This is a genomic window from Stenotrophomonas sp. Sm10, assembly GCF_030985515.1.
Lineage (GTDB): Bacteria > Pseudomonadota > Gammaproteobacteria > Xanthomonadales > Xanthomonadaceae > Stenotrophomonas > Stenotrophomonas hibiscicola.
Window position 1 is genome coordinate 1 of the sequence record NZ_JAPTFO010000027.1, and the last position, 51,232, is coordinate 51,232.

Annotated in this window: 45 protein-coding genes and 1 tRNA gene; 19 read left to right on the forward strand and 27 right to left on the reverse strand. The window is 67.4% G+C overall.

The window, feature by feature from the left end; translation table 11 throughout:
* Window positions 1-206 precede the first annotated feature (206 nt).
* From O0J15_RS09695 to pgaD, 6 genes are all read left to right on the forward strand, one after another.
* Window positions 207-283 (forward strand) — tRNA-Pro (locus O0J15_RS09695).
* Between the two features lie 221 nt (window positions 284-504).
* Window positions 505-1,710 carry an MFS transporter gene (locus tag O0J15_RS09700; RefSeq protein WP_019660489.1) on the forward strand — a complete coding sequence of 402 codons (1,206 nt, stop codon included), beginning with the start codon at window positions 505-507 and terminating at the stop codon, window positions 1,708-1,710.
* A gap of 344 nt (window positions 1,711-2,054) precedes the next feature.
* Complete coding sequence (gene pgaA / locus O0J15_RS09705; RefSeq protein WP_308305566.1) at window positions 2,055-4,082, forward strand: poly-beta-1,6 N-acetyl-D-glucosamine export porin PgaA; 2,028 nt, start codon at window positions 2,055-2,057, stop codon at window positions 4,080-4,082.
* A gap of 1 nt (window position 4,083) precedes the next feature.
* Window positions 4,084-5,970, forward strand: coding sequence for a poly-beta-1,6-N-acetyl-D-glucosamine N-deacetylase PgaB (gene pgaB / locus O0J15_RS09710; RefSeq protein WP_308305567.1), 1,887 nt, complete (start codon window positions 4,084-4,086; stop codon window positions 5,968-5,970).
* Between the two features lies 1 nt (window position 5,971).
* Window positions 5,972-7,228: a poly-beta-1,6-N-acetyl-D-glucosamine synthase gene (gene pgaC, locus O0J15_RS09715; protein WP_308305568.1), complete on the forward strand. Its 1,257-nt coding sequence runs from the start codon at window positions 5,972-5,974 to the stop codon at window positions 7,226-7,228.
* A complete protein-coding gene (pgaD, locus tag O0J15_RS09720; protein ID WP_308305569.1) occupies window positions 7,225-7,695 on the forward strand; it encodes a poly-beta-1,6-N-acetyl-D-glucosamine biosynthesis protein PgaD in 471 nt (156 codons plus the stop codon). Before pgaC ends, pgaD begins: the two co-directional genes overlap by 4 nt.
* A 135-nt stretch (window positions 7,696-7,830) precedes the next feature.
* On the opposite strand, the gene O0J15_RS09725 is transcribed toward pgaD, so the two are convergent.
* The 11 genes from O0J15_RS09725 to O0J15_RS09775 all read right to left on the reverse strand — a co-directional run bounded on the left by O0J15_RS09725 (window position 7,831) and on the right by O0J15_RS09775 (window position 19,144).
* Entirely contained in the window at window positions 7,831-9,102 is a 1,272-nt protein-coding gene (locus O0J15_RS09725; RefSeq protein WP_227844593.1) for a glutamate-5-semialdehyde dehydrogenase, read from the reverse strand.
* Entirely contained in the window at window positions 9,099-10,256 is a 1,158-nt protein-coding gene (gene proB, locus O0J15_RS09730; RefSeq protein ID WP_019660494.1) for a glutamate 5-kinase, read from the reverse strand. Before proB ends, O0J15_RS09725 begins: the two co-directional genes overlap by 4 nt.
* 11 nt (window positions 10,257-10,267) lie before the next feature.
* Window positions 10,268-10,531 (reverse strand): YciI family protein, encoded by a 264-nt coding sequence (locus tag O0J15_RS09735; RefSeq protein WP_134729911.1) that lies wholly within the window; start codon window positions 10,529-10,531, stop codon window positions 10,268-10,270.
* Window positions 10,531-11,826 carry an argininosuccinate lyase gene (gene argH, locus O0J15_RS09740; protein WP_111102830.1) on the reverse strand — a complete coding sequence of 432 codons (1,296 nt, stop codon included), beginning with the start codon at window positions 11,824-11,826 and terminating at the stop codon, window positions 10,531-10,533. The genes O0J15_RS09735 and argH overlap by 1 nt, the downstream gene beginning before the upstream one ends.
* Window positions 11,827-11,846: 20 nt before the next feature.
* Complete coding sequence (gene argC / locus O0J15_RS09745) at window positions 11,847-12,800, reverse strand: N-acetyl-gamma-glutamyl-phosphate reductase (RefSeq protein ID WP_111102828.1); 954 nt, start codon at window positions 12,798-12,800, stop codon at window positions 11,847-11,849.
* Window positions 12,797-13,399, reverse strand: a complete 603-nt coding sequence (locus tag O0J15_RS09750; protein WP_019660498.1) for a GNAT family N-acetyltransferase — start codon at window positions 13,397-13,399, stop codon at window positions 12,797-12,799. The genes argC and O0J15_RS09750 overlap by 4 nt, the downstream gene beginning before the upstream one ends.
* A gap of 3 nt (window positions 13,400-13,402) precedes the next feature.
* Complete coding sequence (locus O0J15_RS09755) at window positions 13,403-14,731, reverse strand: acetylglutamate kinase (protein ID WP_021204188.1); 1,329 nt, start codon at window positions 14,729-14,731, stop codon at window positions 13,403-13,405.
* A gap of 25 nt (window positions 14,732-14,756) precedes the next feature.
* On the reverse strand, window positions 14,757-15,845 hold the full coding sequence (locus tag O0J15_RS09760) for an acetylornithine deacetylase (protein ID WP_111097865.1): 1,089 nt from the start codon (window positions 15,843-15,845) through the stop codon (window positions 14,757-14,759).
* Window positions 15,846-15,994: 149 nt separating this feature from the next.
* Complete coding sequence (locus O0J15_RS09765) at window positions 15,995-17,188, reverse strand: argininosuccinate synthase (RefSeq protein WP_021204186.1); 1,194 nt, start codon at window positions 17,186-17,188, stop codon at window positions 15,995-15,997.
* Window positions 17,189-17,250: 62 nt separating this feature from the next.
* Complete coding sequence (locus tag O0J15_RS09770; RefSeq protein ID WP_308305570.1) at window positions 17,251-18,261, reverse strand: N-acetylornithine carbamoyltransferase; 1,011 nt, start codon at window positions 18,259-18,261, stop codon at window positions 17,251-17,253.
* A 319-nt stretch (window positions 18,262-18,580) separates the two neighbouring features.
* The gene (locus tag O0J15_RS09775) at window positions 18,581-19,144 is read right to left on the reverse strand and encodes a hypothetical protein (RefSeq protein ID WP_026347073.1); all 564 of its coding nucleotides are present in this window, start codon (window positions 19,142-19,144) and stop codon (window positions 18,581-18,583) included.
* Between the two features lie 187 nt (window positions 19,145-19,331).
* On the opposite strand from O0J15_RS09775, the gene cysS reads away from it, so the two are divergent.
* Genes cysS through O0J15_RS09790 form a run of 3 tightly spaced genes read left to right on the forward strand, consistent with a single transcriptional unit; the run spans window position 19,332 to window position 22,462 of the window.
* Window positions 19,332-20,708 carry a cysteine--tRNA ligase gene (gene cysS, locus O0J15_RS09780; protein ID WP_058979683.1) on the forward strand — a complete coding sequence of 459 codons (1,377 nt, stop codon included), beginning with the start codon at window positions 19,332-19,334 and terminating at the stop codon, window positions 20,706-20,708.
* Between the two features lie 57 nt (window positions 20,709-20,765).
* The gene (locus O0J15_RS09785) at window positions 20,766-21,218 is read left to right on the forward strand and encodes a SufE family protein (RefSeq protein ID WP_019660505.1); all 453 of its coding nucleotides are present in this window, start codon (window positions 20,766-20,768) and stop codon (window positions 21,216-21,218) included.
* Window positions 21,215-22,462, forward strand: a complete 1,248-nt coding sequence (locus tag O0J15_RS09790; protein ID WP_134729907.1) for an MFS transporter — start codon at window positions 21,215-21,217, stop codon at window positions 22,460-22,462. The genes O0J15_RS09785 and O0J15_RS09790 overlap by 4 nt, the downstream gene beginning before the upstream one ends.
* 572 nt (window positions 22,463-23,034) lie before the next feature.
* On the opposite strand, the gene dksA is transcribed toward O0J15_RS09790, so the two are convergent.
* Window positions 23,035-24,261: an RNA polymerase-binding protein DksA gene (dksA, locus tag O0J15_RS09795; RefSeq protein WP_308305571.1), complete on the reverse strand. Its 1,227-nt coding sequence runs from the start codon at window positions 24,259-24,261 to the stop codon at window positions 23,035-23,037.
* A gap of 271 nt (window positions 24,262-24,532) precedes the next feature.
* Between dksA and yidD the strand changes: the two genes are divergently transcribed.
* Genes yidD through O0J15_RS09810 form a run of 3 tightly spaced genes read left to right on the forward strand, consistent with a single transcriptional unit; the run spans window position 24,533 to window position 26,983 of the window.
* Window positions 24,533-24,787, forward strand: a complete 255-nt coding sequence (gene yidD, locus O0J15_RS09800) for a membrane protein insertion efficiency factor YidD (protein WP_014037867.1) — start codon at window positions 24,533-24,535, stop codon at window positions 24,785-24,787.
* A 1-nt stretch (window position 24,788) separates the two neighbouring features.
* Window positions 24,789-26,135 (forward strand): dihydroorotase, encoded by a 1,347-nt coding sequence (locus tag O0J15_RS09805; RefSeq protein WP_019660508.1) that lies wholly within the window; start codon window positions 24,789-24,791, stop codon window positions 26,133-26,135.
* Entirely contained in the window at window positions 26,135-26,983 is an 849-nt protein-coding gene (locus tag O0J15_RS09810; protein ID WP_164144710.1) for a M23 family metallopeptidase, read from the forward strand. Before O0J15_RS09805 ends, O0J15_RS09810 begins: the two co-directional genes overlap by 1 nt.
* Before the next feature lie 158 nt (window positions 26,984-27,141).
* On the opposite strand, the gene O0J15_RS09815 is transcribed toward O0J15_RS09810, so the two are convergent.
* From O0J15_RS09815 to efp, 5 genes are all read right to left on the reverse strand, one after another.
* Complete coding sequence (locus O0J15_RS09815) at window positions 27,142-27,846, reverse strand: squalene/phytoene synthase family protein (RefSeq protein ID WP_019660510.1); 705 nt, start codon at window positions 27,844-27,846, stop codon at window positions 27,142-27,144.
* Between the two features lie 11 nt (window positions 27,847-27,857).
* Window positions 27,858-28,553, reverse strand: a complete 696-nt coding sequence (locus O0J15_RS09820; protein WP_021204179.1) for a phosphoglycolate phosphatase — start codon at window positions 28,551-28,553, stop codon at window positions 27,858-27,860.
* Window positions 28,550-29,266: a bifunctional 2-polyprenyl-6-hydroxyphenol methylase/3-demethylubiquinol 3-O-methyltransferase UbiG gene (ubiG, locus tag O0J15_RS09825; protein ID WP_019660512.1), complete on the reverse strand. Its 717-nt coding sequence runs from the start codon at window positions 29,264-29,266 to the stop codon at window positions 28,550-28,552. The genes O0J15_RS09820 and ubiG overlap by 4 nt, the downstream gene beginning before the upstream one ends.
* A 24-nt stretch (window positions 29,267-29,290) precedes the next feature.
* A complete protein-coding gene (locus O0J15_RS09830; protein WP_308305572.1) occupies window positions 29,291-30,634 on the reverse strand; it encodes a TRZ/ATZ family hydrolase in 1,344 nt (447 codons plus the stop codon).
* 163 nt (window positions 30,635-30,797) lie between these two features.
* On the reverse strand, window positions 30,798-31,364 hold the full coding sequence (gene efp / locus O0J15_RS09835) for an elongation factor P (protein ID WP_005410381.1): 567 nt from the start codon (window positions 31,362-31,364) through the stop codon (window positions 30,798-30,800).
* Window positions 31,365-31,460: 96 nt separating this feature from the next.
* Here efp and epmB point away from each other — a divergent pair, with 96 nt between their 5' ends.
* Entirely contained in the window at window positions 31,461-32,501 is a 1,041-nt protein-coding gene (epmB, locus tag O0J15_RS09840; RefSeq protein ID WP_111097878.1) for an EF-P beta-lysylation protein EpmB, read from the forward strand.
* Between the two features lie 79 nt (window positions 32,502-32,580).
* Here the strand turns inward: epmB and O0J15_RS09845 are convergent, their stop codons facing one another.
* The 3 genes from O0J15_RS09845 to O0J15_RS09855 are packed head-to-tail and all read right to left on the reverse strand — an operon-like array spanning window position 32,581 to window position 36,454.
* Entirely contained in the window at window positions 32,581-34,707 is a 2,127-nt protein-coding gene (locus O0J15_RS09845; RefSeq protein ID WP_111097869.1) for a bifunctional diguanylate cyclase/phosphodiesterase, read from the reverse strand.
* The gene (locus O0J15_RS09850) at window positions 34,704-35,636 is read right to left on the reverse strand and encodes a phosphate/phosphite/phosphonate ABC transporter substrate-binding protein (protein ID WP_021204176.1); all 933 of its coding nucleotides are present in this window, start codon (window positions 35,634-35,636) and stop codon (window positions 34,704-34,706) included. Before O0J15_RS09850 ends, O0J15_RS09845 begins: the two co-directional genes overlap by 4 nt.
* Before the next feature lie 47 nt (window positions 35,637-35,683).
* A complete protein-coding gene (locus tag O0J15_RS09855; RefSeq protein WP_111097870.1) occupies window positions 35,684-36,454 on the reverse strand; it encodes an RNA methyltransferase in 771 nt (256 codons plus the stop codon).
* Window positions 36,455-36,574: 120 nt separating this feature from the next.
* Between O0J15_RS09855 and O0J15_RS09860 the strand changes: the two genes are divergently transcribed.
* The gene (locus tag O0J15_RS09860) at window positions 36,575-37,402 is read left to right on the forward strand and encodes an inositol monophosphatase family protein (protein WP_005417749.1); all 828 of its coding nucleotides are present in this window, start codon (window positions 36,575-36,577) and stop codon (window positions 37,400-37,402) included.
* 190 nt (window positions 37,403-37,592) lie between these two features.
* On the opposite strand, the gene htpX is transcribed toward O0J15_RS09860, so the two are convergent.
* On the reverse strand, window positions 37,593-38,459 hold the full coding sequence (htpX, locus tag O0J15_RS09865; RefSeq protein ID WP_308305573.1) for a protease HtpX: 867 nt from the start codon (window positions 38,457-38,459) through the stop codon (window positions 37,593-37,595).
* A gap of 93 nt (window positions 38,460-38,552) precedes the next feature.
* Between htpX and gluQRS the strand changes: the two genes are divergently transcribed.
* From gluQRS to phaR, 3 genes are all read left to right on the forward strand, one after another.
* Window positions 38,553-39,473, forward strand: coding sequence for a tRNA glutamyl-Q(34) synthetase GluQRS (gluQRS, locus tag O0J15_RS09870; protein WP_308305574.1), 921 nt, complete (start codon window positions 38,553-38,555; stop codon window positions 39,471-39,473).
* A gap of 17 nt (window positions 39,474-39,490) precedes the next feature.
* Window positions 39,491-40,231, forward strand: coding sequence for an acetoacetyl-CoA reductase (gene phbB / locus O0J15_RS09875; protein ID WP_021204170.1), 741 nt, complete (start codon window positions 39,491-39,493; stop codon window positions 40,229-40,231).
* Between the two features lie 182 nt (window positions 40,232-40,413).
* On the forward strand, window positions 40,414-40,953 hold the full coding sequence (phaR, locus tag O0J15_RS09880) for a polyhydroxyalkanoate synthesis repressor PhaR (RefSeq protein ID WP_308305581.1): 540 nt from the start codon (window positions 40,414-40,416) through the stop codon (window positions 40,951-40,953).
* Between the two features lie 74 nt (window positions 40,954-41,027).
* Here the strand turns inward: phaR and O0J15_RS09885 are convergent, their stop codons facing one another.
* The 6 genes from O0J15_RS09885 to O0J15_RS09910 form a co-directional block, all read right to left on the reverse strand.
* The gene (locus O0J15_RS09885) at window positions 41,028-41,981 is read right to left on the reverse strand and encodes a TraB/GumN family protein (RefSeq protein WP_308305575.1); all 954 of its coding nucleotides are present in this window, start codon (window positions 41,979-41,981) and stop codon (window positions 41,028-41,030) included.
* A gap of 1 nt (window position 41,982) precedes the next feature.
* Window positions 41,983-42,915 (reverse strand): DUF1684 domain-containing protein, encoded by a 933-nt coding sequence (locus tag O0J15_RS09890; RefSeq protein ID WP_180876589.1) that lies wholly within the window; start codon window positions 42,913-42,915, stop codon window positions 41,983-41,985.
* Between the two features lie 11 nt (window positions 42,916-42,926).
* Window positions 42,927-44,831 (reverse strand): DNA mismatch repair endonuclease MutL, encoded by a 1,905-nt coding sequence (gene mutL / locus O0J15_RS09895; protein WP_308305576.1) that lies wholly within the window; start codon window positions 44,829-44,831, stop codon window positions 42,927-42,929.
* A 160-nt stretch (window positions 44,832-44,991) separates the two neighbouring features.
* Complete coding sequence (locus tag O0J15_RS09900) at window positions 44,992-46,560, reverse strand: N-acetylmuramoyl-L-alanine amidase (RefSeq protein WP_019660525.1); 1,569 nt, start codon at window positions 46,558-46,560, stop codon at window positions 44,992-44,994.
* Window positions 46,561-46,642: 82 nt separating this feature from the next.
* On the reverse strand, window positions 46,643-47,125 hold the full coding sequence (gene tsaE, locus O0J15_RS09905) for a tRNA (adenosine(37)-N6)-threonylcarbamoyltransferase complex ATPase subunit type 1 TsaE (protein ID WP_308305577.1): 483 nt from the start codon (window positions 47,123-47,125) through the stop codon (window positions 46,643-46,645).
* Complete coding sequence (locus tag O0J15_RS09910; RefSeq protein ID WP_308305578.1) at window positions 47,122-48,606, reverse strand: NAD(P)H-hydrate dehydratase; 1,485 nt, start codon at window positions 48,604-48,606, stop codon at window positions 47,122-47,124. The genes tsaE and O0J15_RS09910 overlap by 4 nt, the downstream gene beginning before the upstream one ends.
* 23 nt (window positions 48,607-48,629) lie before the next feature.
* Here O0J15_RS09910 and queG point away from each other — a divergent pair, with 23 nt between their 5' ends.
* A complete protein-coding gene (gene queG / locus O0J15_RS09915; protein WP_308305579.1) occupies window positions 48,630-49,700 on the forward strand; it encodes a tRNA epoxyqueuosine(34) reductase QueG in 1,071 nt (356 codons plus the stop codon).
* A gap of 44 nt (window positions 49,701-49,744) precedes the next feature.
* The gene (gene xseA, locus O0J15_RS09920; RefSeq protein ID WP_308305580.1) at window positions 49,745-51,076 is read left to right on the forward strand and encodes an exodeoxyribonuclease VII large subunit; all 1,332 of its coding nucleotides are present in this window, start codon (window positions 49,745-49,747) and stop codon (window positions 51,074-51,076) included.
* The last annotated feature ends 156 nt before the right edge of the window (window positions 51,077-51,232 follow it).

Here is a 51,232-nt window from a genome sequence, read left to right on the forward strand (position 1 = left end):
TCAGTCTGGTAGAGCGCTACGTTCGGGACGTAGAGGTCGCAGGTTCGAATCCTGTCTCCCCGACCACTTCGGTGGTCGCATTGAAGCCTGGTGATGTCGCCCAGGCTTTTTTGTTCCCTGAAGTGGCACCGCTTTTGCGGTGTGAAGAAAACAGCGTTCACCCCTTGCCGCCATCGGGATGAATCGCTAGAATAGGCGGCTCCCTTCGGGGTGTAGCTCAGTCTGGTAGAGCGCTACGTTCGGGACGTAGAGGTCGCAGGTTCGAATCCTGTCTCCCCGACCACTTCGGTGGTCACCAAGAAGCCTGGAAGACAGCACTGTCCTCCGGGTTTTTTTGTACCAGGCGCCAGGCCTCCCGCATGACGGGACCTTGCCAGGCAGCGCACGTACAATGGCCGCGCTGCCGGCCCGCCAGCAGCCCCTCCCCCACCTGCCGCTTCGGCGTAGACCGATGCCGGCGCTGCATGCCATTGCCCCGGCGTGCGACACCTGCAAGGACCACCGATGAGTTCCTCCACTTCCGATTCGCCGTCGCTGCTGCACGGTCGTGTCCTCGCGTTTGCCGCGATCCTGCTGGCAGCGGTCAACCTGCGCACTGCGGTCACCTCGATCACCCCGCTGCTGGACGTACTCGGCCAGCAGTTCGGCTTCGGCACCACCATGACCGGCGTGCTGGGCATGCTGCCGACCGCCTCGTTCGCGGTGTTCGGCGTGGCCACGCCGACGCTGGCGCGGCGCCTGGGCCTGGAGCGCACCACGCTGTTGGCGATGGTGATGGCGATGGCCGGCCTGCTGCTGCGCTCCAGCGCCGGCAACGTCGGCACGTTGCTGCTCGGTTCGGTGCTGGCACTGGCCGGCATGGGCATCGGCAACGTGGTGGTGCCGCCGCTGGTGAAGCGCTACTTCGCCAACAAGGTCGGCACCATGAGCACGCTCTACATCAGCGTGCTGCAGCTGGGCACCATGCTGCCCGCATTGCTGGCGGTACCGGTGGCCAACGCCGCTGGCTGGCGCGTGTCGCTGGGCATGTGGGCACTGCTGGCACTGGCCGCAGCATTGCCGTGGCTGGTTCTGGCCAGGCGCGCACCGAAGCCGCAGGCAGATGCCATCGACCCGACCGCACAGCCGCATGGGAAAGTCTGGCGCACCTCACTGGGCTGGAGCATGACGCTGATGTTCGGCATGACTTCGCTGATGACCTATTCGATGTTCACCTGGCTGCCACGCATCGTGGTCGAGGCCGGCGGCACACCGGCCTTTGGTGGCGTGATGGTGGCGGTGTTCTCGGCGCTCGGGCTGCTGCCGTCGCTGGTCATTCCATCCATGGCAGTTCGCATGCAGAACCCGTTTCCGCTGGTGCTGATCGGCTTCTTCTCGTTCGTGATCGCCTTCACCGGCCTGCTGCTGGCACCGATGAAGGCCCCCCTGCTGTGGGCGTGCCTGCTCGGCGTCGGTCCATCCACCTTCCCGCTGGCGCTGACCCTGATCAACCTGCGCACGCGCACCCCCACCGGCTCGGCGGCACTGTCCGGCTTCATGCAGGGCGTGGGTTACAGCTTCAGCTGCCTGGGGCCGTTCCTGGTCGGCTGGCTGCATACGGTCAGCAACGGCTGGACGCTCCCGTTCAGCTTCCTGTTCGGCTGCGCCACCCTGATGCTGTGCGCCTCCTGGGTGGCCTGCAAGCCGCGCAAGCTGGAAGACCTCTGGTAAGCCGCGCAGGGCCTCGCAACCGGCCCCACCTACCGCTCGTCAGCCCGTCTGCGCATTTTGACGCCGGGCTGACAATTCCGGGCGGATAGTGCCCACGAATGCCCATCCTTGCCGCGTGCCGGCATCGGGCATGGGGGCGGCAGCGCCGCCCAGGCCACCATTCGGTGTGCGGGGGACTCTCGTTTCAGACAAGACATTGCAGGTCGCTGTCCGGGTTTGTATCCGTCCTTGCTGGACGGGAATGCACGAAGGGAGTGACGCGGGCCACGGCCACGCCAAAAGCTGGCATGTGATGTGCGTCACATTTCTCAGGTTGTCTGGTTCGGAAGCCAAGGGGGTCCCCAATGGTTGTCCACCGCCGGCTGGCGCTCTGCGTCGGCTTTGCCTGTACCGTCCTGGCCTGGGCCAGCAGCGCTGCCCCGCCTGACCGCGAGGCGGCCCTGGCCGAGATCGGCCGTTACCGCGACCAGGCCCGCTGGCTGGATGCCCTCGGCGCGATCGAGCGCGCCAGCCAAGAGCAACCCAACGACGACCTGCTGTTCAAGCTGCGCGTACTGACCTTGGGCGACATCGGCAACGCCTGGCGCGCCTGGGAGCTGTACCAGCAGCGCCCGCAGCTGTTCGACGCTGCACAGAAGCAGCGCATCGAAGGCGACTACCTGGCCAAGCGGGTGGTGTGGAGCCTGGCCTACAGCAGCAGCGAAGACAGCCGCCTGGAAGAAGCCGAATCGACCCTGGCGCGCATGCAGCGCTACCTGGGCAGCGAAGGCACCCCGCCCGCGCAGGCGCCGCTTCGCGTCCGCATGGACCGGCTGATCCTGCTCAACCGGCTGGGCCGCCATGCGCAGGTGCGCGAGGAAGCCCGCGCACTGCAGGCCGAAGGCCATGCCCTGCCCGACTATGTGCTGCCTGCGGTCGGCGATTCGCTGATGGGCACCCTGCATCCGGAAGAAGCCATCCCGGTGCTGCAGGCGGCCGTCGCTGGCGATCCGGCGCGCGACGCCTCGCATTCGGAACTGGCCTACGCCTACCTGGAAAGCGAGCAGCAGGAAAAGGCGATCGACCTGCTGCAGGCATGGCGCGACAAGGAACCAGCGTGGCGCTGGAGCAATGGCAAATCCCCATACGCGAACTGGTCGCGCTACGAAGCTGACCTCAACCTGGCGATGGTACGCGCCTACAGCGGTGACCTGCCCACCGCGCAGCGCGACCTGGAATCAATGGTGGAGATCGCACCGGGCAACGGTGGACTGCAGAGCGCGCTGGGCAGCGTGTACATGATGCGCGGATGGCCACGCATGGCACTGCAGCGCCAGCAGATGGCACATGCGCTGGACCCTCGCGACATCGAGCCGCGGCTGGGCATGGAGGAGGCCTACGTCGCCCTGCAGCGCGATGACCTGGCAAGGCCACTGCACGACGATCTTGTCGCACGCTACCCGACCCAACCCGCCGTCGAACGCATGGACCAGGCCTGGCGGGCGCATCGCGGTTGGCAGCTGAAGGCATGGACCGACACTGGTCGCAGCTCCGGCGGTGGCGGCACCTCGCCGCTGGGCAACAACGACCGTCACTACGGGGTCGAAGTGCAGACACCGGTACTCGACGACCGCTGGCGGTTGTTCGCCTTGGCCGACAGGCGCTCGGTCGACTTCCAGGACCAGCGCATCGACCCGCTGTGGCTGGGCGCGGGCGTACGCTACCGCTTCGGCCAGCTGGATGCGGAAGCGGCGGTACTGCGCGCCAACGACCACATTGGCGATACCGGCCTGCGCATCGGCGTGGGTTGGCAGTTCAACGATTACTGGCATGCCGGGCTGGTGGCCGCACGCAATGACCCGGAAGCCTCGATGCAGGCGCGCGTGGCGGGCATCACCGCTGACAGCGTGAGCGCGCAGGTCGACTACCGGCGCAGCGAGCTGACCCACTGGATATTCGGCGCCAGCCGCTTCCGCTACGACGACGGCAACCACCGCGAGCTGTTCAGCACCAGCATCGAACAGCGCCTGCTGACCCGCCCGCGCTGGTTGATCGACGGCCTGGCCAGTGCCTACACCAGCCGGGGCAGCCGCGACGACGCGCCCTACTTCAACCCGAAGCGCGACCGCATGGTCGAGATCGGGCTGCGCATCGACCAGCAGCTGTGGCGGCACTACGAGCGCCACTTCCGGCACCGCCTGACGGTCTCGCTGGGTGACTACTGGCAGGACGGCTTCGGCAGCGCTCTGGTCCCTTCGGTGTCCTACATGCACGAATGGCAGCTGGGCCAGGGCCGCGTGTTCGAGTACGGCGTGCGCTGGTCGCGGCCGGTCTACGACGGCCACCGCGAGCGTCATATCGGCTTCGAAGCCGCACTGCGCTGGGGAGAGTGACATGGCCCGCATCCTGCGACTGATCGTGCTCCTGCTGCTGGCCGCCACGCCGCCGGCGTTCGCGCAGCAGGCCCTGCATCTCGATGCCACTGACAACGGCCTGCTGATCCTCAGCTACCACGACATCCGCGACCGGGTCGCGGCCAAGGGCGATGCCGATACCTATGCGGTGAGCACGCAGAACTTCGCCGCACACCTGGACTGGCTCGGCGCGCATGGTTATCACCCGGTCTCGCTGTCGCAGGTGATCGACGCCTCCCAGGGACGCGCCACGCTGCCACCGAAACCCGTACTGCTGACCTTCGATGATGGCCTGCGCAGCGTCTACGACAAGGCGTTCCCGCTGCTGCAGGCGTACCGCTACCCGGCGCTGGTGGCAGTGATCACCGATTACGTGGACATGGCACCCGGGCGCACGATCGACTATGGCTACCGGCCGTTCGGCCACGATGACTTCGTTACCTGGGCGCAGCTGAAGCAGATGCACGACAGCGGCCTGATCGAAGTGGCCAGCCATACCGACGACCTGCACCACGGAGTGCTTGCCAATCCGCAGGGCAATTCGACGCCAGCGGTGGTCACCCGCATCTACCGGCCGGCCACGCGCAGCTACGAGAGCGAGGCGCAGTACGAGCAGCGCCTGCGCGCCGATCTCGGCCGCAGCGTGCAGCGCATCCAGCAGCATCTGGGCGTGCGCCCGCGCGCCATTGTCTGGCCGTACGCGGCCTACAACCAGTTGAGCAACGACATCGCCGAACAGCTGGGCATGCCGGTGTCCTTCGATCTGGAAGGCCGCAGCACGCCAGTGGCCAGCGACCTGCATGGGCTGGCGCGCTTCCTGGTCAGCGACAACCCGACCGTGGAGGGCCTCGCCTACGAGCTGCGGCGCGATGTTGCGCTCGACGGCATCCGCGCGTTGCAGGTCGACCTGGATGATGTGTACGACCCGGACCCGGCGCAGCAGGGGCGCAACCTCGATGCGCTGATCGAGCGGGTCAAGCGCATCTCGCCCACCCACGTCTACCTGCAGGCGTTCGCCGATCCGGACGGCAACAACACCGCCGATGCACTGTACTTCCCCAATCGGCACATGCCGATGCGCGCGGACCTGTTCAGCCGGGTCGCCTGGCAGCTGAAGTCGCGCGCGGGGGTGAAGGTTTACGCATGGCTGCCGGTGCTCGGCTTCGAGCTGCCCGACCCCGTGCAGCGCAAGGCACTGGCGATCCACAACGGTGATGCCGACGGCATGTACCGGCTGGACTTCACCAATCCGAAGGCACGCCAGATCATGCTCGACATCTACGAGGATCTGGCCGTCAATTCGTATTTCGAAGGCCTGCTCTTCCATGATGATGGCTACCTGCGCGACACCGAGCTGCCCACCTTGTCGGCCGGTACGGACGGCAGCGCACGCACACAGGCGCTGATCGACTTCACCCTGGCCCTGCGCGACAGTGCGCAGCGTTGGCGGCCGAAGCTGGCCACGGTGCGCAACCTGTACGCGGAGCCGGTGCTGCGTCCGCAGAACGAGGCCTGGTTCGCGCAGCGCCTGGACCTGTTCAACAAGGCCTACGACCAGACCGCACTGATGGCGATGCCGTGGATGGAAGGCAGCAGGCATCCGGAACGCTGGCTCGACCAGCTGCTGGCCGCGGTGCGCGCGCACGATCCCCAGTTGCAGCACACCCTGTTCGAACTGCAGACCGTCGATTGGCGCAGCGGGCAACCGATTCCCGCCGAGCGGCTGCGCGCGCAGATCCGCCAGCTGCAGGCGCAGGGCGTGCACCACTTCGCCTGGTACCCGGATGACTTCATCGCCGGCCAGCCTTCCACCCATGATGCCCGCGCGGCGATGTCCGCCGGCAACTTCCCGTACCCGGAGAAGTGACATGGACATGCATCCGCTGCTGCAGGTCCTGTTCCAGTTCGCCTTCTACTACCCGATGGTGATGGCGTTCTTCTGGATGTCGGGCGGCCTGTATTACTACTTCCGGCGCGAACGCCATTCGCGCCCACGCAACGACCCGCCGCTGATGGTCGATCCACCGTTCGCGAGCCTGTTGATTCCCTGCCACAACGAGTCCGCGAACCTCGACGACACGCTCGGCGCGGCGCTGGCACAGCGCTATCCGGCCGACTACGAGGTGATCGCCATCGACGATGGCAGCAGTGATGACACCGGCGCCCGGCTCGACGTGCTGGCGGCGAAGCATCCGCGGCTGCGCGTGCTGCACCTTGACCGCAACCTCGGCAAGGCCAACGCGCTGCGCATGGGTGCGCTGGCGGCCCGCTCGGAGTACCTGGTGTGCATCGATGGCGACGCGATGCTGGAGGAGCACGCGCTGCACTGGATGATCTGGCACCTGGTGAGCGGCAACCGGGTCGGCGCGGTGACCGGCAATCCGCGCATCCGCAACCGCTCCACCCTGCTCGGACGCCTGCAGGTGGCCGAGTTCTCGTCGATCATCGGCATGATCAAGCGCGCGCAGCGCGTGTACGGGCGCATCTTCACCATCTCCGGCGTGATCGCAGGCTTTCGCCGCACCGCCCTGCACCAGGTCGGCTGGTGGTCGGACGACATGGTGACCGAGGACATCGACATCAGCTGGCGCCTGCAGCGGGCGCATTGGGACATCCGCTACGAACCCAACGCGCTGTGCTTCATCCTGATGCCGGAAACGCTGAAGGGCCTGTGGCGGCAACGGCTGCGCTGGGCGCAGGGTGGCGTGGAAGTGATGCTGCGGCATGCGCGTTCACTGCTGCACTGGAAGGAGCGGCGCATGTGGGGCGTGCTGCTGGAGTACGTGCTGAGCGTTATCTGGGCCTACACCATGTTGATCATCGTGGTGCTGTGGGTGCTGGGCAAGCTCATCGACATGCCGCCGCAGCTGTACATCGCCAGCCTGCTGCCGCAATGGCATGGCGTGATCCTGGCCCTGGTCTGCCTGATGCAGTTCGCCAGCAGCCTGATCATCGACCGTCGTTACGAAACACAGATTGGACGCAACTACTTCTGGGTCATCTGGTACCCGATGGCGTACTGGCTGATCAGTCTTTCCACCACCCTGGTGGCGTTGCCGAAGACCCTGCTGCGCCGTCGCAGCAAGCGCGCCACCTGGACCAGTCCCGATCGGGGGATCCGATGAACGCACAACGCCCGTCCAACCGCTTCGACTCGCGGATGATCCGCAAGCCGCATCGCCAACCCCGCTTCCAGCGCACCGCCTGGGGCTTCGTCACCCTCGCGTTCTGGGGGTTCTACTTCTACCTGTGGGCACCGTTGGTGACCCTGTTCTCGTGGCTGATCGGCGGCCAGCTGGCCTGGCAGCAGCTGTACGAACGGCAAAGCCACTTCGACCCCTATGTGCTGGTGGCACTGCCGCTGATGCTGCTGTGTGCCAGCGTGCTGCTGATCGGCTGGGCCGAGTACAACCGCGCGCGCTTCCGTGGCCGCGAGCGACGCCTGCCGCGACCACTGGCCAGCCTCAATGAAGTCGCGGCCGATCTGGGTGCCAGCACCGGCCTTGCCGAGCGCCTGCTGGGCTGCAAGGCCGCCACGCTGCACATGGACGATCACGCGCGGCCGATCGGCATCCGCCGCGAGGTGGTGTGACACCCCGGTTGTCGCCGCCCCGGGTCGGCGCTTGCTTTGGTAGCTGCCGATCCTGGTCGGCGCTTGGGCTTGGTGGGCGCCGACCTTGGTCGGCACCGGGGGCTACCGCGAAGTGCATCCGCGCATCGCGTGGATCTACTTGCGCGTCTGCCCTTCGCCGCGCACGACAAATCGTTCGACGGTGAGTGCTTCCAGGCCCATTGGGCCGTACGCATGCAGGCGCGTGGTGGAAATGCCGATCTCGCTGCCCAGGCCCAGCTGGCCACCGTCGGAGAAGCGCGACGAGGCATTGACCATCACTACCGCCGAGCGCAGCGCAGTGACGAAGCGCTCGGCATGGCCGGCGTCTTCGGTGGCGATCACTTCGGTATGGTCGGAGGTATAGGCACGGATGTGCGCGATGGCCGCCTCGAGGTCATCAACCACGCGCACGGCCAGCACCAGGTCGAGGAACTCGGCAGCGTAGTCGTCTTCGCTGGCGGCGGTGCTGCCTGGCAGCAGCGGCTGCGCGTTCGTGTCGGCGCGCAGCTCCACGCCACGCTCACCGAGCGCCTGCGCCACGCGCGGCAGGAAGGCTTCGGCCACATCACGATGCACCAGCAGGGTTTCCAGCGAGTTGCAGGCCGACGGACGGCTGCATTTGCCGTCCACCAGAAGGTCGATGGCTTTGCCGAGGTCGGCGCTGGCATCCACGAACAGGTGGCAGACACCCTTGTAGTGCTTGATCACCGGCACCCGCGCATGCTCGGCAACGAAGCGGATCAGGCCTTCGCCGCCGCGCGGAATCGCCAGATCGATCAGTTCATGCAGCTGCAGCAGTTCCAGCATTGCTTCGCGGCGCAGGTCGGTCAGCACGGTCACTGCCGCCGCCGGTACGCCATTGGCCTGCAGGGCGCCGGCCAGCGCCTGGGCGATGGCGGTGTTGGAGTGGATCGCTTCGGAACCACCGCGCAGGATCACACCATTGCCGGCCTTCAGGCACAGCGCGGCCGCTTCGGCGGTCACGTTCGGGCGCGCCTCGTAGATCATCGCGATCACGCCCAGCGGCACGCGCACCTTCTGCACGCGGATGCCGTTTGGACGCACATCGTCGCGGGTGATCTGGCCGACGGGATCGGGCAGCGCGGCGACCTCTCGCACGGCTTCGGCCATCGCGAACAGGCGTGCCGGGTCCAGCGCCAGGCGGTCGAGCATGGCACTGCCAATGCCTTTCTCGCGCGCAGCGGCAAGGTCGCGCGCATTACCGGCCAGGATCAGCCCGGCATTCACTTCCAGTGCCTGGGCCATCGCCAGCAGCAGCGTGCGGCGCGTCGCACTGTCGAGGCCGGCAACGGTCTGGGCCGCGTCACGGCAGGCACGCGCCTGCGCTTCGATTTCGCTCATCGGCGAGTCCTTCAATCCGGTCATGGCAGCACCAGGTCGTCGCGATGGACGACGCTACCGCCGTAGTTGTAGCCCAGCACGGCCTCGATGTCGCGCGAATGGCGGCCGGCGATCCGGCGCACATCATCGGCCGCGTACTGGCTGACTCCGCGCGCCACGCAGACGCGGCCCTGTGGCGCGTTCCAGCACACCTGCACCATGTCGCCACGGCGGAACATGCCCTCCGCGCCGGTGATGCCGCCGGGCAGCAGCGAGGCGCCCTTCTCGCGCATCGCCTGCGCCGCGCCGGCATCGATCACGATAGCACCCTCGACCAGCGGCGCGTGCCGCAGCCAGTGCTTGCGGGCCGCCTCACGGCTGCGCGCGGCGTGGATACGGGTACCGAACAGGCGGTCCTGGGCCAGCGCGCGTACCACGTCACCGCTGCGGCCATTGAACAGATAGGTTTCGATGCCGAGACGCCCCGCCTTCGCTGCCGCTTCCAGCTTGGTCCGCATGCCGCCGGTACCGGCGCGCGAGCCGGCGCCGCCGGCCATCGCCAGCACCTCGTCACTCAGTTCCGGCACGTCGTGCAACGGCCGCGCATCGGCCACGGTGCGCGGGTCGGCGCTGTACAGTCCGTCGATGTCGGTGGCAATGAACAGCGCATCGGCATCAACCAGCGCGGCCACGGTGGCGGCCAGGTTGTCGTTGTCGCCGAGCTTGAGTTCGTCCACCGACACGGTGTCGTTCTCGTTGACCACCGGCAACGCGCCCAGCCGCAGCAGTTCGTTGAGCGTGGCGCGTGCGTTGAGGTAGCGGCGGCGGTTGCGCAGGTCGTCATGGGTCAGCAGCACCTGCGCCACCGGGCGCTCGAAGAAGCGCTGCCAGAGCCCGATCAGCTGGGCCTGGCCAAGCGCGGCCAGCGCCTGCCGTGCCGCCATCGCCGCGCCGGGCTCATCGGCCCGCGGCAGGATCGCCCGCCCCGCCGCAACCGCACCGGACGACACGATCACCACCTCACGTCCGGCCAGTACATTGGCAGAAACGAACTGTGCCAGGCCCAGCGCGTGGCGGGGCGACAGGCCGCCGCCATCGGCGGCGAGCAGGCTGCTGCCCACTTTCAGCACCGCACGCCGCCACGGCGGCAGCGCCTGTTCCGGGAACGGCGAAGCGACGTGGCTAGCATGCAGAGTCATCAGTCAGGGCCTCAGCGGGTGTTCCATTCGTGCACGGTCAGGTCGGAGGCATGCATCGTCACCAGCGGATCGGTGGCGACGATGGCCTGCGCCTGCGCCAGGCTGTCCACGTTGCACAGCACATAGGCGCCACCACTGCCGTCGGCGAAACCACCAGTCAGCTGCAGCTTGCCCTGCGCCTGCAACGCATCGAGGAAATCGCGGTGCGGCTGCACCGCTGCATCGTTGAAGTCCAGCCGGCGCATCGCCATCACCAGGTAGACAGTGCCCGCCATCAGGACAGCGCCTGCCAGCGGGCGCGCAGTTCGTCCAGGCGCAGGTCGGCGGCCGAACCCGGCGACACGCGCGCGGCGAGGCTGCCTTCCGGGGTACGCCCCTGCCCTGCACTGTCGGCACCGGCAGCTGCGGCCTTGTAGGCCTCGCGGAACGGCACGCCAGCCACCGCCGCTTCCACCGCAACGTCGGTGGCATACATGCCCGAATCAATCGCCGCGCGCAGCTTGTCGTCACGCCATTCCAGATTGGCCAGCAGCGCCGGCAGCAGTTCCAGCGCGGCCAGGCCACGGCCGAAGCCGTGGAAGATGGCCCCCTTGGACGACTGCAGGTCGCGATGGTAGCCGGACGGCAGCGACAGCAGCTGCTCGATCTCGGTGCGCGCAGCGGCGACGCTGGCGTGGGTGGCACGCATCAGCTCGATCACATCCGGATTGCGCTTGTTGGGCATGATCGAACTGCCGGTGGTGTACTGCGCCGGCAGCGCGACGAAGCCGAACTCGGCGCTGGTGAACAGTGACAGGTCCCAGGCAATGCGGCGCAGGTCCAGCGTGGCGCCACCGAGCGCTTCCAGTGCAGCCAGCTCGAACTTGCCACGCGACAGCTGCGCATAGATCGGCGAGATCTGCATGCGCGCGAAGCCGAGCGCCGCCGTGGTGTGCTCGCGGTCCAGCGGCAGGTTCACGCCGTAGCCGGCAGCGGTACCCAACGGATTGGCGTCGACCAGCGCATGGGTATCGCGGGCGCGGATGGCGTTGTCGATGAAGGCCTCGGCCCAGCCCGCCCACCACATGCCGGCCGAGGACACTACGGCGCGCTGGATGTGGGTGTAGCCGGGAATCGGCAGGTCCTTCTCGGCCTGTGCGCGGTCCAGCGCAACCTTGGCCGCTTCGGCGCTGAGCTGTGCCACGCGCTGCAGCTTCTCCTTCAGCCAGAGGCGGGTGGCGACCAGGATCTGGTCGTTGCGGCTGCGGCCGGTGTGGATCTTGCGGCCGGCATCGCCGAGGCGTTCGGTCAGGCGCGCTTCGATCGCCGAGTGACCATCCTCGTACTGGGTATCGAGCACGAAGCGGCCTTCGCGGAAGTCCTGCGCCAGGATCTCCAGTTCGCGCAGCAGTTCTGCCAGTTCATCGGCGCTGAGGATGCCGATGTGCTGCAGGCCCTGCGCATGCGCGGCGCTGGCAGCGATGTCATGCAGGAAGAACTCGCGGTCGAGGATCACGTCGTCGCCGGCGAGGAAGGTCTGGATCTGGGCGTCGACGGCGACGCCGGGCTTCTGCCAAAGAAGGTCTGCCATGGGGGCTCCGGAATGCGTGTTCAGTGCGGGATCGACGTCAGTTCGTCGATGCCAAGCGCGAGGTTGAGGTTCTGCATGGCCTGGGTGGCCGCGCCCTTCAGCAGGTTGTCCAGGGTCGCCACCACGACGACCCGCTTGCCGCCCGGCGCGAGCGTGAAGCCACCGACCTGGGCACCGTGTCGGCCGGCGATACGGCTGACCCACGGCGCTTCATCCACCACGTCGATCAGGGGTTCGCCGGCATAGGCCTGCTGGAAGCGCTCGACGATCTGTTCGCGGGTCTGCACGCGGTTCAGCCACAGGTTGGCGGTAAGCGTGATGCCCCGGAAATGCGGCGCGACATGTGGCATGAATTCAACAGCCACACCCAGCTGCACCGACACCTCCCGCTCATGCACGTGGTTGGTCAGCGCGTAGGGCATCAGGTTGTCGGCCAGCAGTTCGACGTTGTTCTTGTCCGACGGCGTGGTACCGGCGCCGGAGTAGCCGGAGACACCGAAGCACTGCGGCGGACCGGCCAGCAGGTCCAGCAGCGGATGCACCGCCAGCTGCATCGCCGTGGCATAGCAGCCCGGGTTGCTGATGTGCTTCTGGCCGTTGTAGCGGCCGCGGGTCAGCTCCGGCAGGCCGTAATACCAGCTGTTGTCGAAGCGGTAGTCGGCCGAGAGGTCGACGATGACGGTGTCCGCCTTCGCCGCCTCCAGCGCGGCCACGAACGGCGCGGCCAAGCCGTTGGGCAGGGCCAGGATCACCGCATCCACGCCCTTGGCCGCCACTGCGTCGGCGTCCAGGTTTTCGTACTGCAGCTCGCCCTGGAATTCCGGGTGGTGGTCGGACAGGCGCTGCCCGGCGCGCTCGCGCGAGGAGACGAAAGCCAGTTCCAGCCGCGGATGGGCGGCCACCAGCTTGATCAGCTCGGCGCCGGTATGGCCGCGGGCACCGACGATGCCCAGGGTAAAGGTCGAATCGTTCATGCGTGACTGTCCAGGCGGTACTGCAGGTGGCGCTTCACGCCCTGCCATTCCGCATCGATGATGGAGAAGATGACGGTATCGCGCGGCGTGCCATCGGCATGCCGCTTGTGGTTGCGCAGCACGCCATCCTGCTTGGCGCCCAAGCGAGCGATGGCGGTGCGCGAGGTGACGTTGAACCAGCTGGTTTCCAGTACCACGCTGATGCAGCCCATGGCCTCGAAGGCGTGCTGCAGCAGCAACAGCTTGGCTTCGGTGTTGGCGCCGGTGCGCTGCACGCGCGGCGTGTACCAGGTGTAGCCGAGGCTGAGCCTGGGCACGCTGGCATCCATGTCGTAGAAGCGCGTGCTGCCGATGATGTCACCCGCCGCATCACGGATCACGAACGGCAGCACCTTGCCTTCGCTCTGCGCCTGCAACGCGGCCCGCACATAGGCCTCGGCCTGTTCCGGCGATGGCACCTGGGTGTACCAGAGCTGGTCCAGGCCGCTGCCTTCAAGCGCATCGCGCAGGCCGGGCACGTGCTCCATCTGCAGCGGCTGCAGGGTTACGTGCTGGCCGCGCAGGGTAGGAACCGTGTTCCAGGCATCGAGGTTGCTCATTGCTCAGCCCTGCAGGCTCGGGGTGCGCTGCGCGCAATGATCGACATAGGTCTTGATCCGGTCGATGCCATCGGCACCGAACCAGAATACCTTCCACTGATCCTGCTTGTAGCAGCCATCGGACTCGGCGTAGTAGAAGTGATTGATCGGGTTGCCATGGCGCGAGCGCCAGAACAGCTGCGGCGTTTCTTCCAGCATCACGTTCCAGACCGCACGGCCGAGGCCTTCGCCCTGTGCGTCGTCGAGCACGGCGAACTTGTCCAGGTACACGCCTTCGGCCTCGTCGGTGAGGATGACCGCGGTGCGGTAGTTCTCGCTGACGTAGGCGCGCAGCAGCCTGGTCTTCTGGAAATAGTCCGGCACCAGGGTGCGGCCGAAGCTGGATTCGATCAGGCCCTTCAGGCGCGGCAGGTCCAGTTCGTCCCAAGCGGTGGCGCGCAGCACTTTTTCGCCCTTGCGCACCAGCGTGCCCGAGCCCTTGTGGGTGAACAGTTCCTTGGCCAGGTCGGCCGGGCGGGTGATCGACACCGACGATTCCAGCGGCAGGCGATCGAGCAGATCCTTGATCTGTTCGATCTTCACCTTCATGCCGCCGTGGATCCACGGCTGCGCGATCAGGTGGTCGTACTCGGTGGACAGGTTGATCGAATCGATCACGTTGCCCGCCTCGTCCAGCAGGCCGCCGGTGCCGGTCAGGAAGATGATCTTGTACGGCTGCAGTTCCTGCACCAGCTCGTTGGCGGCGAAGTCGGCGTTGACGTTGAGGATCTGGCCACCGGCGGTTTCACCCAGGCTGGTGATGACCGGGATCGAGCCCGCACGCAGGCTGGCCTCGATCGGCGCCAGGTTGACCTTCTTCACCTCGCCGACCAGGCCGTAGGTATCCACGTCCAGGTACTCGGCCTCGAACACGCCACCGGTGATGGAGGTGGCGCGCGCGCCGTTCTGCTGCAGCGCCTCGACCAGGCGCAGGTTGGACTGCTGGAAAACCCGGCGCACGATCGCCAGTGCTTCCGGCGAAGTCACGCGCAGGCCGTTCACGGTCTGCTTGTCGATGCCGGCCGCCGACAGCTCGGCATCCAGCTGCGGGCCGGCGCCGTGCAGCACGATCGGGGTCAGCCCGACTTCCTGCAGGAACGACAGCGAAGAGGTCAGCGCGTCGAGATCGTCGCGCAGCACCGCGCCGCCGACCTTGACCACGGCGAAGCGCTTGGCATCCAGCTGCGAAAAGCGCTTGAGGTACTGGCTGATCTCCTTCGCGCTGGCCATGCTGGAAAGCAGGCGCACGATGGTCTGGCGGGTCTGGCGGTGGGGCTGGAGGGCAGGAGACATTTCGGTTTCGTCGGAAAGGGAAGAATCAGGCGCCGGCGGCGATGATGCGGTGCACGGCGTCGGTGTAGCGCTGCAGCTGGTCCAGCGTCACGAACTCATCGGCGGTGTGGGCCTGGGCAATATCGCCCGGGCCAAACACCAGGGTGGTGTAACCGGCGGCGGAGAACAGCGAGGCCTCGGTCCAGAAGTCCACGGCGTTGCCGATCGGCAGCTCAAGCGCGTCGGCCACGTCACGTGCCAGCAGGCGGCGGTTCTCGGCTTCGGCGATGTCGCCGGCCGGCAGGCTGGGGCCACGGAAGGTCTCGGTGAATACCGCCGCTTCCGGCTCGGCGAACCCGGCGAAGGTGGCCAGCAACGCGTCGATGTTCATCGACGGCAGCGGCCGGAAACCGAAGCGCACTTCGGCAGCGGGCGCGATCATGTTGGCCTTGATCCCGCCTTCGACGCGGCCGATGTTGAAGCGCAGGCCCGTCAGCCCACCGAAGCGCGCCGAAGCCAGCGATTCCACATGGTCCAGCGCGCGGTTGCCCCAGCGCATCGCCTGGTGCAGCGCGCTGGCAGCCGCATCCTGCTTGCCCGAGGCGTGCCCTGCACGACCGGCGAACTGCATCAGCACCGAGCTGATGCCGCGATGCGCCAGCACCGCTTCGCTCATGGTCGGCTCGGCCACCAGCACCGCTTCATACGGCAGGCCACGGGCCAGGAACGCGGCGATGCAGCGCGGATCGTTGGCTTCTTCATCGCTGGAGAACAGGAAGGCCGCGTCACCGTCGCTGGCATTGGCTGCGGCCACCAGTGCGGCGGCCGCGCCCTTGATGTCACACACGCCCAGACCGACCACGCGGTCGTCCAGGCGGCGCATCACGTGCGGGTCGGCGCTCCAGTGCGGCGAATCGGGCACGGTATCAAGATGTACGTTGAACAGGTACTTCGGCGTCCCGCGCACGGCGTACAGGCTGACCGCACCGGCGCCGTGGTCGATCACCTCGACGTTGAAGCCGGGCAGGTTCGCGCGCAGGTAATCGAAGATGCCACCGGTGGTGATCGCGCGCGGCGGGTTGCGGGTATCGAAGGACACCAGGACCTGCAGGTGATCGAGCGTCTGTTCAAGCATGAAACAAAGATCCTGTGGAATTCCGCCGGGCATGGCCCGGCGCTACCGTGATGCGTCTGGTGGAGAGCCCCCCTTCTTGTTGAAGGGGGCGCGCCAACGGCGCAGGGTTAAGGTGGAATGCGCGGGAGACGCGCGCGCAATTCAATCGCTCAGCGATTGACTTGCGCGTAAAGCGTCGAGCTCATACCGAACAGCTTGATGAAGCCTTCAGCCTCCTCCACGCCCCAGTCGGCCGACTGCGCGTAGGTGGCACCCTTGGTGTTGAGCAGGTGCGGCGACTTCACGGCCACCGCATCGACGCGGCCACCACGGGTTTCCAGCACCACTTCACCGTTGACCTTGGCCTGCGAGGACTTCAGGAAGGCTTCGATGTCGGTCTTCAGCGGGTCGTGGTAGAAGCCTTCGTACACCAGCTCCACCCACTTGCGTGCCACGTCCGGCTTGAAGCGGTTCTGCTGCTTGGTCAGCACCGCATCTTCCAGCGCGCGGTGTGCGGCCAGCAGCGAGACCAGGCCCGGGGCCTCGAACACGATGCGGCCCTTCAGGCCGATCACGGTGTCGCCGGTGTAGACACCGCGACCCACGCCATACGGGGCGAACAGCTTGTTGAGCTGGGCCAGGATCTGGTCGCCCGGCAGCGCCTTGCCGTTCAGTTCAACCGCTTCGCCTTCAATGAACTTCAGGGTGACGGTCAGCGCTTGTTCCGGCCATTCGCTGCGCGGCGAGCACCAGCCACGCGCACCTTCGCCCGGGGTTTCCCAACGGTCGATCTCGCCACCGGACATGGTCACGCCCAGCAGGTTCTCGTTGATGGTGTAGGCCTGCTGCTTGGCGCGCACGCCGAAGCCGCGCTCTTCCAGGTATTTCTGCTCGTAGGCACGGGTCTGGGTGTGTTCCTTCTGGATCTCGCGGATCGGCGCGATGATCTGGTAGTCACCCAGCGCCTTCACGGCCAGGTCGAAGCGGACCTGGTCATTGCCCATGCCGGTGCAGCCGTGGGCGATGATGTTGGTGCCCAGTTCGGCGGCACGCTTCAGCGCGGCATCCACGATCAGGTAGCGGTCCGACACCAGCAGCGGGTACTGGCCCTGGTAGCCTTCGCCGGCCCACACGAACGGCTTCACGAAGCCTTCCCAGATCGCCGGGCCACCGTTCACAGTGACATGGCTGGTCACGCCCAGCTCGGCGGCACGCTTCTCGATGAAATCGCGCTCTTCATCATCCACGCCGCCGGTGTCGGCGAACACGGTGTGCACGTTGTAGCCACGCTCCTGCAGGTAGGGCACGCAGAAGCTGGTATCCAGGCCGCCGGAAAAGGCGAGAACGACGTCTTTATTGCTCATGGGGAGGGTATGTCCTGGTAGCGCCGGGCCGTGCCCGGCGGAAATGATTGAATCGGAAAAAATCAGCGCCCGGCAACCGCGGTCATGATCGCCTTCTGCACGTGCAGGCGGTTCTCGGCTTCGTTGATGGCGATGCACTGCGGCGAATCCATCACCGCATCGGTGGCCTTCACGTTGCGACGCAGCGGCAGGCAGTGGCTGAACACACCGTTGTTGGTCAGCGCCATCTTGCGTTCGTCGACGATGAAGTGCTTGAACTGGTCGCGGATCGGCTTTTCCGGTTCCCAGTTGCCGAAGAACGGCAGCGCTCCCCAGCTCTTGGCGTAAACCACGTCGGCGCCGGCGTAGGCGCTGTCGAGATCATGGCTGATCTTCAGCGAACCACCGCTCTCGGCCACGTTCTGCTCGGCCCAGCCCATGTAGCGCTCGTCGAGGATGTAGTCGGCGGTCGGGCAAAGCAGTGTCACGTCCATGCCCATGCGGGTGGCGATGGTCAGCGCCGAGTTGGCCACGGCGGTGTTGAGCGGCTTGGGGTGGTAGGTCCAGGTCAGCACGTATTTCTTGCCACGCAGGTCCTGGGTGCCGAAGTGCTCCTGCAGCGCCATGATGTGGGCCAGCTCCTGGCACGGGTGGGTGATGGTCTCCATGTTGATGACCGGCACCGGCGAATACCTGGCGAAGCTGTTGAGGACGATGTCCTGGCGGTCGTACGCCCAGTCCTGGAACTTCGGGAACGCACGCACGGCGATGATGTCGCAGTAACGGCCCAGCACCTTGGCCACTTCCGCGATGTGTTCCTCGGTATCGCCGTCCATCACCGTGCCGAGGTTGAACTCGATCGGCCACGCATCCTTGCCCGGCTGCAGCACCACCGCATGGGCGCCGAGCTGGAACGCGCCCAGTTCGAAGCTGGTGCGGGTGCGCATGGACGGGTTGAAGAACACCAGCGCGATCGACTTGCCCTTGAGCTGGTCGCCGAGCTTGTTGCGCTTGAACAGCGCGGCCTGGGTCAGCAATGCGTCGAGATCGCTGCGGCTCCAGTCCTGGGTGTTCAGGAAGTGCTTGGGGGACATCTTCTTTCCTTGCGTGGCGGCGCCGGGTTCGACGCGGTGGAAGGGAAAACAGGAAGCAAAGGTGAAACGAAAAGGTTGCAGTTGCAGCTTTCAGAACGCGGAAACGAAAAAACCCAGCCGGCGGGCTGGGTTTTTTTTCGGACGAACAGCAAAAAGCTCCGGTTACCCAGCGAGAATGTGGGGTTCCGGTCGACGCGCACGCGAGGTCATGCCCGACGCCTGTCGGGCTGCGCTGCTGTCGTGCTGGAAGTCGGTGAGCTTCATGGCCGAATATCTTTGCATGCGGCCGTGACCGGCGCAAGGGGCCGGGGTCGCAGAATCAGGGATTGCCGGCGGCGCCCTGCTCAGGACCGACCCAGGGGGTGATCGACACCCGGATCTTGAGCCGGTTGCCCGGGTCTTCCGGCAGCCGCGACCGATACTTGGTGCCCTTGTAGACGTAGTCCACGTCGTAGGCGATGGGCCGGCGGAATTCACGCCCCACCGGCACGATGCGGCAGTCACGGGTCAGCATCGGGCCATTGTTGGCAGGCGCCGGGGCCGGCGTTTCGGGGCCGGCCTCTTCGGAGGGCTCCTCGTCGCTGCGCTTGAATATCGAGCGCACCGAGTCCCAGAAACGGCTGATCCGGCCCTTGTCCTCGACCGGCTCCTCGCCGGTCACGTTGACCGGGGCCAGGGTGCGGGTCGACACCGGCTCGCAATGCTCCTCGGTACGGGTCGCGCGCAGGGTCTGGAATACCGGCTCGACGTTCAGTACCTGGGCGTAGTCGAACTTCACGTTCTCCACGATCACCACCCGGTTGCGGGGCTCGGCCTCCTGCGCCAGCACCACGGCGGGCAGCGCCGACAGGCAGGCCAGGGTCAGCAATGCGGTGGATTTCAGTGGCGACGGGAGCAAGGACACGGCGATAGTGTAGGCAGTGGCGAGCGCAAGGGGCTGAACATTACCCGTCCACGCCGCTCCTGCCCACCCCACCCTGGCTCCCTCCGGCGTCCACCGGTGGCAACCAGCGCCCCCAAAGGGAGCGACACGTTCTAAAATCACAGACTTGTCCCCCAGCCACAGCCCCATGACCCTGCGCCTGCACAACAACCTGACTCGCCAGCTCGAACCGTTCACCCCGCTCGACCCGGCCTGTCCGACCCTGTATGTGTGCGGCCCCACGGTCTACAACTACGTGCACATCGGCAACGCCCGTGGCCCGGTGGTGTTCGGGGTGCTGGCCGACCTGCTGCGGCGGCGTTTCGGCGCACTGCGCTACGCCCGCAACATCACCGACGTGGACGACAAGATCAACACCGCCGCGCGCGAGCAGGGGGTGCCGATCAGCACCATCACCGACAGGTTCGCCGCCGCCTACCGTGAAGACATGGCCGCGCTGGGCGTGGTGCCGCCTGACATCGAACCGGAAGTGACCGCGCACATGCCGCAGATCATCACCATGATCGAGCAGTTGATCGCCAGTGGTCATGCCTATGCCGCCGAAGGCCACGTGCTGTTTGCGGTGGCCAGCTTTGAAGGCTACGGCAAGCTCTCGCGCCGTGATCCGGAAGAGATGCTGGCTGGCGCCCGCGTCGATGTCGCCCCCTACAAGCGTGATCCGGGCGATTTCGTGCTGTGGAAGCCATCCAGCGACGACCTGCCCGGCTGGGAATCGCCCTGGGGCCGTGGCCGCCCGGGCTGGCACATCGAATGCTCGGCGATGGCCGCCGCCCACCTGGGCGAGACCATCGACATCCATGCCGGCGGCGTCGACCTGCAGTTCCCGCACCATGAAAACGAGATCGCGCAGAGCGAATGCGCGCATGGCGGCAGGATCTTCGCCCGCTACTGGCTGCACAACGGCATGCTCAACTTCGGCGGCGCCAAGATGAGCAAGTCACTGGGCAACATCGAGCGCGTGCATGACCTGGTTCGCCAGCATCCGCCGGAGGCACTGCGCCTGGCCCTGCTGTCGGCCCACTACCGTCAACCGCTGGACTGGTCCGATGCGCTGATCGAACAGTCGGTGCGTACGCTGGACCGCCTGTACGGCACCCTGCGCGAACTGGCCTCGGTCGAGGCCAGCGCGGTGATTCCGGCCACGGTCGAAGCGACCCTCGACGACGACCTCAACACCCCGCAGGCGCTGGCCGAAGTGGCCCGCATCGCGGCCGAGGCGCGTCGTGCCACGGACCCGGCCGAACAGTCGCGCCTGAAGGCCGAGCTGCTCGGTGCCGGCCTGGCGCTGGGCCTTCTGCAGGCCGATCCGGCGCAGTGGTTTGGTACCGCTGCGGGCGCTGACGGCGACGATGCCCGTATCCAGGGCCTGATCGACGAGCGCGCTGCGGCCAAGAAGGCGCGCGACTTCGCCCGTTCCGATGCCATCCGCGACCAGTTGGCCGCCGAAGGCATCGTGCTGGAAGACACCCCGCAGGGCGTGCGCTGGTCGCGCAAGCGCGGCTGACCTGCTGCCCTGCCCCGTGGCCGGCCCGTCGGCCACGCCCCCACTGTAGAGACTGTTGTGACCGACTCCCCGTTCCCGCTTGAACCCACCGCCGCCGAGGCCCAGACCGCCATCGCCGAGGAATTCGGCTTCTTCGGCGACTGGTCCGAGCGCTACCAGTACCTGATCGACCTCGGCCGCAAGCTGCCGGCCTTCCCGGAAGAATGGAAGACCGAAGAGCATCGCCTGCTCGGCTGCCAGTCGATGGTCTGGATCGTGCCGGAAGGCAATGCGCAGTCGCTGCGCTTCCATGCCATCAGTGATTCGGCCATCGTCTCCGGCCTGATCTTCCTGGCGCTGCGCGTGTACTCCGGGCGCTCGGCGCGGGAGATCCTGGCCACCGAACCGAGCTATATCCAGGACATCGGCCTGGCCCGCCACCTGTCTCCGACCCGCAGCAATGGTGTGGCTGCGATGCTGGCCTTCATCCGCGAGACCGCGCAGACCCAGCTGCAGCGCGATCCGTCGTGAACGAGCCTGCCACAGCCGAGGACACCGCGCTGGGCCTGCTGTCCCGGCCCGGCTTCGCCAAGCTGCTGGCCTACCGCATCTTCGCGATGCTGTCCTACCAGGTGGTGGCAGTCACCGTCGGCTGGCACATCTACGAAGTCACCCGCAATCCGTTCTCGCTGGGCCTGATCGGTCTGGCCGAGGTGCTGCCGTTCTTTTGCGTGGCGCCATTCGCCGGCTACCTGGTCGACCATCTGCCGCGGCGTCGGTTGGGCATGGCGGCCTGTTCCGGGCTGATCGCCACCGCGCTGGTACTGACCAGCGTGGCCAAGGGCTGGCTGCCGTTTGAAGGCGTGTGGCCCATCTATGCAGCCATCGCCCTGACCGGCATGGTCCGCGCCTTCCTGTCACCTATCTACAACGCACTTTTCGCCCGCGTGCTGGCCCGCGATCAGTTCGCGCGCGGCGCAGGCCTCGGCGCGGTGGTGTTCCAGGCCGGCATGGTCGCCGGCCCGGCGCTGGGCGGCGTGCTGGTCGGCTTCGGCGGCAAGGGCCTCTCCTACGCGGTGGCTACGGCCTTTGCGCTGGTGGCGATGGCCTGCCTGGCTACATTGAAGGTGGAAGAACCGGTGCACACCGGTCCCGCCGCGCCGATCTTCAAGAGCATCGCCGAAGGCGCGCGCTTCGTGGTCGGCAACCGGATCATGGTCGGGGCGATGGCGCTGGACATGTTCTCGGTGCTGCTGGGCGGCGTGGTGGCGATGCTGCCGGCCTTCCTGCACGAAATCCTGCACCACGGCCCGGAAGGCCTGGGCATCCTTCGCGCGATGCCGGCGCTCGGTTCGGTGTGCGTGGGCCTGTGGCTGGCCCGCCACCCGCTGCACCGCAATGCCGGCCGCGTGCTGCTGTTCGCGGTGGCCGGTTTCGGCCTGTGCGTGATCGGCTTCGGCCTGTCGCAGCACTTCTGGCTGTCGGCGCTGATCCTGCTGTTCTACGGGGCCTTCGATGGCGTCTCGGTGGTGATCCGATCGACCATCCTGCAGTTGGCCACGCCGGAAGAAATGCGCGGTCGCGTGTCGTCGATCAACGGCATCTTCATCAGTTCGTCCAACGAACTGGGCGCGTTCTATGCCGGCACGATGGCCAAGCTGCTCGGCCTGGTGCCGGCCGTGGTGCTGGGTGGGTTTGCGGTGCTGAGCGTGGCCGGGATCACCGCGTGGAAGAACCCGACATTGCGGAAATTGAATCTTCGCGACCTGCAGTGACGCTGCTAACAGCGGATTCGGCGGCGCCGGGTGTTTGGCTGGGGCCGTTGCTCTGCCTCGATGATTGGGCTTGTCACTTTCTTTTCGCGAAAAGAAAGTAACCAAAGAAACGCTCCGCCATCCGCGAGCCGGCGCTGCGCGCCGGTGCCCTGTGCTCCTCGGTGAATCAGGGGACGGCGCGGAGAGCCAGCCGACTAGCAGTCGGCTCTACAGGATAGAGCGGCCTCTTCGCCCCTGATTCCCCTGCGGTGCTCGGCTCGCTACAAGGCGGACTCAACAGCCGCGAGCGCACGCATGACCGCTCTTGTCGGCCTGAGCCGAGCGTGGGCTCGGCTCTACATCGGCCGCGCACGCAGGAAACCGGCGAGAGCCTGCGGGTGGGTCCGGGCAGGACCGTCCGCGGCATGGATGCCGCGGCCGAGCTTACAGGGATGTACTTGCAGCGTGTCCTGCCCGGACCCACCCGCAGGCTAACTCTGATACGCGGAAGGCGCCGTTCTACCCAGCCAACCACCCCAACAAAAAACCCGGCCGAGGCCGGGTTCTTCGCATGACCACACAACGAGCAGGAATCAGTCGCCCTGCTGCTTCTGCAGGTGCTCCCAACGCTCCTGGGCGTCGATGGTGCGTTCAGCCGTGAGGCGCGCTTCGAGGCGCTCCAGGCCGATTTCTTCACCGGTGTCGACGCAGTAACCGTAGTCGCCCGCTTCCAGGCGCTTCAGGGTGCTGTCGATCTTGCCGATCAGCTTGCGGTAGCGGTCGCGGGTACGCAGTTCCAGCGAGTTCTCGGTCTCGCGGGTCGCACGCTCGGCTTCATCGCCGATGTCACGCACTTCCTCACGAAGATTCTCGATGGTCTGCTTGGACTCTTCCACCAGGTCCGCGCGCCAGTTCTGCAGACGCTGACGGAAGTACTCCTGCTGCAGCGGGCTCATGTATTCCTCTTCCGAGGACGGCTTGTAGCCAGCCGGCAGGATCGGGCGGCCGGTGGCCTCGTCGGTCTTGTACTCGACCACCTTGTACTTGCTGCGCGGGGCCGGTGCAGCCGAGCGGGCGGCGACGGCCACGGCAACCTTGCCGACAGGGCGCGACACGGTCTTCGGGGCGGAATCGGATTTCACGGCGGTTTTGGCAGGCGATTTCGAAACGGGCACGGGATTCTTGGATTGCGGGGCCTTCGAAGCGGCAGGAGCGGCGGCCGGGGCCGGCTTGGAAGCCGGTTGGGCTGCTGCCACTGCCACGGTCTTGGCCGGGACAGGCTTGGCCGGAGCCGGCTTGGCAGCAGGCTTCGGTGCGGACTTCACTACTGGGGCCGGGGCCGGTTTCACGGCCGGCGCGGCAACATTCTTGGCACCCTTCTTTACAGCGGCAGGCGTGGCGACCGGCTTGGCCGCAGCGACCTTCTTTGCTACGGGCTTGGCGACCGGCTTGGCTGCAGCCTTCTTCACTACCGCCTTCGGCGCCGGCTTGGCGGCGGCCTTCTTGGCCACCGGCTTGGCGGCAGCTTTCTTCACCGGCGCAGCCTTGCTGACGGTCTTCTTCACCGGCGCCTTCTTGCTGGCAGCGGCTGGCTTGGCCTTGGCGGGCGCAGCGGCCTTCTTCGCCACCGGCTTGGTTGCCTTGACCGGCGTTTTCTTTGCGGTGGCCTTCCTGGCCGCCGGTTGCGAGGACGCTGCCTTGGTCGCCGGCTTGCTGGCCGGCTTCATGGCAACGGGCTTTGCCGCCAACTTCTTCACAACAGGCTTGGCGGTTTTCTTGGCGGCCGTTGCGGCCTTCTTTGCAGTTTTTTTAGCAGCCACGAAACGCTCTTCCTTGGATTCCCCGGGGCCCGGGAAAGCGGGCCTTTATAGCCTACCCGACCCGCAGCAGCAACCTCGGCACCCTGCCCCATTCAGTCCTGGAGCCAAGGCGCCCAATGGGCAGTCCGACGAACACGGACCGCCTTGCGCGGTACGGAACCTGGCCAGCACCCGACGGTGCTGGTACCGGTCGCAGGCCATCGGCGACATGCGACCAACGGCCCATCCTGCACAAATGCGGCCTTCATGCCAACTGGCATAAGATGACTGGGTGATCTCGCGCCTGCTCATCGCCCTGCTGCGCTTCTACAAGCGCTTCATCAGCCCCTTGCTGGGGCCCCGCTGCCGTTTCGTGCCGAGCTGTTCTGAATACGCGATGGACGCGATCTCGCGGCACGGCCCGCTGCGCGGCAGCTGGCTGGCTGCGCGCAGGCTGGGCCGCTGCCACCCGTTCCATCCCGGCGGCTTCGACCCCGTGCCCGAGTCCCCCAACGCCCCCTCTTGCCGTTGCACAGGAAAACATTGACATGTCCTCCACCCTCATCACCAATGCCCGCATGGTCAACGAAGGCCGCACCTTCGACGGCGACCTGCGCATCGAGAACGGCCGCATCGCGCAGATCGGCAACGGGCTGGCGCCGCGCGACGGCGAGCAGGTGGTGGACGCGGCCGGGCGCTGGCTGCTGCCCGGCATGATCGATGACCAGGTGCACTTCCGCGAACCGGGCCTGACCCACAAGGGCGACATCGCCAGCGAATCGGCGGCCGCCGTGGCCGGTGGCCTGACCAGCTTCATGGACATGCCCAACACCAACCCGCCGACGCTGGATTCAACCATCCTGGAAGCCAAGTACGAGCTCGCGCGCGGCCGCGCCTGGGCCAACTACGGCTTCTACCACGGTGCCAGCAATGACAACCTGGACGCGATCCGTGCCCTGGACCCGAAGAAGGCCCCGGGCGTGAAGGTGTTCATGGGTGCTTCGACCGGCAACATGCTGGTCGACAACCCGGAAACGCTGGATGCGATCTTCCGCGAATGCCCGACCCCGATCATCACGCACTGCGAAGACACGCCGATGATCGATGCCAACCTGAAGGCCTTCCAGGAAAAGTACGGCGACGCGCTGACCCCGGACATGCATCCGGATATCCGTTCGCGCGAGGCCTGCATCAAGTCGACCCGCCTGGCGATGTCGCTGGCGCGCAAGCACGGCACCCGCCTCCATGTGCTGCACATCTCCACCGCCGACGAGCTGGCGCTGTTCGAGAAGGGCCCGCTGATCCGCGCCGATGGCAGCCGCAAGCAGATCACCGCCGAAACCTGCGTGCACTTCCTGCACTTCGCGCGCCCGGACTACGCGACCAAGGGCAACCTGATCAAGTGCAACCCGGCGATCAAGGAAGTGTCCGACCGCGAGGCAATCACCGCTGCACTGGCCGATGACGTGCTGGACGTGCTGGCCACCGACCACGCGCCGCACACCTGGGAGGAGAAGCAGAAGCCCTACGCGCAGGCGCCGTCGGGCCTGCCGCTGGTGCAGTACGCGCTGGTGGCCGCGCTGGAGCGGGTGCACGAAGGCAAGCTGACCCGCGAGCAGGTGGTGCAGAAATTCGCACATGCGCCGGCGCAGCTGTTCGACGTGGAAGAACGCGGCTTCCTGCGCGAAGGCTACTTTGCCGACCTGGTGCTGGTGGAGGACGTGCCGTTCACCGTCAAGCGCGAGGACGTGCTGTCCAAGTGCGGCTGGTCGCCGTTTGAAGGCACCACTTTCCGCTCGCGCATCGCCTCCACCTGGGTCAACGGCCAGCTGGTGTGGGACGGCAGCAAGCTGGTGGGCGAACCGGCCGGCCAGCGCATGACCTACGACCGCTGATGCGTTCGGCACTTCTGTTCGGAGCGCTGCTGCTGGCCGCGCCCCTGTTCACCGCACCGTCGGCGCAGGCACAGGACGGCATCGGCAGCCTGATCGACAGCCGCGTGGTGTTCCCGGCCAGTGCGTCACAGGGCGCGCTGGTGATCGGCAAGGTGCCCGCTGGCAGCCGCGTGCAGTACGCCGGCCGCCAGCTGCGGGTGAGCGGCTATGGCAGCGTCGTGTTCGGTATCGGCCGCGACGAGAAGGGTCCGCTGCACGTGCAGGTGCAACGCCCCGATGGTGGCAGCGAGACCGCAACCATCGCGGTGACGCCGCGCGACTGGCCCACCGAGCGGGTCAACGGGGTGCCACCGAAGACGGTGAATCCGCCGGCGGCGATTGCCGAGCGGATCAAGCGCGAACAGGCGCAGGTAACCGCTGCACGTTCGCGCGACGACGACCGTACCGACTTCACCCAGACCTTCATCTGGCCGGTCCAGGGCCGCATCAGCGGCCGCTTCGGCAATGCGAGGGTGTACAACGGCCAGCCCGGTGCCGGTCATTCCGGCATGGACATCGCGGTGCCGACCGGCACGCCGGTAAAGGCACCGGCCGCCGGCATCGTCACCTTCGCCGGCCCCGACCTGTACCTGACCGGTGGCACGCTGCTGCTCGACCACGGTTTCGGGGTCAGCTCCAACTTCCTGCACCTGTCGCGCATCGACGTAAAAGTCGGCGACCGTGTGGAGCAGGGCCAGGTGATCGCTGCCGTCGGCGCCACCGGCCGTGCCACCGGCCCGCACCTGCACTGGGGCATGAACTGGTTCGAGACCCGTATCGACCCGCTGCTGGTGCTGGAGCGCAAATAACGCCCATCGCCCGGTGCAGCGGTGAGCCACTGTTGTAGAGCCGAGCCCACGCTCGGCTGCTGTCGCGCAGAGATGAGCCGAGCATGGGCTCGGCTCTGCAGACAGCATTCAATCAACCGCGCGAGGTAGCGCCGGGCCATGCCCGGCGGAGCGCGGGATCAGCCGCGCGCCGCCCACCACACGCGCAGCAGGGTGCGCACCGGAGTGGCTTCGATTGGCTTGCCTGCGGCCTGCGCGGCCACACGGGCACGTGCCAGGCTGGACCACACGCGGCGCGGGCGCGGGCCGGGCACGCGGGTGCCCCACCCCTTCAACAGATGCTGCGCCCAGCGCTGCGCAGCGGTGCTGGCATCACCGTCCAGCAGGCTGCGCGGCACACCGGCCACGCCGGCATCCTGCAAGCGCTGGGCCAGGGTCTGCAGCTGCACCGCGCGACCGGCACCGGTGCGCGGCTTGTCCGCGAACAAGGTTGCCTCCACTGCGGCTACGGCCTCGGCGTAGTTGGCCAGCGCGCGCTCGGCGCCGGCTGCATCGGGCGCGACGGTGCGTGCTTCAACCAGATCCGGCAGCGCTTCGGCCAACTGCGCCCACGGCGCACGCACCGGCTCCAGCAGCCGGCCCAGCGGATGGCGCGAACGATGCCCGGCCCAACTGCGCAGCTCCTCGCCCCACCACGCCAGCTTGGCGTCGGCCGGCAACGGGTCGCCGCTGGTGTTGAGCATGTCGTCGAACTCCTGCAGCAGCGCAAACCACGCCACGGCCAGCTCGCGTTGCGATTCGGCCACGAACGGGGCGGCCACCGACCATTCCGGCCAACGGCTGCGCCACTTGTCGAGGAAACTGTCCAGCGCGGTACTGCTCACTACACCATTCCTTACGGCTGGGCCGGGGCTGCCGGCCGGGTCGGCCAGAGACTGGCCAGTTGCAGAAGTTCAGCGTTCTCGACCAGCACGTCGGCCTGCCAGGCCAGCGGATCGTCGCTGTGCAGGCGGTAGCCCCACAGCGCCGCCACCGACGGCATGGCCGCGGCCCGCGCGGCGATGATGTCGCGCTCGTCGTCACCCACGTACACGCAGTCTTCGGCAGCAACGCCAATGGCCTGCGCAGCGTGCAGCAGCGGCAGCGGGTGAGGCTTGCGCTCGGCCAGGCTGTCACCGCCGACCAGCACCGCGCAACGCTGCTGCCAACCATGTTGCGGCAGGATCAGGCGCGCCAGGTACTCCGGCTTGTTGGTGACGATGCCCCACACCGTACCGGCCTCATCCAGCGCGGCGAGCATGCCGGCCACGCCGTCGAACAGCACTGCGTGCTGGCCGATCAGCGCTTCGTAGCGCTGCAGGAATTCCGGGATCAGCGCGTCACGTGCGGCGACGTCCAGTTCCGGGAAGGCAGCCGAGACCATCGCCCGCGAGCCCTTCGACACCACCGGGCGCAGTGCGGCCGGATCGATGGGTGCACGACCACGTTCGGCCAGCATCGCGTTGCAGGTAGCGACGAAGTCCGGCGCGCTGTCCAGCAAGGTGCCATCCAGATCGAACAGCACCGCGCGCGGGAAGCGTGCAGAGGTCATGCCGGCTTGACCGCGTAGGCCAGATAGTTGATGTCGGTGCGGCTGCTCAGGCGGGCATGGTTGCGCCACGGCTCGTAAGCCATGCCACTGACATCCACCAGCTGCACATCAGCCTCGCGCAGCCAGCGCGCCAGCTCGGCCGGCTTGATGAATTCCTGGTAGTGGTGCGTGCCCTTGGGCAGCAGGCGCGCCACGTACTCGGCGCCGACGATCGCCACCGCGAACGCGGCGGCGGTGCGGTTGATGGTCGACAGGAACAGGTGGCCGCCCGGCTTCAGCAGGCGATTGCAGGCGTCGATGATCGCGCCCGGGTCGGGCACGTGCTCAAGCATTTCCATGCAGGTGACCACATCGAAACTGCCCGGCTGCTCGGCGGCCAGATCCTCGGCGGCCTGCACGCGGTAGTCGACCTTGGCGCCGCTTTCCAGCGCATGCAGGCGCGCGACCTTCACCAGCTCCGGGGCCAGGTCGATGGCGGTGACGTCGGCGCCGGCCTGGGCCAGCGCTTCGCTCAACAGGCCGCCACCGCAACCGATGTCGAGCACACGTGCGCCGCGCAGCGGCACGCGGTCGGCCACGTACTTCAGCCGCACCGGGTTCAGCGCATGCAGCGGCTTCTGCGGGCCGTCAGCGTCCCACCAGCGGTTGGCCAGCGCGGCGAACTTGTCCAGCTCGGCCTGATCGAAATTGGAGGAAGCGTGGGGGGCAGTCATGAGGGGTCCTTGCGGCGCCAGGGATCAGGCGCGGATATGACGGATGCGCTCGCGCCACTGGCGCGCGTTGGCGATGATGCCCGGCAGGTCCATGCCGACCAGCTCGCGCTGCACCAGCTTCGGCTTGCCGGCGATCCAGACGTCGCTGACCTGCTGGCGGCCGGTGGCGTACACCAGTTGCGACAGCACGTTGTGCAGCGGCTGGGTTTCCAGCGCAGACAGGTCGACGCAGACCAGGTCGGCCTGCTTGCCGACTTCGATCGAGCCGATGCGGTCACCGAAGCCCAGCGCGCGTGCGCCACCCAGCGTGGACGCGCGCAGCGTGGTTGCCGCATCCAGTGCAGTGGCGTCGTCGGCCACGGCCTTGGCCAGGATCGCCGCGGTGCGGTTCTCGCTGAACATGTCCAGGTCGTTGTTGCTGGCGCAGCCATCGGTACCGATCGCCAGGTTCACGCCTGCGCGCTGCAGGGCGCAGGCCGGGCAGAAACCGGAGGCCAGCTTCAGGTTGGATTCCGGGCAATGCACCACGCTCACGCCGCGCTCGGCGCACAGGTGGATTTCCGCATCGGTCAGCTGGGTCATGTGCACCGCAATCAGGCGGTCGTTGACCAGGCCGAGCCGATCCAGCCGCGCCAGCGGGCGCTGGCCGTGCAGCCTGATCGAATCGTTGATTTCCTGCGCGGTCTCGTGGGTATGCAGGTGCACCTGCATGTCGAGCTGGTCGGACAGCATCCGCACCCGCTCGAAGTTGGCATCGTTGACCGTGTAAGGCGCATGCGGCGCGAACGCGGTGGCGATCAGCGGATCGGTGCGCCACTGGTCGTGCAGTTCACCGGCCTTGGCGAAGTACTCGTCGTCGGTCCTGGCCCAGGCGGTGGGGAAATCGATGATGACCGCGCCCACCAGCGCGCGGAAACCGTGTTTCTTGTAGACCGCGGCCTGCACGTCGCCGAAGAAGTAGTTCTCGTTGGCGCAGGTGGTGCCGCCGCGCAGCATCTCGGCGATGGCCAGGGTGGTGCCGTCGGCAACGAATTCGGGGCCGATCACCGCCGCTTCCACCGGCCAGATGTGCTGCTGCAGCCAGGTCATCAGCGGCAGGTCGTCGGCGACGCCGCGCAGCAGGGTCATCGGGTTGTGCGTGTGGGCGTTGACCAGGCCCGGCATCAGCGCGGCCTCGGGGCGACTGACTACCTGGGCGGCACGGAAGCGCGCGCGCGCCTCGGCACGCGGCAGGATGGCCACGATCTCGCTGCCACGCACGGCGACGGCATGGTCTTCCAGCACCACCGCATGCGGCTCGATCGGAACGACGTAACCGGCTTCGATGAGCAGGTCGCAGGCTTCGGGGAGGTGCGGGCTATCGCTCATGCGGGCTCACTGGCTATTGGAGAAGGGCCTGGCGGGAGGCGGTAGCGCCGGGCCATGCCCGGCGGCTGTCCGCTGCGGCGCCATGGGCGCCAGCAACGGGTTCCGGGTTATGCCCGGAAAGCCGAGCATGGCTCGGCTCTACAGGTAATCCGGCTGCGCCGGATTACTTGACGCGTGCGGAGTACTCGCCCGAACGGGTGTCGACGCGGATCACTTCGTCCTGGTTGACGAACAGCGGCACACGGACCACGGCGCCGGTTTCCAGGGTGGCCGGCTTGCCGCCGCCGCCCGAGGTGTCGCCACGGACGCCCGGATCGGTCTCGGTGATCTTCAGCTCGACGAAGTTCGGCGGCTGCACGAAGATCGGCTCACCGTTCCACAGGGTGACCACGCAGGACTCTTCGCCCTTCAGCCACTTCTCGGCGCCGCCCATGCCGGCCTTGGTGGCCTGGACCTGCTCGAAGGATTCCGGATCCATGAAGTGCCAGTACTCGCCATCGCTGTACATGAAGTTCATGTCGGTATCGACGACGTCGGCTGCATCCAGCGAGTCAGTCGACTTCATGGTGACTTCCTGGGTACGGCCGTCCTTGATCAGGCGGTACTTCACGCGGGTGAAGGCCTGGCCCTTGCCCGGCTTGACGTATTCGGTGTCGATGATGACGGCCGGTTGGTTGTTGACCAGGATCTTCATCCCGTTCTTGACGTCGTTCATGCCGTAGCTGGCCATGCGTAAACTCCTGAGTGGCAGAAACGCCGCGGGTGCGGCGAGCCGTTAGAATGGAAAGCCCACCGGATGCCGGTGGGCGACTGTTTTTCTGCCCCCATGATAACCGCAGGCCCCCTCTCCATGCAGCTTTCCGCCTTCCCCCGGCCCCAGTCGCCAGGCGCGCCCGCGCGCTGGCAGCAGCTCTGGCGCCAGGCACTGCGCGACCCACAGGCCCTGCTGGCCCGGCTGCAGCTGGACCCGGCCGCGCTGGGCGTCTCGGAAGCGGCAATGGCCCAGTTCGCGCTGCGCGTACCGGAGGGGTTCGTGGCCCGCATGCGCAAGGGTGATCCGGCCGATCCGCTGCTGCGCCAGGTGCTGCCGATCGACGAGGAAATGCGTCCCGCGCCCGGGTTCAGCTTCGATGCGGTGGGCGATGGCGCGGCCAAGAAGGCCACCGGCGTCATCCAGAAGTACCGTGGCCGCGCCCTGCTGGTCGCCACCGGCAGCTGCGCGATCAACTGCCGCTACTGCTTCCGCCGCCACTTCGACTATGGCGCGGAGAACGCCGCCAAGGGTGGCTGGCAGGAGGCCGTAGCCGCCATCGCCGCCGACCCGGACATCGACGAGGTGATCCTTTCCGGCGGTGACCCACTGTCGCTGGCCACGCACAAGCTGGTCGAACTGACCGATGCCCTGCGCGCCATCCCGCATATCCACCGCCTGCGCATCCACACCCGGCTGCCGATCGTGCTGCCCGAGCGCGTGGACGATGAGCTGGTCTCCTGGCTGGGCAGTCTGCCCTGGCCGCTGGCGATCGTGGTCCACGCCAACCATGCCAATGAATTCGACGCCAGCGTGGACGCGGCGATGGCCCGCCTGCGCGCTACCGGCGCCCAACTGCTGAACCAGGCGGTGTTGCTGCGCGGGGTCAATGACAGCGTGCAGGCCCTGCAGGACCTGAGCGAGCGCAGCTTCGACGCCGGCGTGCTTCCCTACTACCTGCATCAGTTGGACCGGGTCGAGGGCGTGGCCCACTTCGAAGTGGATGACGCCCAGGCCAAGGCGCTGATTGCCGGCCTGACCGCGCGCCTGTCCGGTTATCTGATCCCGAAACTGGTGCGCGAACTGCCCGGCGACCCGAGCAAGCGTCCGCTGTAGCCCCAAAAAAGGGGACGGAGGGGATTAAGTCGCAAATGCACAAGCGACTTAATCCCCTCCGTCCCTTTTTTTGTGTCGGTCAGAGGCCCGATTCGATCATCCGCACGACTTCGGTGGCGGTCACCGGATGACTCAGCCAGTAGCCCTGGCCAAGATCGCAGCCGCGCTGCACCAGCAGGTCGAACTGCGCCTGCTGCTCGATGCCCTCGGCCACCACGGTGATGCCCAGTGCGTGGGCCATGGCGATGATCGCCGTGGTCAGCGCCAGATCGTCGGGATCGCGCTGCATGTCGGCCACGAAGCTCTTGTCGATCTTCACCCCGTCCACCGGTACCTGGCGAAGATGGCTGAGACCGGAGAAGCCGGTGCCGAAATCGTCCAGCCAGACCTTCACGCCGGTGCGGTGCAGCTTGTCCAGCAGCTGTGCGGCCACCATCTCGTCGCCGATCACGGCGGTTTCGGTCAGCTCCAGATGCAGCCGCGAGGCCGGTAGCCCGGACTCATGCAGGCACTGCGCCACCAGTGCCGGCAGTTCGCCGCCGCGCAACTGCCGTGGCGACACGTTGACCGACACGAACAGGTCGTCCCCGGCCGTCCCGCGCGGCCATTGCGCGGCCTCCATGCAGGCCGCACGCAGCACCTTCGGGCCGATGACTTCGATAAGGCCACTCTGCTCGGCCACCTCGATGAACACCGAAGGCGGGATCGTGCCCAGGGTCGGGTGCTGCCAGCGCAGCAGCACTTCAACGCCGACCATGCGGCGGTCGCGCATGCGGAAGATCGGCTGGTAGGCCAGGCGCAGTTCGCCGCGCTCCCAGGCGCCGCGCAGCTCCTGTTCCATATGCACGCGACGCTCGACTGCATGGTCCATCGCCCGGCTGTAATAGCGATAGCAGTTCTTGCCCGCCATCTTTGCCTGGTACATGGCAATGTCGCCGTTCTTCAGCAGAGTGGTGGCATCGGCCGCATCGTCAGGGAACAGGGTCACGCCGATCGAGGTACCCAGGAACAGTTCCCGGCCCTGCACCACCAGCGGCTTGCCCAGCTCCCGCACCAGCACTTCAGCCAGCAGCCGCGCATTTGCGGCCACATCACCATCGCCCACCAGGATCACGAACTCATCTCCGCCGAAGCGCGCCAACAGGGCTTCATCGCCCCCGGCTTCGGTGACCGCGCGATCGATACGCTGTGCAAACTGCAGCAGTGCTTCATCGCCAGCTTCGTGGCCAAGGGTGTCATTGACTCGCTTGAAGTCGTCGATATCGGCGAACAACAGGCCCAACCGGTGATTGGCGGCACGGGCAGCCATCAACCGATGATCAAGCGCCTCGCGGAATGCCAGCCGGTTGGTCAGCCCGGTCAACGCGTCGGTATAGGCCATGCGCCGCACTTCGCGGTCATGGCGGGCGATCGCATCACGCATGCGGGCAAAACCGCGCACCAGTTCACCCACCTCGTCGTCGCGGGTGTTCTCGGCCAGCGGCGTCTGGTAGTCGCCCGCCTCGATGCGACGGGCAGCGACGGCAAGATCACGGATCGGCGCAACCAGAGTACGCTGCACGTACAGGATCACGACCACGCCGATCACCACCAGTAGGCCCAGCATCAACAGCAGCCAGCCCAGGTGACGGCTGCCGACCTGCTGCAGGCGTTCGCCCAAGGTGGCGTTGGCTGCCTGCTCGCGCTGTTGCACCTCATCCAGCGCCATGCCGACGCGGACGCCGCCAATGCGCTGGTTGCCGACCATGATCGGCATGGTGTTGTCGAGCACCTTCGGCGACTCCTGCACGACCAGCGCCTGCGCAGCCGCGGCCTTGGGTGCAAGAGGATCAGCCATCGGCTGGCCGAAACCGGATACTTCGACCGAGCCGTCGTGAACCAGCCGGCCGCGTTCGTCGAACACCAGCACGTAGCGCACCACGGGCTGGCGCGCAGTACTGCGCACCAGTACGCCAACCTGGTCCAGGTCACGGTAGTACAACGGGTTGGCCAGCGCATCGGACAACTCGCGCGCCATCGCCTCGCCGCGGCTGCGCACGCTGCGGTCGAACAATTCATGGATGACGCCACCGCTGAGGTTGCGCACCTCGCCCTGCATCGCCGCTTGCCGCCCCAACAACACTGCCAGGATCGCGATCACCACGACCATTGCCCCGCCCATCGCGAGCAGGAACCGGGCCTGCATCCCCGAGCCAAGCCACTTCATTCCACTTCCATCCGCACGCGCGTCAATCCTTGTTTCAATTCATCCAGCCGCTGCTGCGCATGCGCATCGACACGGTGGAACCCGGAAGTGCCAAAAAACCGATGCAGCGCTCCCCGTGCCCGCGGGTCGCCGGCCGCCTGCAGCAGCACTTCCTGCAGGCGATCGCGCACGCGTGGATCAAGGTCGGCGCGGACCATCTCCACCGCACGCGGGTAGGGTTCGGTGCGCAACAGCTCGCGGAAGTCGCGCCGGAACGCTGCTGGCATCCGCCGTTCGTCATTCCAGTCCACGCTGCTCACTGCTCCCACGTCAACCACCCCCTTGTGCACGAACGTCGCGATGTTCAGCTCGCTGCGTGCAAATACGTAGCCCACGCTATCTGGGCCCGGCATGTCCCATGCACCGGCCAGGATCTGCGGCGACAGGCCTTCCTGCAGCAACGTCATCACCGGCACCAGGTAGGCACTGGTGGACGCCGTGTTCTGCAGGGCCAGGCGATGGCCCCGCAGATCCTGCATGCGCTGGATCGGGCTGTCGCGGCGCACGAAGAAAACCGTCTGGTACTCCCGCACACCGTTGCGCTCGGTCAGCAGCAGCGGACGGGCGCCACTGCGCTGGCCCAGCGCCACCGCCGTACCCGAGGTTTCCGTGACCCAGTCGACACGACCGCGCCGCAGATAGCTGGCCATCTGCTGTGGATCGCGTGCCATCAGGATCCTCCCCTCCTTGATGCCAACGTCGTGCATGCGCGCCACCACGTAATCCAGCAAGGGCTGAAGCTGCTCGTAGTGGGCCTTGGGATCATCGCTGATCCGGCCCAGCACCAGCACGTGGTCCGGTGCTGCACGCACCGTCCCGGCCAGCAGGACCATGGCCAGGCTCAGCAGTCCCCCCTGCATTGCCTTTCGCAGACCCGACACAGGCTTCATCCCCCCCTGGGTATCCAGACAGACTACCCGAAAAAATGAGAACGTCGTCAGCTGTCCTTGTTGCCTGCTTGTGCCAGTCGCGCCATGCGCTGGGTGTCGGCGAGGATGCCGCGCAACAGGCGCACTTCCTGCTCGCTTGGCTCGCTACGCAGGAACAGGCGGCGCAGCTTGCGCATCGCCGATTCCGGCGCGCGGCCCTTGTGGAAATCGATCTCGTCCAGCGTGTCGCCGAGCTGGGCGAAGAAGCTCTCCATCTGCTCATGGCTGGCGGCCTGTTCGCGGAAGCCGGGCTCGGCATTGGGGGCCGGCTGCGCGCCCAGCAGCTGCATGCGCGTTTCATAGGCCAGCACCTGTACGGCGGCCGCCAGGTTGAGCGAGCTGAACTCAGGATCGGACGGGATGTGCACCGCCGCATGGCAGAGCTGCAGTTCCTCGTTGGTCAGGCCGGTGCGCTCGCGGCCGAATACCAGTGCGACCTCGGCACCTTCGCCCGCCTTGGCCACCGCGCGGGCGGCAGCGTCGGCCGGCAGGTATTCCTCCAGCTGCACGCGGCGGGCACGCGCGGTGCAGCCCAGCACCAGGCGGCAATCGGCCACGGCCTCGGCCAGGGTGGCGACCACCGGGGCGTCCCCCAGCACATCTTCGGCCCCGGCCGAGCGGCGGAAGGCCTCCTCGTCCAGAGGCTTTTCGGGAGCGACCAGCACCAGACGGGCCAGGCCCATGGTCTTCAGGGCACGGGCGGCGGCCCCCATGTTGCCGGGATGCTGGGTACCGACCAGGACGAATCGGAGGCGGGTGGCGGCGGGAAACTGGGACATGAACAGGGAAAAGGTCGAGCTGGACGATGACCAATGGTAAACTGTGCGGCCGGCCACTGCGCCGGACCCGCTCTTTTCCCCCGCCAGTCCATCTCTTCTGCCTTTCCGGGAGCCCACGCCATGCAGAAACCCGCCGTCACCGTCATGGTCAAGGCCGCCCGCCTCGCCGGCAACGTCCTGTTGCGCAACATCAACAAGCTCGAGGCACTGAACGTGGTGCAGAAGGGCCGGATGGACTACGCCAGCGAAGTGGATGCGGACGCGGAAAAGGTCATCGTCAAGGAACTCAAGCGCGCTTACCCGGACTACGGCATCTTCGGTGAAGAAGGTGGCGTGCAGGGCGAGCGTCGCCAGATGTGGGTCATCGACCCGCTGGACGGCACCAGCAACTACCTGCGTGGCGTGCCGCACTACTGCGTGTCGATCGCGCTGGTCGAGAACGGCGAGCCGACCGACGCGGTCATCTTCGACCCGCTGCGCAATGAACTGTTCACCGCCAGCCGTGGTGCCGGCGCCGTGCTGAACGACCGCCGCATCCGCGTGGCCGACCGCAAGGATCTGGAAGGCACGATGATCCACACCGGTTTCGCCCCGCGCGAGCGCAGCCGCGCCAGCGCCCAGCTGAAGGCGGTCGACGCCCTGCTGGTGCACGGTGAGGACATCCGCCGCACCGGTTCGGCCGCATTGGACCTGGCCTACGTGGCCTGCGGCCGCGCCGACGCCTACTTCGAAGCCGGTGTGAAGGCGTGGGACATCGCCGCCGGCCTGCTGCTGGTCCGCGAGGCGGGCGGCAAGGTCTGTGACTTCAAGGGCGCGACCCTGGGCCGCATGGACAACCGTGGCCCGGAGACCCACCAGATCGTAGCCGGCAACCTGAAGGTGGCCGAGTCGCTGCAGAAGGTGCTGGTGAACACCGGCTACGCCGCCGAGTTCGACGCGAAGTTCTGAGGTTTCGCGTAAAGCGGTTCATGGGGACGGCACCTGCGAAGGTGCCGTTTTCGTTTGTGCGCACGGAGAGTCGTTTCCGCGACCGCGGAAATGATCCTAGGCATCGCCTGGCGCCACCAATGCGTGCGCGCGCAAAACAAAAACGCCCGGCGCGGGGCCAGGCGTTCCTGCACTAACAAGGAGCAGAGAGTTACGCCACCGTCGACGCCCGCAGCGCGGCGATGCGCTCTTCCAGCGGCGGGTGGCTCATGAACAGCTTCTTGGCCGTCGAACCGGCAATACCGAACGCGGCGATCTGGGTCGGCAGCGTGCTCTGGCCGTGGTTCAACTGCAGGCGCTCCAGCGCGGCGATCATCTTCTGGCGGCCAGCCAGCGAGGCACCGCCTGCATCGGCGCGGAACTCGCGGTGGCGCGAGAACCACATGGCGATCATCGTCGCGAACAGGCCAAACACCATCTCCAGCACGAACACGATGATGTAGTAGGCGAAGCCACGGCCACCGCCTTCGCGGTTGCCCGACAGCGCGCTGTCGATGATGCCGCCGACCACGCGGGCCAGCACGATCACAAAGGTGTTCAGCACGCCCTGCAGCAGCGCCATGGTGATCATGTCACCGTTGGCGACGTGGGCAATCTCGTGGCCCAGCACCGCTTCAGCCTCGTCCTCGCTCATGTTGTGCAGCAGGCCGGTGGACACCGCCACCAGCGCGTTGTTGCGGTTGGCGCCGGTGGCGAAGGCATTGATCTCCGGGCCGTCATAGACCGCCACTTCCGGCATACCGATGCCGGCGGCCTTGGCCTGGCGCTCGACCGTGGCCAGCAGCCAGCGCTCGGTCTGGTTGCGCGGCTCGGTGATCACCACCGCACCGGTGGAGCGCTTGGCCATCCACTTGGACAGCAGCAGCGAGATGAAGGAGCCACCGAAACCGAAGATGCCGGCCATGATCAGCAGACCGCTCATCTTGCTCGGGTCGGTTCCCGCCAGCGACATCACGATGCTGGCGAGGATCAGGACCGCGAGGTTGGTCGCCAGGAACAGGGCAATACGGGTGAACATGGGAAAATCCGGCTCGGAAGGGGTCGATATCCGTCAATTTGCGGTGCGCTCAGCTTGAATTCAAGCGCCAACCTGACCGACGATTCAGCCTGCATGACCGCCATTGTTCCCTGCGGCCGCTTCGCGCCCTCGCCGACCGGCCTGCTCCACCCCGGATCCCTGCTTGCCGCCTTCGGCAGTTGGCTGCTGGCCCGCCACCATGGCGGCCTGTGGCGGCTGCGCATCGAAGACGTTGACCCGCCGCGTACCGTGCCCGGCGCCGCGCAGTCACAGCTGCAGGCACTGGCTGCGTTCGGACTGGTCCACGACGGCCCGGTCCTGTGGCAGAGCGCGCGAGGCGAGGCCTACCAGGCCGCGCTGGATGTGTTGCTGGCCAGCGACCAGGCCTTCATCTGCCACTGCAGCCGCAGCGAACTGGCTGCCAACGGCGGCATCCATCACCGCTGCGTTGCGCGGCAACCGCGACCGGACCCTGCCGTCCGCTTCCGCGTGCCGCCGGGCAGCATCGTGCACTTCGACGATGGCCTGCGCGGCCCGCAGCAGCAGGACGTGCATGCCGAGGTTGGCGACTTCGTGCTGCGCCGTGCAGATGGCTGCTGGGCCTACCAGTTGGCCGTGGTGGTCGATGACGCCGAACAGGGCGTGACCGAAGTGGTGCGCGGCGCCGATCTGCTCGATTCCACCGCGCGGCAGATCCTGCTGCAGCAGGCGCTGGGCCTGGCCGTGCCACGCTACTGGCACCTGCCGCTGCTGCTCGATGCCCCGGGGCACAAACTGTCCAAGTCGCTGGCGTCGCTGCCGGTGGACAGCACGCGGCCGGTGCCGGTATTGCGCGCGCTCTGGCAGCTGCTGGGCCAGGCGCCTGCCGCACTGGACGGCGCCGATGAGCGGGATGCGCTGCTGGAGGCTGCGCAACGGGCGTTCGACCCGGCGCGGCTGCCGCGGACCGACGTCCTGTTGCCGGCCGGCGCACTTTCCGCGCCGATGTTGCAGAATCCCCCTTCACCCAACTGATACCCGGACAGCACTCCATGACATCTCGCGTCGCACTGGTCACCGGCGGAACCGGCGGCATCGGTACCGCCATCTGCCAACGCCTGGCCGACCAGGGCCACCGGGTCGCCACCAACTACCGCGACGAGTCCAAGGCCCGCGTCTGGCAGCAGGCGATGACCGAGCGCGGCTACCACGTGGCGATCTTCCCGGGCGATGTCTCCGATCCAGACAGCGCCGAAGCGCTGGTGCGCGCCGTCGAGGCCGAGCTGGGCCCGGTCGAGATCCTGGTCAACAACGCCGGCATCACCCGTGACACCACCTTCCACCGCATGCGCGCGGACCAGTGGCACGATGTGATCAACACCAATCTCAACTCGGTGTTCAACGTCACCCGGCCGGTCATCGAAGGCATGCGCCGCCGCGGCTGGGGCCGGGTCATCCAGATCAGCTCGATCAACGGCCTGAAGGGCCAGTACGGCCAGGCCAACTATGCTGCGGCCAAGGCCGGCATGCACGGCTTCACCATCTCGCTGGCCCGCGAGAACGCCGGCTTCGGCATCACGGTCAACACCATTTCGCCCGGCTACGTCGCCACCGACATGGTGATGGCGGTTCCGGAGGACGTGCGCGCCAAGATCATCGCCGACATTCCCACCGGGCGCCTCGGCAAGCCGGAAGAAATCGCCTATGGCGTGTCTTTCCTGGTGGCCGAGGAAGCCTCGTGGATCACCGGCAGCAACCTGGACATCAACGGCGGCCATCACATGGGCTGGTGAGCCGCGCAGGGGGCGCCGCGGCATGCACCGGCGGCCCCTGCCGATGGTCATGCTGCGCAGCACGCAAACCCTTGTTGCGCAACATGATCGCCCCTGAAAGCCAAGCCTGGCGGGGGCTGGGGCGGTTGCAACCGCTGCTGCACTGCGCCATGCTGCGCGTCTACTGTGACGAGTACCGCTTCATGGCTGCGACCCGCATCATCAAGAAGTATCCGAACCGCCGTCTCTACGACACCGAGATCTCCAGCTACATCACCATCGAGGACGTGCGCCAGCTGATCCTGGACGGTGAAGACTTTGAAGTCCGCGACGCCAAGAGCGGCGACGACCTCACGCGATCGGTCCTGCTGCAGATCATCGCCGACCAGGAACAGGACGGCGAACCGATGCTGTCCACGCAGCTGCTGAGCCAGCTGATCCGCTTCTACGGCGATTCCCTGCAGGGCTTCATGGGCAACTACCTGGAGCGCAGCATGCAGGTCTTCCTCGACCAGCAGCAACAGTTCCGCCAGCAGATGGGCAACCTGCTGGGCCAGACCCCGTGGGCGATGATGAACCAGCTGACCGAGCGCAACCTGGAGCTGTGGCAGGAATTCCAGCGCAGCATGGGCAGCGGCTTCGGTGGCCCGCGCCCGGGCGGCACCGGCACGGGCACGGGCACCGGCACCGGCAACAAGCCGAACGAACCGGGCACCGGCACCGGCAGCAAGACCCGCCGCTGAGCCGCTTCACAGGCTGACACGAAAACGGCGCGCCCCTGGCGCGCCGTTTCTGTCTGGATCGCGCCAACGATACGTCAGCGTTTCGCCTTGCACGCCGAGCACACGCGCTCGACCTTGTACCCTTTCGCCTTCAGTTTCTCGACCACGCCATCACTGCCCAGCAGGTGCAGCGTGCCGACCACCACCAGCGTACCGCCCTGCCCGGCCTGCAGGTACGGCTGCAGCTTCGGCACCCAGGCATCGTTGCGCCCGGTGTTGATGCGCTGGTACAGCTGCGGGTACTGCTGGCGCATCTCTGCCGCCATCTTGGTCCACAGCAGGCGATCATCGCCGCGGCGCCACGCATCATGCAGCAGCCGCGCCTGCTCATCGGCCTTGCCGGCCTGGTCCAGTGCTTCGGCCAGCATCTGCCGCTGTTCCTGCAGCGTCATTCCGTCAAGCATGCCGATCTGGGTATCAATGTCCTCCAGTCCCGCCGTCTTGCGGCCGGTCTTCTGCGCGCGCTCCATGAAGTGGCGGTCCAGGCCCAGCGCCGGGTCCAGGCCGAGCTTCTGCATCTGCCCGATCGAAATGCTCAGGCCGACGAACCAAGGCTTCATGCCCTGCATCTGCGCCAGCGGCAACTGGTTCTCGGCAGCAAAGGCCTGCAGCTTCTGCCAGGTGGCCGCATCCAGATCACGCTTCAGCTCGCTGCCATCGGTGCGGATCGCCGCCTGCACCATGCGGCTGGCCAGCTGGGGCGACTGCATGTCTTCCGGCGACAGTTCGAACACTACCCGCTGTGAGGCCTCGAACGCCTGTTCGACATCGGGCGACAGCGGGTAGTCCTGCGGCTTCAGCAGGTGGAAGGAACCGAGCAGGTAGAGGCGTGAGTCGCCTGGGCCAGTCACTTTCCACAGCAACGGCACCGGCGGCCTGGCCGCCGCTGCGCCAGCGGAGTCGGCTTGCAGGGTACGTGCTGCAACCAGCGGTGCCAGCGCACAGGCCGCCAACAGAACGGCGGCACGCAACAGTGATCTGATCGGCATCTCAGCCTTCTCCTTCAGGCAGGTGGTAGACCTTCTCGCCCGCTTCCACGCGCAGGTCCAGCCGGTTTTCAGGCGGCGCCAACGGGCAGGTTGCATAGGCGGTGAACGCACACGGTGGGTTGTAGGCATGGTTGAAATCGATGCGCACCGTACCATCGGCGCCTGGCGCATCGGTGTCCAGGTAACGCCCAGCCGGATAGCTGCCGCGACCGCTGGTGCGGTCGGCGAAGATCAGGAACAGCGGCTGCCCGGGTGCACCTATCGCCTCCAGCCGCCAGTTGCGGCCATCACGCTGGAACTCGACCGCGCCCGCGTTCGGCATCTCGGTGGTCAAGCCAGTGATATCGACGATCGGCAGGGTCTTGCCTGGCGGGTGCGCGATGAAGCGCGCCTGCACCTGCCAGTCAGGACCGCCCGGCCAGTACTCCAGGCCGGCGAACCCACGGCGTGCAGGCGCATCGGCGTGCTTGACCCGCAGCGCATCGCGCGGACCGCGACGGATGATGCTGAGCTGGCCTTTGCCACCATCGAAGGCCAGCAGCGTCGGCTGCGGATCCTTGTCGGTGTCGATGCGGATGCGGCCGCGCACCGGTTTGCCCCCATGGCTGACGTCCGTACCGGCTTCGGGAGTGAACCACCATTGGCTGCCCTCGCGGCGCAGCAGGCCCAGCTTGTCCGGCCCCACCGCCAGGCGGATGCCATTGGTCGCGCCACTGCCGACAAAGTGCGATTTGTTCTGCAGCCAGTGCAGGCCGACCAGCGCTGTCCAACCGTCCGGGCGGGTCAGGTCCTGATAGCGTGCCACCCGCCACTGCTGCTGCCCGGCGGCATAGGACGGATCCTCCGCGGCCGAAGCCGGTGCCGGCGGCGGCGCGGGGCTGCAGGCGGCCAACACCATGGCGACCAGCAGGCCGCCCATTCCCCGATAACGCATCGATGCTCCCCTCAACGTCCGCGCAGGAACCAGCGGTCGATCTCCGCCAGCGAAAAACGGGCCCAGGTCGGTCGGCCGTGGTTGCACTGGCCGGACCGTTCGGTGATTTCCATGTCGCGCAGCAGCGCGTTCATTTCCGGCAGGGTCAAGCGCCGGTTGGCACGCACCGCGCCGTGGCAGGCCATGGTCGACAGCAGCTCGTCGCGCGCGCTGGCCACGCGGCGGCTCTGGCCGTGCTCGCGCAGGTCGGTCAGCACGTCGCGCAGCAGGCCTTCCGGTTCGGCATGCGCCAGCAGTGCCGGTATGCTGCGCACGTGCAGTGAACCGGGGCCGGCACGGGTCACTTCGAAGCCGAGTGCGGCCAGCGTGTCGGCTTCGCTTTCGGCGGTATCGGCCTCGCGCTCGCCCACCGCCAGCGTGATCGGCACCAGCAACGGCTGCGACTGCAGGCCGATGCCATCGTGCGCGTTCTTCAGCCGCTCGTAGCCGATGCGTTCGTGTGCGGCATGCATGTCGACCACGATCAGGCCTTCGGCGTTCTCGGCCAGGATGTAGATGCCGTGCAGCTGCGCGATCGCATAGCCCAGCGGCGGCACTCCGGCATCGGCACTGGTGACCGGCAGTCCGTTCTCGGTCGGCATCGGCGGCAGCGCCGCCCCGGGCTCGGCACCGGCCGGCGTGGCATACAGCGCGGCGTAGGCCGCCGGTGCATCAGCGACCTGCAGCCCAAGGGGCTGCTGCGGGCGCCAGCCGGAAAAGCCACCGCCGCCTGCGCCCGAGCCGGCACCGGGCGCAGGCCCACGCACCAGCCCGAAACCCGATGCGCCCGCGCTCGATGCCATCGATGCCGCAGCGGCGTCCACCGGATGCACCGGACCCGCACCGATCTCCTGCGCCGACATGCCCGCGCGGGTATCAGCCAACGCGTCCTTCAGCGTGCGATAGACGAAGTCATGCACCAGCCGCGAATCACGAAAGCGCACCTCGTGCTTGGCCGGGTGCACGTTGACATCAACACGGGTCGGGTCCAGTTCGAGGAACAGCACATAGGCCGGCTGCCGACCGTGGTACAGCACATCGCCGTACGCCATCTTCACCGCGTGGGCGACGCTGCGATCACGCACCGAACGGCCGTTGACGTACAGGTACTGCTGGTCGGCGCTGGCACGCGAGTAATGCGGCTGCGCGATCCAGCCATGCAGGCGCAGGCCGGCGCCACTGTGATCCACGCGCACGGCCTGGTTGGCGAAATCCTCGCCCAGCGTTTCTGCCAATCGCGTATCGGAATACAGATCGCCCGGCTTGTAACGGCGCGAGGCCTTGCCGTTGTGGGACACGCGCAGTTCGACGTCCGGCCGCGCCAGGGCCAGCGAGCGCAGCCATTCTTCGATATGGCCCAGCTCGGTGCGCTCGGCGCGCAGGAACTTGCGCCGCGCCGGTACGTTGTAGAACAGCTCGCGCACTTCCACCGTGGTACCCGGCGCATGCGCGCGCGGCGTCACCTCGCCGATCTTTCCGCCTTCGATCTGCAGCGCGGAACCATGCTCGTCATGTGCGCGACGCGAGGCCAGGGTGAAGCGACTGACCGAGGCGATCGACGGCAGCGCTTCGCCACGGAAACCGAGCGTGGCCACCGATTCAAGATCGTCCAGATCGGCGATCTTGCTGGTCGCGTGGCGCGATACCGCCAGCGGCAGCTGCTCCGGCGCGATGCCACTGCCGTTGTCGCGGATGCGGATCAGGCGTACACCGCCCTCTTCAAGATCGATATCTACGCGGCTGGCACCGGCGTCGATCGCGTTCTCGACCAGCTCCTTGACCACCGAAGCGGGACGCTCGACCACTTCGCCAGCGGCGATCTGGTTGATCAGGATCTCCGGCAAGGGCCGGATCGGGCGCGGACCGGGCGCGCTCATGGGAGATGATGGGCAGCAGACTTCATGGGTCGATGATAGCGGAGCGCCCGTGGGTAGAGTCGACTGTCAGTCGACTGCTCTCCGCCCGGGCGCCGAAAAGCCCCGCGCTGCGCACGTAGTCAACCAACAGTCGACTCTACCGCGCTCTACAGGAAGCGGATTACTTGCTGCCGCCGGCCATGGTGGCTGCGGCGTCGATCTCGGCCTGGGCACGGGCCGCGTACAGCGTGCCCGGCGGTGGCTGGCGGCTGAAGAAGGTGTGCACGCCATCGAGCACGGCACCGGCGATCTTGCGCTGGTAGGCCGGGTCGGTCAGGCGACGCTCTTCATCCGGGTTGGAGATGAACGCGGTTTCCACCAGCATCGCCGGCATGTCCGACGTACGCAGCACCGCGAAGTTGGCGCGCTCGATGTTCGGCTTGTGGTTGTTGCCGATCCGCTTAAGGCCGCCCAGCACGTGGCCGGCGGCGTCTTCGGACGCCTTCATGTAGCCGCTCTGCGCCAGGTCCAGCAGCACATTGGCAAGCGTGCCCTCGGTCTGCTGCAGGCGAACGCCACCGACCAGATCGGCCGCGTTTTCCTTGTCTGCCAGCCAACGGGCGCGCTGCGAAGAGGCGCCCTTGGTCGACAGCACGTACACCGACGAACCGGTGGCCGAACGGTTCTCGGCCGCGTCGGCATGGATGGAAATGAAGATGTCGGCCTTGTTCGCACGCGCCTTCTGCGCGCGCATCGGCAGCGGAATGAACACGTCACTGTCGCGGGTCAGGTAGGCCTTCAGGCCCGGCGTCGCATTGACCTGACGGGCCAGTTCCCGCGCCACCGCCAAAGTGACATCCTTCTCACGCTTGCCGGTCGGGCCGATCGCGCCCGGATCCTGGCCTCCGTGACCGGGATCGATGGCCACCACCAGATGGCGCATGCCGGCCTGCATGCGGATGCGGGAGGCATCACTGGGCATGGCCGGGCGCGGCGGTTCCACCGGCGTCGGTGCCGGCGCAGGCACCGTGGCCGGCGGCGTGGTCACCACCGCTGCGGTGCGCTGCCCAGCGAGGATCGCGGCCGGCGAGGAAGAAGGCGAACTGCTGGCCACGGTACCCGCCGCCGCGACCTGGGCCGGCGCGGTGGATGGCGCCGGGGTAGGCGTGGCCGGCGCGGCGGCGGTGGCACTGGCCTGCTGCCGCACCTGGGCAGTCAGCAGCGCCGTGGCACGCGCGGCATCGGTACGCGCCTGCGCGCTCTCCGCCGGCGTCGGCGTCGGTGCGGGCGTGTTGGCCGGCGCCTGCGGCGGCACCGCCGGCGTCGCTGCCGGACGGCTGGCGGCCACGGCCGGGCCATCGCCCGGCCATTCGATCACCAGCTTGGATTCATTGCCCTCGCGCTGCATCTGTGGGCGGAACGGCGCCACCGATTCAGCAAGGTCGAAAACGACACGGAAGGTACCCGGCACCGGCTGTCCGGTGCGCACCGCGGTGACCACGCCCTGCGCCGCCGGCATTTTCAGGTTGCGTACGGCGCTGGAGTCCGGGAAATCGACCACCAAGCGGTTCGGTCCGGCCAGCGACAGCGTCTTGTAACCGCCACTGCCCACCAGCGAGATCTCGGCACGGGTGCCGGTGGCACCGGTATTCAGCAGGACCTGGCGAATTTCACCGGCCCACGCGCTGACGCTCGCCAGACCCAGTCCGACGGCGGCACAGATGGCGATGAGACGGTTCCCCGGGCGCATGGCTCAGGATTCAATCACCGCGCTGAACGGAATGCAACACCTTTTTCCTTAATAATCCGTAACCTGCCGGTGTTTGTTCTCGTCAGCCGACAGATATGGCCTGCAAGTCGCCTCCTTGGGGAAGCCGTTTCAGCCATTCATGCCCTGCGTCGCTGGCGCCAGTGAGACGAACGCGACGCCCTTGTCCCTCGATCTCCAGCGCCACCACCAGGTCGGTTGGCGGCAGCGCACCGGCACCGCGTTCCGGCCATTCAACCAGCCACAGTACCGCGCTGCCCTCGTCCAGCGCGAGGAAATCGAGTTCGCCGGCCTGCCCGATCCGGTACAGATCCAGATGCCAGGCCTCGCCACCGCCGGCCAGCGGATAGCGCTCGACCAGGGTGTAGGTCGGGCTGCGGATGGCGCCCTGGACGCCCAGCGCGCGCAGCAGTGCGCGGGCCGTGGTGGATTTGCCGGCCCCCAGGTCGCCGCGCAGTTCGACCAGCGCCTGCGGCGGCCGCGTGGCCGCCAGCCATTGCCCGAGCAGTTCAGTGGCATCGCTGTCGGCAAGGAAGAAATCGATCATCGGGAAAGTTCCGGGTTGGCCAGTCGCCGCAACGGCGACAGCAGATCAGTAGGAAGCAGGCCGCGCGCGCCATCGGCGGCCGCGGCGTCGCCCGCGAGCCCATGCAGCAGCGCACCGGCCGCGGCGGCGTCGAAGGCGGCCAGGCCCTGCGCGCGCAGGCTGGCGATGATGCCGGTGAGCAGATCGCCCATGCCTCCCACGGCCATGCCGGGATTGCCTGCAGCGATCAGCCGTGGCGCCTGCCCGGGCGCCGTCACGATGCTGCCTGCGCCCTTCAACACCACCACGGCGTGGAAGCGTTCGGCCAACGCCTGCGCACAACGGTAGCGATCGGCCTGGATGTCAGCGGTACTGCAGCCGAGCAGACGCGCGGCCTCGCCCGGATGTGGCGTAAGGATGGCGTCCGGCAGCGCGCGCGGATCCTGCGCCAGCAGGTTCAGTGCATCGGCATCGACCACCAGCGGTTTGGCGCTGGCCAGCGCCCGCGCAAACAGCGCGCGCGCCCATTCGTCCTGGCCCAGACCGGGGCCGATCGCCACCACCTTCGCCTTGTCCAGCAGCGCCGGCAGCACATCGCCGTCTTCCAGTGCATGGGTCATCGCCTCGGGCAGCCGAGCCAGCAGTGGACCGACGTGGTCGCGGCGGGTGCCCAGGCTCAACAGCCCCGCCCCTGCGCGCAAGGCGGCCTCGGCTGCCATGGCGATGGCACCGCCGCTGCCGTGGTTGCCGCCGACGCACAGCACGTGGCCGGATTCGCCCTTGTGGCTGTTGGCGCGGCGCGGCGGCAGCAGTGCCGGCAAGCGCGCCTGGGTCCAGTGCTCCACGGCGGGTGACACGCCCTGCCATGCGGCCGTGGGCAGCTGCAGCGGCGCCAACGCCTTCCGCCCGCAATGATCCAGCGCATCGCCGGTATACAGCCCGCGATGCGGCACGATGAACTGCAGGGTCAAAGCAGCCTTCACCGCCTCGCCCGGTACGGCGCCCCGGTCGGCATCGACGCCACTGGGGACGTCCAGCGCCAGAACCGGTGCCGCCTGCGCGTTGAGGGCGGCGATCAGCGCCTGCGCCGCGCCTTCCGGCACGCGATCGAAGCCCAGACCGAACAGGGCATCGACCCAGATATCGACCTCGGGCAGCGCGCCGTCGAAATCGGTGATGGTGCCGCCGTCGGACGTGAATTCCGATGCGGCACGCTGCGCCAGCGACGTCGCCGGTGGCTTGCCCGGCAAGGCGATCACCGCCACCTTACGCCCGGCCTGTCGTGCATGGCGGGCCAGCACCAGGCCATCGCCGCCGTTGTTTCCTGCGCCAACCACCACGCCGATCCGCTGCGCTTGTGGCCAATGCTGCAGCAGGCACGGCCAGGCGGCCTGACCGGCCTGCGCCATCAGGCTCCAGCCGCCCTCGGCAGCCAGTGCCGAGGCCTGCGCATCAAGCGCACGCGCGGCAGCGGAATCGAACAGATCGGCAAGGTTGGCCATGCAGGGATTTTATACTGGTCCACATGTTCCCCGCCCCCGCCCCTGTCGATCCGGCCCAGGCCGTGCAGCGTATCCGCGAACTGGCGCGTGCGCATGGCTTCCAGCGCTGCGGCATCGCCGGCATCGAGCTGGGCGAGGACGAGGCGCACCTGGCCGACTGGCTGGGCCAGGGCCTGTACGGCACGATGGACTGGATGGCGCGCCACGGCACCCTGCGCGCGCGCCCGGCCGAGCTGCTGCCCGGCACGGTGCGGGTGATCTCGGTAGGCATGGACTACAGCCACAAGGACGACACCGAAGCCTGGGCAACCCTGGCCGACCCGGGCCGCGCCTACGTGGCCCGTTACGCCTTGGGCCGCGACTACCACAAGCTGATGCGCAACCGCCTGCAGAAGCTGGCCACGCAGATCAACGATGAAGTGGCACCGCTGGGCTACCGGGTATTCGTCGATTCGGCGCCGGTGCTGGAGCGCGCACTGGCGCGCAACGCGGGGCTGGGCTGGATCGGCAAGCACACCTGCCTGATCGACCGCAACGGCGGTTCCTGGTTCTTCATCGGCGAGATCTACATCGATATCCCGCTGCCGATCGATGCGCCGGCTACGGCACACTGCGGCACCTGCACGCGCTGCATCGATGTCTGCCCTACCCGCGCGATCACCGGCCCGCAGCGGCTGGACGCGCGGCGCTGTATTTCCTACCTGACCATCGAACACGACGGCGCCATTCCCGAACAGATGCGTCCGCTGATCGGCAACCGCATCTATGGCTGCGACGACTGCCAGCTGGTCTGCCCCTGGAACAAGTTCGCCAAGCGCACCGACGAAGCCGATTTCCGCGCGCGCAACAACCTCGATACCGCGCGCCTGGACCAGCTGTTCGCCTGGGACGAAGCCGAGTTCCTGCGCCGCACCGAAGGCAGCCCGATCCGGCGCAGCGGCCATGAGCGCTGGCTGCGCAACATCGCCGTGGCGCTGGGCAATGCGCCGTCCTCGGCCGAAGCGCTGGCTGCCCTGCAGACCCGCATCGACGATCCCTCGCCGCTGGTGCGTGAACACGTGCAGTGGGCACTGGGCCAGCACACGGTGCGCTGACGTGCGATCCTGAGCCCCCGTTCCGCCCGCAGCACGCCGTTCCCATGCAGCCACGCAACAACGACATCCTCACCCCCAGCCAGCTCAACACCCTGGCCCGCGACCTGCTGGAAGGCAGCTTCCCGGCGATCTGGGTCGAGGCCGAACTGGGCAGCGTGGCGCGTCCCGCCTCCGGGCATCTGTATTTCACCCTGAAGGACGCACGTGCGCAGCTGCGCGCGGCGATGTTCCGGATGAAGGCGCAACACCTGAAGTTCGTGCCGCGCGAAGGCATGCGCGTGCTGGTGCGCGGCAAGGTGACCCTGTACGACGCCCGTGGCGAGTACCAGATGGTGCTGGACCACATGGAGGAAGCCGGCGAAGGCGCACTGCGCCGCGCCTTCGAGGAGCTGAAGGCACGGCTGGAGGCCGAAGGCCTGTTCGACCCGGCACGCAAGCGGCCGCTGCCGGCGCACGTGCAGCGCCTTGCGGTGATCACCTCCCCCACCGGCGCCGCTGTGCGCGACGTGCTGAGCGTGCTCGGCCGCCGCTTCCCGCTGCTGGAAGTGGACCTGCTGCCGACCCTGGTGCAGGGCAGCAGCGCCGCTGCACAGATCACCCGCCTGCTGCAGGCCGCCGATGCCAGTGGCCGCTACGACGTGATCTTGCTGACCCGTGGCGGCGGTTCACTGGAAGACCTGTGGGCCTTCAACGATGAAGCACTGGCCCGTGCGATCGCCGCCAGCCGCACCCCGGTAGTGTCGGCGGTGGGCCATGAAACCGACTTCAGCCTGAGCGACTTCGCCGCCGACCTGCGTGCACCGACGCCATCGGTGGCAGCCGAGCTGCTGGTACCGGACCAGCGCGAACTGGCCCTGCGCCTGCGGCGCACCGCGGCACGCATGGCGCAGCTGCAGCGGCACACGATGCAGCAGGCGATGCAACGTGCTGACCGTGCCCTGCTGCGCCTGAACGCGCAGAGCCCGCAGGCGCGACTGGACCTGTTGCGCCGCCGCCAGCTCGATCTGGGCCGGCGCCTGCATGCCGCGTTCAACCAGCAGCAGGAGCGCCGTGCTGCGCGCCTTCGCCATGCAGCGGCGGTCCTGCGCGGGCACCACCCACAGCGCCAGCTCGACGCGATGCAACGCCGCCTGGCCGCCCTGCGCGGACGACCGCAGGCAGCGATGCAGCGTCTGCTGGAACGCGATGCGCTGCGCCTGCGCGGGCTGGCGCGTTCGCTGGAAGCGGTCAGCCCGCTGGCGACTGTAGCGCGCGGCTACAGCATCCTGACCCGCAGTGACGATGGCACGCTGGTGCGCCAGGTCGATCAGGTACAGCCCGGCGACGCATTGCAGGCGCGCGTGGGCGACGGCGTGATCGACGTGCAGGTCAAGTAAAGGGGTTCGGCAGGGCTGCGCCCTGCACCTGCAGAGGCAAATGCAACAGCCGAAGCAACAGCGAAAACGGCTCTGGACTGCTGGTAGCTTGGCGGGGTGGTGTGGCTGTGCAGGACACGCCGTAAACCCATCCCTGGGGGCTCGATGGCGCCATCC

Bases quoted from the DNA above. Each gene is read 5' to 3' on its own strand.
- O0J15_RS09700 (WP_019660489.1), top strand. From the start codon at position 505: ATGAGTTCCTCCACTTCCGATTCGCCGTCGCTGCTGCACGGTCGTGTC.
- pgaA (WP_308305566.1), top strand. From the start codon at position 2,055: ATGGTTGTCCACCGCCGGCTGGCGCTCTGCGTCGGCTTTGCCTGTACC.
- pgaB (WP_308305567.1), top strand. From the start codon at position 4,084: ATGGCCCGCATCCTGCGACTGATCGTGCTCCTGCTGCTGGCCGCCACG.
- pgaC (WP_308305568.1), top strand. From the start codon at position 5,972: ATGGACATGCATCCGCTGCTGCAGGTCCTGTTCCAGTTCGCCTTCTAC.
- pgaD (WP_308305569.1), top strand. From the start codon at position 7,225: ATGAACGCACAACGCCCGTCCAACCGCTTCGACTCGCGGATGATCCGC.
- O0J15_RS09725 (WP_227844593.1), bottom strand. From the start codon at position 9,102: ATGACCGGATTGAAGGACTCGCCGATGAGCGAAATCGAAGCGCAGGCG.
- proB (WP_019660494.1), bottom strand. From the start codon at position 10,256: ATGACTCTGCATGCTAGCCACGTCGCTTCGCCGTTCCCGGAACAGGCG.
- O0J15_RS09735 (WP_134729911.1), bottom strand. From the start codon at position 10,531: ATGGCGGGCACTGTCTACCTGGTGATGGCGATGCGCCGGCTGGACTTC.
- argH (WP_111102830.1), bottom strand. From the start codon at position 11,826: ATGGCAGACCTTCTTTGGCAGAAGCCCGGCGTCGCCGTCGACGCCCAG.
- argC (WP_111102828.1), bottom strand. From the start codon at position 12,800: ATGAACGATTCGACCTTTACCCTGGGCATCGTCGGTGCCCGCGGCCAT.
- O0J15_RS09750 (WP_019660498.1), bottom strand. From the start codon at position 13,399: ATGAGCAACCTCGATGCCTGGAACACGGTTCCTACCCTGCGCGGCCAG.
- O0J15_RS09755 (WP_021204188.1), bottom strand. From the start codon at position 14,731: ATGTCTCCTGCCCTCCAGCCCCACCGCCAGACCCGCCAGACCATCGTG.
- O0J15_RS09760 (WP_111097865.1), bottom strand. From the start codon at position 15,845: ATGCTTGAACAGACGCTCGATCACCTGCAGGTCCTGGTGTCCTTCGAT.
- O0J15_RS09765 (WP_021204186.1), bottom strand. From the start codon at position 17,188: ATGAGCAATAAAGACGTCGTTCTCGCCTTTTCCGGCGGCCTGGATACC.
- O0J15_RS09770 (WP_308305570.1), bottom strand. From the start codon at position 18,261: ATGTCCCCCAAGCACTTCCTGAACACCCAGGACTGGAGCCGCAGCGAT.
- cysS (WP_058979683.1), top strand. From the start codon at position 19,332: ATGACCCTGCGCCTGCACAACAACCTGACTCGCCAGCTCGAACCGTTC.
- O0J15_RS09805 (WP_019660508.1), top strand. From the start codon at position 24,789: ATGTCCTCCACCCTCATCACCAATGCCCGCATGGTCAACGAAGGCCGC.
- O0J15_RS09810 (WP_164144710.1), top strand. From the start codon at position 26,135: ATGCGTTCGGCACTTCTGTTCGGAGCGCTGCTGCTGGCCGCGCCCCTG.
- O0J15_RS09820 (WP_021204179.1), bottom strand. From the start codon at position 28,553: ATGACCTCTGCACGCTTCCCGCGCGCGGTGCTGTTCGATCTGGATGGC.
- ubiG (WP_019660512.1), bottom strand. From the start codon at position 29,266: ATGACTGCCCCCCACGCTTCCTCCAATTTCGATCAGGCCGAGCTGGAC.
- O0J15_RS09830 (WP_308305572.1), bottom strand. From the start codon at position 30,634: ATGAGCGATAGCCCGCACCTCCCCGAAGCCTGCGACCTGCTCATCGAA.
- efp (WP_005410381.1), bottom strand. From the start codon at position 31,364: ATGGCCAGCTACGGCATGAACGACGTCAAGAACGGGATGAAGATCCTG.
- epmB (WP_111097878.1), top strand. From the start codon at position 31,461: ATGATAACCGCAGGCCCCCTCTCCATGCAGCTTTCCGCCTTCCCCCGG.
- O0J15_RS09845 (WP_111097869.1), bottom strand. From the start codon at position 34,707: ATGAAGTGGCTTGGCTCGGGGATGCAGGCCCGGTTCCTGCTCGCGATG.
- O0J15_RS09850 (WP_021204176.1), bottom strand. From the start codon at position 35,636: ATGAAGCCTGTGTCGGGTCTGCGAAAGGCAATGCAGGGGGGACTGCTG.
- O0J15_RS09855 (WP_111097870.1), bottom strand. From the start codon at position 36,454: ATGTCCCAGTTTCCCGCCGCCACCCGCCTCCGATTCGTCCTGGTCGGT.
- O0J15_RS09860 (WP_005417749.1), top strand. From the start codon at position 36,575: ATGCAGAAACCCGCCGTCACCGTCATGGTCAAGGCCGCCCGCCTCGCC.
- htpX (WP_308305573.1), bottom strand. From the start codon at position 38,459: ATGTTCACCCGTATTGCCCTGTTCCTGGCGACCAACCTCGCGGTCCTG.
- gluQRS (WP_308305574.1), top strand. From the start codon at position 38,553: ATGACCGCCATTGTTCCCTGCGGCCGCTTCGCGCCCTCGCCGACCGGC.
- phbB (WP_021204170.1), top strand. From the start codon at position 39,491: ATGACATCTCGCGTCGCACTGGTCACCGGCGGAACCGGCGGCATCGGT.
- phaR (WP_308305581.1), top strand. From the start codon at position 40,414: ATGGCTGCGACCCGCATCATCAAGAAGTATCCGAACCGCCGTCTCTAC.
- O0J15_RS09885 (WP_308305575.1), bottom strand. From the start codon at position 41,981: ATGCCGATCAGATCACTGTTGCGTGCCGCCGTTCTGTTGGCGGCCTGT.
- O0J15_RS09890 (WP_180876589.1), bottom strand. From the start codon at position 42,915: ATGCGTTATCGGGGAATGGGCGGCCTGCTGGTCGCCATGGTGTTGGCC.
- mutL (WP_308305576.1), bottom strand. From the start codon at position 44,831: ATGAGCGCGCCCGGTCCGCGCCCGATCCGGCCCTTGCCGGAGATCCTG.
- O0J15_RS09900 (WP_019660525.1), bottom strand. From the start codon at position 46,560: ATGCGCCCGGGGAACCGTCTCATCGCCATCTGTGCCGCCGTCGGACTG.
- tsaE (WP_308305577.1), bottom strand. From the start codon at position 47,125: ATGATCGATTTCTTCCTTGCCGACAGCGATGCCACTGAACTGCTCGGG.
- O0J15_RS09910 (WP_308305578.1), bottom strand. From the start codon at position 48,606: ATGGCCAACCTTGCCGATCTGTTCGATTCCGCTGCCGCGCGTGCGCTT.
- queG (WP_308305579.1), top strand. From the start codon at position 48,630: ATGTTCCCCGCCCCCGCCCCTGTCGATCCGGCCCAGGCCGTGCAGCGT.
- xseA (WP_308305580.1), top strand. From the start codon at position 49,745: ATGCAGCCACGCAACAACGACATCCTCACCCCCAGCCAGCTCAACACC.